The following is a 57,671-nucleotide window of genomic DNA, read 5'->3' on the forward strand; positions in this document are numbered from 1 at the left end:
ATGCGAATCCCCGACGGCTTTCCAAATGTCGTTTGCAATCTCCTGTCGGTAAACCGCCACTCCTAGCCACATATCGTATTCTTCCGCAAACAGCTCCGGCAGCCGCGATTCCCAGAACCCGTGAATGCCATCCTGGCCGGTAAGCTGCCCATTGTAATTGCGGGTGGTGTGCAGCGGCACGTGTGCGTCGGCAATGTAATGCCCGAGGTCGGCGGAAATGCGCAGGATACGGGTGGCACTCTTTTCTTTAAATGCAGCTGTCAGCTGCGATGTAGCTACCTGAATGTGCCAAGGCACGATACCGTGTTTGCGCAGGCTATCCTCTCCTATTTTCTTCACAGCAGCCTGCCAATGTTTCGGGAGTATCGCCAGCGCACTATCGCCATACACATCGAGATCGATAAAATGCCGCTCCGCTTCGCCGATGACAGCATACCGCCGCTTGTCGGGATTGACGGCATTTTCAGTCAGGTAATCAATGTACTTTTTATAGAAAACCTGCATTTCAACCGGCAGCCTGAAAACCGCCAAACGGTTGATCCGCTTGTGCGCCCAGAAGCCCCAAACGGCTTTGGAGCCGCTTTGGAGCATCAAAAACGCCATAACAAGGCTGTAATACAGCACTTTTTTGAAAAAAAATCGATTTTTTTCAGACTTTTTTCGTCGGAAATGAGGTAACGACGCCATACAATATTCGGAAGGTGTTTGTAGCGGTTTTACACCTTTTAAGACGTCATTTACAAAAAAAGGTAACAGAATGGCCGCTTTTTGAAACTTGTTTTTCGCCAACGGCCAGTTTTTGAATGTGAAGGGTGCCCACAGCTAGCTAACAGGCTGTACTATTAAAAATTTTCCAAAAAAATATTCTCAGAATAATATTTTGGAAAGTAGATTTTCGGGGGTTGTTTCTTTTCTTCAATATTAAATTTTCAAAATTATTTATATTTAATATCCAAATAATACAATAATAGATTTAAGTTTTACCTTTGTAGCAGAAGAAATAGATAATTGCATTTATTGAATTTGCTATAATGGAAAGGAAAAATAAAACATTAGGATATTTAGTGCCGGTTTTCGCGCTTTGCGTGTTTATGCTGGTCATTTACGGAGCTTACGTTCCGCATAAGCCTGCCGAAATCCAGCGCGTGGTTTGTATCAAGTTTAAACCTGGTACTACTACACAGGAAGTTGAAAAACACCTGCGCGATTTTGCAACTATGAAGAAATCCGTGAAAGATGTCGTAGCCTACTCGGCCGGACATGTGCAAAAGGCGGACAACAGTAGTGAGGAATTTGACGTGATCCACTACCTGACGTTCCGCACCAAAGAAGCTGCCCGGGAATACACATTGAATGCAGACAGAAATGCATTCGTGAAGGCCAACGAAGGTCAATGGGACAATGTGTTGGAGATGAATTCCAACATCGAGAAGTAATTAATAATAGTAATAGGAGTGAAAATCTTAAAGAGAGCCGGGCATCCCGGCTCTCTTTTTATTTACACCACTACCAGTTGATCGGGTCGAGGCCCTTGCTTTCCAGGTATTCGTTGGCCTTGCTGAAATGTTTTGTGCCAAACCAGCCGCCGCCATTGGCCGACATCGGTGAAGGGTGCTTGGCTTTCAGCACATAGTGCTTCGACTCGTCGATAACCGCACCCTTTTCCTGGGCATACCGGCCCCAGAGCATGAAAACGACATTGCTTTTCTCATCCGAAACACATTTGATCACGGCATCCGTAAACCGCTCCCAGCCTTTGCCCTGGTGCGAGCCCGCCGCAGCCGCCTGGACGGTCAACGTCGCATTCAAAAGCAGTACGCCCTGCTTCGCCCAGCGTTCGAGGTTGCCGGTTTGCGGGAACGGCTTGCCCAGGTCCTGCTGGATTTCTTTGAATATATTGAGCAACGAAGGAGGCATTCGCACACCGTCGTTGACCGAGAAGCAAAGGCCATTGGCCTGGCCCGCGCCGTGGTATGGGTCCTGGCCGAGAATCACCACTTTACAATCATCGAAACTGCAATAATTGAATGCATTGAAGATCTGATTCCCCGGCGGAAATATTTGTTTGGTTTTATATTCTTCCTTGACAAAAGCGGTGAGCGATGCGAAATAAGGCTTCTCAAACTCGGGTGCGAGCCGCTCTTTCCACGACTGCTCAATTTTTACATCCATGCTGTTAAATTCGTTTTGGAAATCCAAATTATGTGTTTTTTGATTTGGTTTTATCAGCAATTGATCACTATTTTCGTTCCTATTACTTTCCAACACCCTCGATCTATATGGTTTCCAAAGTTACAGATGGTGTCAAAGTCACCGTTTTGACGGAATATCAGCCCGATTACTCCAATCCGGGTCAGGATCATTTTGTGTTCACGTACAAGATCCTGATCGAGAACCACAGCGAGCATACCGTCAAGCTGTTGAGAAGGCATTGGCTGATCCACGACGCCAACGGAACGGTGCGTGAAGTAGAGGGAGCGGGCATTGTAGGGCTGCAACCCGTGCTGGAACCCGGCGATGTGCACGACTACGTTTCGGGCTGTAACCTGCGCACCGACATGGGCAAAATGGCCGGTACTTACCTGATGGAGCGCGTGCTCGACGGCCGGCAGTTCCGCGTCGTGATCCCCGCGTTTTCGCTCGTAGCACCCTACCGCCTCAACTGAATCACCGGCCGGGCAACGGCCTATTTTAAAATTCGACTGCATTGATTGCTGCTTATATCAAGTACCTTTTGCGCTCCGGAAACGAGCATTCCATTCATTCCCCTTTCCTGTTCGAGCTTTATAACAATGTGATCGCGGTCCGGAAGGACGATAATCCGGAGTACGAATCGATCCGCTCATTGCGTAAGGAACTGCTGCGTTCCGACGAACAAATCGAAATTCTCGACCTGGGCGCGGGCTCGCGTGTGAACAAGTCGAACCTGCGGAAGATCAAAACAATCGCGAAAAACGCAGAAAAACCAGCAAAATTCGGACGGCTTTTTTATCGGCTCATCCAGCGTTTTCAACCGGCAACAATCCTCGAACTGGGTACCTCGCTCGGGCTTACTACATTATATATGTCGAAAGCCAAGCCGGATGCCCGGCTGATTACGTTCGAAGGCTGTCCGCAAACGGCCGGCAAGGCGCAGCAGCATTTCGAACGCGAGCATGCCGGTAACATCGAGGTAGTGCTCGGCAATATCGACGAAACGCTTCCAAAGCGCCTGGACTCGCTCGACCGCCCGATCGACTTCGCCTATTTCGATGCCAATCACCGCTACGAACCTACCGTTCGCTATTTCGAACAATGCCTTCCGCACGCACAAAGCGGCTCGTTGTTCATTTTTGACGACATATACTGGTCGGAGGAAATGACGAAAGCCTGGGAATATATCAGAGCGCATCCGCAGGTAACGGTCACGGTAGACCTGTTCTGGATCGGGCTGGTATTCTTCCGGAACGAGCAGGTGAAGGAGGATTTCACGCTCCGGTTCTGATTATTGTACCGTTAAATATTCCACACGCCCTTTAAATAATTCCCGAAGAGAGGCGAAGCAGCGTTCCTGGTAAAGTTTGCTAACTTTACCCTCCCTCGTCTCAACTTCCATGACACCAAAATCCATCCTTAATGCCCTCACAAGCAAGGGTATTATTTCCGATCAGCAGGCCGAAAGCATTGCTTCTTTCGAAGCGGAAAAGGCCTTTTCCATTCACTGGGAATTACGCTCGATACTTTACCTGGGTATCCTCATTTTCAGTTCCGGCGCCGGCATCCTGATCTACGAAAACATCGATACCATCGGCCATCAGGTAATCATCGCTGTCATTGCGCTTATTACCGCGGGCTGTTTTTACTATACTTACAAAAACAGCCTGCCCTATTCCCACGAGCAGATTCATAATCCCAACAAGCTGGTTGACTACGTGCTGTTGCTGGGCTGCTCGACGTTCCTCGGGCTGGAAGGTTACCTGCAATTCCAATACAACATGTTCGGCTCGCGGTACGGGCTGGCGGTGATCATCCCTACCATCGTATTCTTCCTCTGCGCCTACCGTTTCGACCACCGCGGCGCATTGTCGATGGCCATTACCGGCCTTGCTTCGTGGCTGGGGCTCACTATCGCCCCGCTTTCGGTCATCTCCGGCAACGATTTCTCCGATGGCAAGCTCATCATGCCGGCCATCGCGCTTGGCTGCGTGCTCACGGCTGTGGGCTGGATTTCGGAAGAACAAAACATCAAAAAGCATTTCGCATTTACCTATATGCTCATGGGCGGGAACCTGGCTTGCATTGCCGCGCAAATCGGGCTGTTCAATGAGAGCGCACCAGTGCTCTATTTCCTGATCGGCATCGGGCTTTGCGCCTTTTTCGTCTACCGCGCACGTCATGCCCAGTCACTCCTGTTCCTGCTGATGGGTACGGTATATGGCTATTCCATTCTCACCTACGCTATTTTCACCAGCATCGGGGCCGAGGCGGCGTTGGGGCTTGGGATCTTCTATTTCCTTTTTTCAAGTGTCGGCGTGATTTACTTTCTGCTGAACTTCAAAAAATTTCTTGGCATTAAACCGGAGATCAAAAAATGAAAAAGGCATACAACGAAACCTGGGTCGAAAACCTGCATTTGCAGCGTCTGGCCGCCGAATGGACCTCGAAAAACCTCCTTACCGCCGACCAGGAAGCGCAGGTGAAGGAATTGTTTCCTGAAAAATTCTACCGACCGGGCTTATTTGTCAAAATCGGCCTGTTTTGCTTTGCCGTGGTGGCAACCTCATTCTTTGTCGGCTTCCTGTCGCTGTTTATTTACGACACCGGCTCCGACCTGGGCTTTTCCACATTGAGCCTGATCTGCTGCGGGTGCTTCTTTTTTGTATTGGAATATTTGATTAAAACCAAAAACCTCTTCCATTCCGGCGTCGACAATGCATTGCTCTATGCCGGCGTGACAGCGGCAATGGTGCCCGTTTTCCTACTTTTCGAGCACGCACCGCTTTGGGGATACTGCCTGATCGCGCTTGCCGTCATCATCCCGGTGACCCTGCGTTACGCCGATTTGCTCGGCCCGCTGGCGATTTTCGGATTAGTATTCACGATCGTCGCCGAGTTGATGATGAAATTTCCATTGGGCAAAGCACTTTTGCCTTTTGCCGTGATGATCTTGTCGGCGGTAATATATGCGTTGGCGAGAAAAAGCAAGACTATCTACTACCGCGAATGCCGCCAGATCTTCGAAGTGCTTTCTCTGGTGACGTTCTATCTCGGCGGCAACTATCTCGTAGTGCGAGAACTGAATGCAATTATCGCCGGCCTGAATGTGTCTGTCGCCCCGCAAATTGCGTTCGCCCCGATGTTCTACGCATTTACATTGATCATCCCGCTGTCTTATATTTTCTTCGGGTTAAAAAGAGCCGACCGCATCCTGCTGATCATCGGGCTGGTCGCTTTTGCATTCTCCGTTTACACATTCAGACACTACTTTGGGACATTAACACCTTCGCAGGAACTCGTACTCGCGGGTACGCTTATGATCGTCGCAGCGATAGCCGCAATCAAATATTTGCATACACCCAAACACGGCATATCCGATGAACAGGACCGCAAAAACAGTCTTGAAAACCTGCAAGCCGTCATTGCGGCGCACGAACTTGGTGTTACACCAGGCGACCATGGCCTGGAATTCGGTGGTGGTACATTCGGCGGAGGCGGTGCAGGCGAGGTTTATTAATTGAGCAAAAATTAGGAACTTGCAGCGGTTACATTGCCAATTACCGAAACCTACTTATGAAAAAACTGCTTGCTCTAACGTTTCTAAATCTTTTTTGCTTCCACGCATTTGCACAGTCGGCGAAGACCTCCGGCGGGGCTAAATCGGGCAACCCGGTATTTCCGGGCTGGTATGCCGATCCCGAAGGCATTATTTTCAACAAAACATATTGGATTTACCCCACGTTTTCGGCGCCTTATAACAAGCAGGTGCATATGGACGCATTTTCGTCCAAGGATCTCGTAACCTGGAACAAACACCCCAACATTATCGACACCTCCGCCGTAAAATGGGCCAAACGGGCGATGTGGGCACCGTCGATTATTGAAAAAGACAAAAAGTATTACTTGTTTTTCGGTGCTAACGATATTCAGAACGACAATGAAAAAGGCGGTATCGGTGTTGCCGTGGCCGACCGCCCCGAAGGTCCATTCAAAGACCTGTTGGGTAAGCCGCTCATCGACAAGTTCCATAATGGCGCTCAGCCGATCGACCAGTTTGTTTTCAAGGACAAAGACGGCCAGTATTATCTTTTTTATGGCGGCTGGAAGCATTGTAATGTAGCCAAGCTGAAAAGCGATTTTACAGGCTTCATCCCTTTCGAGGACGGCAAAACATTCCGCGAGATTACACCTGAAAACTATGTGGAAGGACCGTTCATGTTTATCCGCAATGGTAAATACTACTTCATGTGGTCGGAAGGCGGCTGGACAGGCCCGAACTATTCGGTAGCCTATGCCATTTCCGATTCCCCTTTCGGACCATTCCAGCGCGTGGGCAAAATCCTGCAACAAGACCCGCAGGTTGCAACCGGCGCAGGCCACCACTCGATCATCCAGGTGCCGGGCAAGGATGAATGGTATATCGTTTACCACCGCCGCCCATTGACCGAAACCGACGGAAACCACCGCGAAACCTGTATAGACGTAATGTCTTTCGACGATAAGGGGCTCATCAATCCCGTAAAAATCACGCGGGAAGGGGTCAAACCTGTCCGCATCAAATAAATAACTAAACCCTGTGCTGAAAACTCTCCTCCCGGGCGGGCTCCTGAAAAGGGCCGCCACACACTTTCTGTTATCATCCATTTTAACGCTGCTTGCAGTTACTTATGGCACCGGACAGCATTTCAATCCGGTATATTTCAGCAAGTTGCCGCAAGATTATCAACTCTACCCGCGCGATGCGGCCAGCCAGGCAAAAGTGCCCGTGGCGGGCGTTGTGGACGCGCCCGATTGGAAATATGTGTCCGTTCAGGTGTTGCGGAACGGCCAACCCTACCAGTACCGGAGAGCGGGCATTCAATATGGCGGAAACGGGAACGGCACATTCAGCGCAGAAGCGATAATCAAAGCCGAACGCGCCAATTACGATTTCAAAATTTCGCTTTGCAAACATTCTGACTCCACGCTGCTCGTCACCCGTACCCGGGTGGTGAGCGGCGATGTGTATATTTTGTCGGGGCAGTCCAATGCGACCGGATTCTTCGGCGAGGGCGATACGAGCATGTTTTGCCGGACATTCGGAAAGATCACCGGTAACCTCAACAACGACCACTACAAAGCCGCCGACACGCTATGGGCGCTTTCCAACATGCATCCCTACGATAATGGCGTGGGGACGATGGGTTTTGAAATCCAGAAGCAATTGATGGAAAAGTCGGGCGTTCCAAACTGCCTGATCAATGCAGGGTACCACTGGTCGTCGGCCTATTCGCATTCCATGCGTACCGAAAACAATCCCGCCGACTTCACGAACGGCTATGGCAGAATGCTCTACCGCGCACGAAAGGCCGGAGTTACGCACGCCGTGAAAGCCTACATTTTCAGGCAGGGCGAGAGTGAAGCTTATGGCGAGGGTGGAAATTGGGAAGGGTATTTCGATGTTTTGTATAAAAACCTCAAAACCGATTTCCCCGCCATCGAAAAACTTTACGTTTGTCAGATCGATATCATTTACCATGTCGCGCTGATAGGTACGCTCATACGCGACCATCAACGTCGTCTGCCGGACATTCACCCCGATATCACCAGCATTGCGACCGTCGGTACCACAGGTTTCGATGGCCTGCATTACAGCCGGGAAGGCAACAAACAAAGCGGCGCCGAGCTTTCGCGGCTGATGCTCCGCGACTTTTACGCATCCACCGATACCGACAATATCGACTCGCCCAACCTTCGAAAAGCATTCTACAATTCCGCTGAAAAGAATTCCCTGACGCTCGTTTTCGACGAAGGCCAGGCATTGAAATACCCCGAACCATACCGGCATCCGAGCGGGCCGTTGCTGGATTTGAAGGACTTCTTCTACCTCGACTATCAGGCCGGTCCGGTATCTTCCGGTAAAGCCGAAGGTAACCGCATCATTCTCGACCTTAAATCCCCGCAAAACGCAAAAACGATTAACTACCTGCCGCCATACCTCGAAAAAGAGAGTCACTACTATCCTTTCACCGGTCCTTACATTACCAATGCGAGGGGAATGCGTGCATTCACTTTCCATGAAGTACCCATCGCTACCGCATTGCCGGGCACCGTGCTCGCTGCCCAGAGCGGGGAAAACGGGAATGTGAGGCTTTCGTGGCAACCTGTTGATGGAGCGAAAGGGTATCTGCTCGAACGTAAGTTTGGCGAAGATGCGAATTTTACGCCCGTCGCGCGGGTGGGTGAAGGCATTATCGAATGGCAGGATGAGCCAGGCGAATCGGCCGTGCCGGTGATTTACAGGCTTGTGGCGTTGAACGAGGTTGCCGAATCGGCTAACCCGGCTTATGCAGAAGTGGCGCCGACGCTGATTTTAGGCACGGAAAAAGAACCGGACGCAGTTTTTGAGCTATTTCCCAATCCGGCCCAGCGTGGGGATGAGGTAACGGTTAAGTTTACCCGACCGCAAACCGGCAAAATCAGCCTCGTGGGTGTGAATGGCCAGTTTTTGATACACCGAAAGATTTCTATGAGCCCGCGTAGCTACTTTACAGTTCCGAGGCAGGCTTCGGGAATGCATTTGATCAGATTTGAGTCGGACGGCAGGGTTGTCACTAAAAAACTATGGATCAGATAGTTTCAACATATAATAGTAAGCGTTGCCGCCGAACGAAAAATTTTCTGACGGCTCTGCCAAACGGAATTCTTATGGCTGTTTTTCACTTTTTACGACATTGGAATGATTTTTGCTGACCAATAGCAACCACCGTTTCTCTATCCTGTCCGACATTAGCCCTGGAACGATATGCACATCAACAGTTATGAAGAGCAGATAAAACCTGAATTGACCAAATGGCAGCTTAAAATGCAGAAGCGGCCCAATTTCATCGACAGGACCTCCAAGAAATTTCAGGACAAGATCAACGATATCATTCCCGACAAAATACACGAGGTGATCACCGGTACCATCAAACAAATGGTGCGCGGCGTGCTCACCGGGGCCGAATACACTACCACGCAGTCGATTCCCGGCGCCTCGCTGGAAGAAATGGAAACGGCTGTCCGCAAAAAGATCGATTTTTACAAGAAGGCCGGCGCTGCCGAAGGAGGCATTACCGGCGCGGGCGGTTTCTGGCTTGCTTTAGCAGAGTTTCCCATCCTGATCGGCATTAAAATCAAACTTCTCTTCGAAATAGCTGCTCTTTACGGAAGGCCCGTGAACGACTATCGGGAACGGCTTTTTATACTCCACATTTTCCAGCTCACGTTTTCGAGCCAGAAAGGGCGCCAGGAGGTGTTTTCTAAAATGATCCACTGGGATATGCATAGTAAGGACCTCCCGACAGACATTCACGAATTTAACTGGAAAACATTCCAGCAAGAATACCGCGACTACATCGACCTCGCGAAAATGGCACAGCTTATCCCGGGCATCGGCGCGGCCGTCGGCGTGATCGTCAACTACCGGCTGCTCGATCAACTGGGAAAAAATGCGATGAATGCCTACCGGATGCGATGGTTTGAGGAGCGCATGCTCGGCGGAGAAAAGGCGATGCTGACCACCACCGTCTGATTTATTTAAGTTTAATACAATTGTACCGATTGAATGAGCGCTAACAAAAAGCAATTTGTATACGGCAAAAGTCTCGATAATGCCTTTCTGGCGGTTTATGATGCGTATGTTTTCTTTATCCGCTTCTTCCGCGAGATTTTCAGGGGCAGAATGGAATTCCAGGAGATTGTCCGCCAGTGTTATGCAATCGGTAACCGGTCGCTGCTGCTGATCAGCCTCACCGGCTTCATTACCGGGATGGTATTTACGAAACAATCGCGTCCGTCGCTGTCTGAATTCGGTGCTACTTCCTGGCTTCCCTCGCTGGTTGCAATTGCGATCGTGCGTGCCCTCGCGCCACTGGTAACAGCGCTCATCAGCGCGGGCAAGATCGGGTCCAGCATTGGCGCCGAGTTGGGTTCGATGCGCGTTACGGAACAGATTGACGCGATGGAGGTTTCGGCCGTTAACCCATTCAAATTCCTGGTGGTAACCCGTGTGGTGGCCTGTACCATAGCCATTCCGGTGCTGATGTTCTACTGCTCGCTGGTCAGTTTGCTGGGCGCATTCCTGAATGTGACCCTCAACGAAGGCACGAGTTTCATAGCATTTTTCGAGAATGCATTCGAACAGATCACTTTCCTGGACATCTGGACGTCCGTAGCGAAGGCGATCGCCTACGGGTTCACGATCGGGATCGTGGGCAGCTACCAGGGCTATAATGCCAGCAAAGGCACCGAGGGCGTCGGTAAGGCGGCCAACTCCGCTGTCGTGACCTCCATGTTCCTCATTTTTATCGAGGAGGTGATCATCGTACAGGTATCCAATTATTTCAGAATTTAAGATGGAAGAAGAATTTAAACCCGGCGAGCCGGTAATCGAGGTACGCGACCTGTACAAGTCATTCGGCGATCTGCATGTATTGCAGGGCGTGGACCTTACTGTGACCAAAGGTGAAAATATGGTGGTACTCGGGCGGTCCGGAACGGGAAAGTCGGTATTGATCAAGATTATGGTAGGCCTGCTCAAACAGGACCGCGGGGATTGCATTGTCCTGGGAAAAGAAGTCTCCAAACAGGAAGGCAACGATCTGCGCGACCTCCGTCTTAAAATCGGGTTTTCATTCCAAAACAGTGCATTGTACGACAGTATGACCGTGCGCGAAAACCTCGAATTCCCGCTCGTACGCAACATTCCGAACCTGACCCGCGCAGAAATCAACGAACAAGTGGAATACGTGCTCGACGCCGTGGGCCTGCTCCAAACGATCAACCAGGTGCCGGCGGAGCTCTCGGGTGGCCAGCGGAAGCGGATAGGTATTGCCCGGACGCTCATCCTGAAACCGGAGATCATGCTTTATGACGAGCCGACAGCCGGCCTCGACCCGATTACCTGCCTGGAAATCAACGAACTGATTAACGAAGTGAAGGAGAAGTACCAGACTACCTCTATCATTATCACGCACGACCTCACATGCGCACGGGAGACGGGCGACCGCATTGCAATGCTACTCGACGGCAAGTTTCTCAAAACAGGCACTTTTGAAGAAGTATTTGATACCGACGAAGAGCGGATCAAGAGTTTTTACGACTATAATTTTATTCAGTAATAATGGCAACATCAACCAAACGATCCGTTAACGTAGGCCTTTTCGTCGTCATCGGCATTCTCATATTTGTAGTGGGAATCCTTACGATCGGCAGTATGAAAAAGGTTTTTTCTTCCACGATCACCGTCAAAAGCATTTTTGACGACGTGAACGGGCTTAAAATCGGCAACAATATCTGGTACTCGGGGGTGAAGATCGGGACGGTGAAAAGCATCCGCTTCCTGGCCAATTCCAAGGTGGAGGTAATGCTGAATATCGAGGAAAAATCGCAGGAATTCGTTCGCAAGAATGCCAAAGCCAAGGTGAGTACCGACGGCTTGATCGGTAACAAGATCATCGTCATTTACGGCGGCACGCAAAAAGTACCTTCGATCGAAGACGGCGACGAGATTGCCGTCGAGAAAATCGAGAGTACGGAAGAAATGCTGGCGGTGCTTTCGGAAAACAACAAGAACCTGCTCGGCATTACCAGCGCATTCAAGACGATCAGCAAAAACATCCTGGCTGGAAAAGGTACCGTCGGGATGCTGCTGAACGACGAGCGCCTGTACAACGACCTCGATCAGACATTGGGCGCCATGAAGAAAGCGTCCGTAAATGCTCAGACACTAACCGCTTCATTGGCCAGTTACAGTGCCAAACTCACTGAAAAGGGAGGCCTGGCCAACGACTTCGCTACCGACACGGTGATCATGAAAGACCTCCGCGGGACCATCGCCCGGCTTAACGAGACCGTTTCATCCGCGAATGTGATGGTGAATAACCTTAAAACCGCCAGCGCAGACCTTAACTCCAACAAAACCAGCCCATTGGGCGTGTTACTGCACGATGAGGCCACCGCTTCAAACCTGAAAGAAACGCTGAAAAACCTCGAAAGTACGACCGAGAAACTGGACGAGAACATGACGGCGCTGCGGTCAAATTTCCTTTTCCGCAGGTATTTCCGTAAAAAAGAGAAAGAACAAGCCAAAGAGCCGGCCAAAGAAGAAGTAAAAGCGGAGGAGAACCAACAATAATGTGATAGTTTTGCAGAAACCGGTTATATTGTCGAAGTATTTCTTCGAATAATACCTTACCAATCCCACTAACTGAGCTTCTGAAAAACTTTTAACACAACACGATGGCCTTACAACTCAACCCCGCCCTGGACCTTGCGTACATCGACCAGGCCTACGGAGAAGATCCTGTAATCCTGTACATGATTTTTGATGCATTTCTCAGCGATTCCGTTCCGCGCTGGCGATCTTTACAAGGTGCATTGGAATCGAGCGATCTCAAAGAATCGGCGAGTATTGTACACGGATTGAAACCCTCGTTCACCATGACCGGCCTCACACACGTGCGCCCGAAGGTGGAAGTGCTCGAAAAAGCCATCAAAAACGATGATCCTGCCGAACAGCTGATCGAAATGTACCACGCTATTTCGGCGGAGATCGACGAGCTGATCCCTATTCTGGAATCGGAATCCGTGCGATTGAAACAGCTGTAAACGGCAATTCCGACAAGAACTTATGAGCGCATGACCGACGGTTATGCGCTTTTTCTTTTGGCCTTTTCCCAGGCCGCGCTTTGTGAGCCCTTGAAATACCGGCGAATGCCCGCGAGAACGGCGTAATTCATCATACAGAAATAATACGGCACAAAAAGCGCCTTCACCTTGATTTTACGCGTTTCGAGTATCCAGCCTGCCAATGCAAGGCCGTAAAAGCCAACCTGCCCGGCCAGCAGCAGCTGGTAAAGTACACCGCCGGATCGGAACACAATCAGAATGTTGAGTACCAATGCCAGAATCATTAAAAACGGCGTCACGGTCCAGCGCAGCACACGGTGGCTGATGTACTGGAAAGACAGTAACGGATCGTGAAACGGGTTCATCAATTGCTTCAACCGGAGAATCGATTGAATACCGCCCGCAGCAATGCGCACCTTTCTTTTCAATTCCTCTTTGATATTCTCGGAAGAAAGCTCGGACGCATACGCATCCGGCTCATACACAATGCGATAGCCCTGCTCGGCGATTTGCATGGAAATCATGAAATCGTCCAGGATCGTATCCGGCTGCACCGGGCGGTACAGCGACCGCCGCACACTGAACAACTCCCCGGCCGCTCCAACGACAGAATACAGCTCGGAATCCCACTTTTTGAGCGTAGATTCGTACTTCCAGTAAAAGCCTTCCCCGGCCGTCGCGTCCGATAATGCGTCCTGCATTACCCGCTTTTCACCGGAAACCGCACCCACTTTGGCATCGGCATAATGCCGCGCGATGAGCAGCAACGCATCTTTATTTAGAAATGTATTGGCATCTGTGAAAACAACCACTTCGGTATCCACTTCATGCATCGCGCGGTGCATCGCCAGGATCTTCCCGCTGCGTACGGGCGTATGCATGAGCTTAATTTGCGGGTAGTTGGCCACCAGGTCGGGCGTACGGTCGGACGAGCCGTCGGTGACGAATATGAGACTGAGCTTGCCTGCCGGGTACGACAGTTGCAGCGTATCCGCGATTTTCTCCTCGATAATACTCTCCTCATTATAAGCCGCGATGACGAGCGTAAGTGTCGGAAAATCCTGATCCAGCCCCGGCGCCAGCCTTTTTCCCTTGAATGCCCTGCGAATGCGGACCATCATGTACAGCACGATGCCGTAACCGAGGAATGTGTAGAAAACAATAAACAGACTGAGCCAGAAAAGTATCTCCATAAATCAGCGGGTCAATGGGAAGCCTAGATTTTCGCTATCGGGTTTGTTTTTGAAATGCCAGGTAATCGCACTCCAAAACACGGGTATGAAGTGGTATTCTTTATTTCTGATGTATTGAAGGATATTCCGCGGCACCACCGCCAGCGCGAAGTAGCAGCAGAAGACGAAGAAGGTGAACCCCGGCGCGTTCTTCCGGATGAACAGAATGCGGTTACGGTTCATAAAAAACTCCTTCAAAGCCGTTCGTTTGCCTACCGACACCGATTCTTTGTGGTAAATCAATGCATCGAGGTTCACATATACATCGTAGCCGGCGCGTTTAATGCGCTCGCACCAGTCGAGTTCCTCATAATAAAGGAAATAGTTCTCTGCCATCCCTCCCGCTTTCTCCCAGGCTTCGCGGCGGATCATCATCGCGGCCCCGTGCGCGTAGCCGGTCGGGCCGGTGAGGAAATCGTACTGGCCCCGGTCCTGCTCGAACTGCCCGATGCACGCATTGCGGCAGGTATAGTAGTTCATGGGCGTATAACCGGTGTATTGCAGCATTCCGGGCTGGTCGAAATAATGGATTTTCGGGGAGATCATCCCGATTTTCGGGTTGGTTTCCAGGGTATCTACCAGTTTGACGATCAGGTCGGTGGTTACTTCCGTGTCGTTATTGATCAGGAACAGGTAGTCGCCCGTAGCATACGCGAGGCCGATATTGTTCCCTCCTGCGAAGCCGGTATTCAGGTCGGAACGGACGAAAATGATGCCCGGATAGCGCTCCTTCCATTCCGGCACGGGGTTTGCCTTGCTGCCGTTGTCGACGACGATAATTTCCAGATCGGGATAGGTATTCACCTCCGCCAGTGATTTCAACAAGTCTTCGGTAACCTTCGGCTGATTGAAATTCACCGTTACGATCGAAACTTTTTTCATGCGCAAAATGCCCCGTAATGCCGCTGGAAATTGAAGGAATATTTTTATTGATTTGTAGAACTATTTCAAATTTAATAATAAAAACATAGCTTTAACCAAAATCCGGGAATGATCGCCGGTTTTTGTAAAAAACATCCTCAATGCGTCCTGAAAGCCTTTCTCAGGAATAAACCATCCCAGCGTGCAAGTCAACCGTAAGCTCAGCGACTCAGATTCCGGCCAAAACCCATCCGGTCCTCATGGACAGGAAATTGCGCGGCTGGACGGCAAGGTCGCGGAGCTGATCGAGGCGATCGAGCAGGCGGATATTGAAGCGCAGCTTTCAAAGCATTACCAGAAGCAGATCGCCGACGCATTCGAGCGCTCGGCCGCTACCCGCAAGAAACTCGCGCCGTTCAGGGAGCTCGATCAGGAAAACAACCTCTCGCGCGAGGAACTATTGGAAGGCCTGGAAAAGCTCCTGGCCGAAAACCAGTTCGACAGCCGAATCAATGCGCCCAAGCGCGGCGGATTTGTCCAGAAAGGCGTCATGTTCATCCTCGCTATCCTGCTTATCATCGTCGGTTTTGCGATGATCATCATGCCCGCACCACCCAGTTTCGAGCTTTTTACCGTGTATTATTTCAATATCAATGACGGCGTCACGATTATGGACCTTGTGTCGCTGCTGATTATTTTTGGCGGAGTGCTTTTATTCGTATTAAACTTCAACAAGAAATGATCAGCTTCCCCGAGACAACGACCGCCGTCAAAAAGATCCTGCTCGTGGAGGATAACCTGCTTTTCCGGAAGGTAATCGAGCATGCTCTTTTGAAAGCGGGATACAACTGCGTGCTCTGCGAATCGGCCACGGAAGCATTAGATATGCTGCTCGTGGAAACGCCAGACCTGATCCTCTCCGACTACGACATGCCCGAAATGAACGGTTTCGATTTCCGGCAGGCCGTATTGTTAAACCCGAATATCAGCGACATTCCTTTCGTTTTCCTCACTTCGTTTACCGACAACAAACTGGTACTCGAAGGCCTGAACATGTCGGCATTGGACTTCATCAACAAGGAAACGCCGATCCCGGTGATCATTACCAAGCTCAATAACATCATCAAAATTCTTGAAAATGAGCACGTAAGGTCGGTCAGGGAACTGAAAGTGGCTGCCGAAACGCTGAATGTAAAATCCATCCCCACGCATGCACCGGTGGTGAGCGGTTACCGTATTTCGTACTGGCACAAGGGCTACCGCGGCTATCCGGGCGGCGATTTTATCGATTTCGTGCAGGTCGACAGCCGTTATTGCTTCGCGTTTTTGGGTGATATTATGGGTAAAAAATGGAAAGCCTGGTTCTTCACATTCGGTTTTCTGAGCTATATCCGCGCTGCGATCCGCTTTTGCGTGCTGGATAAGGATTTCGAGCTGATGACCATCGCGCAGAAGATCAACAAGCTCATTTACCTCGACGAAAGTTTGCAGAATATCCTTTCCAGCCTCTCCCTGCTCCTGCTCGACACGCATACGGGCGAGGTGCATTACACAGGCGCGGGCGACCTGCCCCTGATCAGCTATTCGCCCGAAACCGGGAGCGCATCCACGGTGCAATCCACCGGTTTGCTGCTAGGCCTGCTGGAAGATGGCATGTACGATAAACAGGTAGTGGCCATGAAGCCCGGCGACCAGCTGGCGATATTCACCGACGGCATGATCGATATTCCGTCCAATGGCTCAAAAAAGAGTGATTATCCATTTTTTGTAGAAAAAATAACCCCTTACCTCGGCCAGCCCGACAGTTTCGAGCTGATCAGGAAGCATGTGTTGGACCTGATCGACGACAATAACCAGATGGACGACGCAAGCATCATTTTTATAGAAAAACAAAACCCTGTATGATACTGAAAGTTGAGGAAATAAATCGCGTGGTACAAGCCACGATTTTACCGGAAGAGGCCAGTCTTTCCAATGCGGATGCATTCAAAGAAGAGATGATTACGATTATCGGCAAGGGCGTCCGGCTGGTGATCGTCAGTTTTGAAAACGTGAATTACATCGACAGCTCTTTCCTGGGCAGCCTGGTGGTAGCATTGAAGTACGCCATGCCGCGCAATGTCGATATTTACCTGGTCTCACTGAAACCGGATGTTAAGAACCTGCTCACGCTCATCCGAATGGACAAGGTGTTCAGGATATTTAACAATTATGAAGAGGCGCAGGGAACATTGAACTAGTTTATGAGGGAGGATTCGGATCAGATCACGATAGTTTTCAATAGTAACCGGGAGGGCATTCCGGGCACGCTGAACCTGTGCCTGGATCATATCCGGCAAAAAGCGGGCACCTCACCGCTCGACGAAGACCTGCTGGCCAAAATCAAATGGGTGATCATGGAGCTGCTTACCAATGCGGTAAAGCATTCCGGCGAGCGGGAAACGGTGCTGAAAATCGGTTTGACGGTGGATGCGGTGATCCTCGAAAAGGAAGATTATGGTAAACCGCTCGTGCTCGTGGGGCAGGACAGAAAGAAGATCATGTGGCCGCTGGAAGAAATGGTACGTCCGCTCGATTTCCCCATTTATCACAACGGCATGGACTCGCTCTGCGTGCGGACCGACGAATCGGGCCGGGCGATATTCTTCATCGAGGAACTTGCCGAACTGGAAATGCCCGCATTGCTATCCGACACCAGCGAGCATTTCGGGTTGCTCATCATGACAAAAGCATCCGACGAGTTCGCTTACGAGCACGAACCCGAAAGTGGCCTGAACCGCTTCATCAGCACATTCTATTTTACCCAGCCAATCCCATGAAACACCGCTTCGAAGTTCTGGACATTTTTCGGGGCCTGTTCGCGTCGCTCGTATTCCTGTTCCACCTCGGCCCATTTGCCAATACGCCCATCCTGAACAACCTTTTCGTCGAAAACTCGGATATGTTCGTGGACTTCTTTTTCGTCCTCAGCGGATTTGTGATCGCGTACAGCTACCAGTCGCTGGCCGACTGGGCCCAGTTCAGGCTATTTCTCAAAAAACGCGTTTACCGCATTTACCCGTTGCATTTCGTGATGCTGCTCGCTTTTGTGGGAATGGAAGTAGCCAAAAACCTGCTCAATCCCTACATTAAGGTGAACAACCTGGTGAATCCGGCAAATAACGTTTACACATTTTTCACCTCGCTTTTCCTGGTCAACTCTACACCGGTACCGGGCGTGAAAGATGTAAGCTGGAACATCCCGAGCTGGTCGATCAGCGCGGAAATGATGGCTTACCTGGTGTTCGGCAGCCTGGTGGTTTACATTCACCGGTCCAATCAGTTCCGGAGCCGCAATGCCTGGTACGCATTGATGATCGTGATTTCGCTTACCGCATTATGGTCTGTTTCAAACAGTATTCAGATCAATTACAGCTTCGATTACGGCTTCCTAAGGGGCATTCTCGGTTTTTTTACGGGCGTTCTTTGCTTCAACCTTTTCAGCAACACACACGTGCGCGTACGCGAATGGTCGTCCGCATTATTTTCGATCGTGGAAGTCGTGTCACTCGCCCTGATCGTCCTCAGCATTTATAACGGTGAGGTGATGAAACCTTGGGGCGCTGTTTTTGAAATACTGTTCTTCATCTGCATTTACACCTTCGCATTTGAAAAAGGTATTATTTCAAATGCACTGAAAAGCGTGAAGCTGCTCCATAAGCTCGGGGCATACTCCTACTCGATCTACATGACGCACGCATTGCTGATCAGCCTCTTTAATGTATTGTTTATTAGAATATTGAAATTCCCACCCGAGGCATATTCTTACCTCTTCATCTTCAACTTTATCATTATCTACTTCGTGTCGGCATGGACGTACAAGCACATTGAAATGCGCTTTCAGTACAAATCGCCAAAAAAAGTGCCGGAAGGGGAAGTGGCGCGGAAGTAGGTAGCGGGGCTGACCGCCGACGGCCGACCGCTGACCGCCGATGGATTGTGCGGTACAATGCCGGGTGACTGACCATTGGAAGCTCTGCTTTAATGCAATCGGCGGTCGGTGGTCAGCGGTCGGCGGTCACTACGGATGAATCACCTCATCCAAATGATAATGAATAATCTCCGCGATGGCGTCCACGCGGTTTTCCCAGGTGTTTTCGGCGGCGATCGTCACGCGTGTTTTGCGCAGGTCCGCATTGTCGGTTTGCAGTGCCGTATTGATAGCCTGTGAAAAGCTTTCCGCATGCTCGCAGAACGTCACCGCACCTTTGGTAAACTCTTTTAGGTCAGGGTTAAAATCGATGGCAACTACCGGCTTTCCTGCGCCGAGGTATTCGAAAAGCTTTAATGGAAAAATGCTGCTGCTCACGTCGTCCTTTTTGAAGGGAATAAGCGCCACATCGAAGCCTTTGATCACCGCTGGCATATCCTCGTAGCCGATGGAGCCCGGGAAATGCACGTTTTCGGCGGTAAAGAACCAGTCGGGCACGAATTCCTTCGAAACCGGCCCCACGAATGCAAAGCTCTTGTCAGGATTGGCGAGGATTACCTTTTGAAGCAAATCATAATCCATCCGCCGCTCAATAGCGCCCAGGTAGCCGATTACCGGCTTTTTCAATGCGGCAATGGCCGGGTACACGGGCAAATCCGCGTTCAATGCCTTGCTGCTGTGGCCGAGATCCGCCGCATTCGCCACGAAGTAGCTGTACTGGTTCTGCTTTTTCTTCTCCTCATACAATTGCCTGCTGCTGCAAATCACGACATCGCTCTGTTTCACCAGGATATCCTCCGAAACAACGCCGTGGCGCCGGTTGAACGGCAGTACCATCGGGTCGAGGCAATGGTACACTTTCAGCTTCGGCGTGAGGCCATCGGTGAGCGTGGGGTAATGGAAGTTGAAGGAATTGATAAAAATATAATCCCGGATCTTGTAGGCTTTTAGAATGCTCTTTAATTTGGTACGGATCAGGAACTCATTGAATTTCAGCGCCGTGCGAAACAGTCCGTTCTCCGGCAGGAAGTTCACCGACAACAAAATCGGCGGGATGATCACTTTCAGGTTCGGAATGTCGGTCTGGATAAGCGTATGACCGGTAAGCGAGAAATGCTCTTTGCGCAACTGGTATTCAGGCGTTTTGCGCAGCCTGAAAAAGTCCCTCACCGTAAATGGGTTTTCGATGTAATACACCTCATTCTCCCGCGCGAGCAGCTTGGCGGTCGTGTAGTTGGTAGACTCGATGGGTGCGTCAAATCGGGGTAGGCCAAAAATGATGATCTGATGTCCTTTCAGTTTCATTAGCAAAGCGTATTCAATAGATTTTCATCAGATCGGTCCAGCGGCGCCCGTCACGGTTCGTACAACTATTATTAACCGGTAATTTAGAAATTTTTACAATACATCCCGCCATTCAAACCGGTCGGTCATGATGCCTTTGGGGTGTTCGCGGCCAATCCGGAAGCCAAACCAGTTCTTTGGTGCGATGACGTGATTTTTTTTCGGGCACATGTAAGCCGCCCACCAGGCGAAAGTACTGTTTGAAATGATCGCAATGTCGGCATGCATGATCAGCTGGAAGTCGATGATCTCGGAGTTCGAGACAAAGAAAAAGTTGTCGCGCGCGGGGAATGCTGTTTTGACAAAATCCATATCGTCACTCACGAAATAGACCTTGTAAGCATCCAGGTTTTCGATCGAATCGAGCTGTTTTTGAAAATATTCAATGGGTAACGAAATATCACGCTTGCCGTAGGAAAGGTAATCGGTGCGGCGGATGTGCACGACAATCGTTTTATTTTCCTTAAAAACTGCCCGGTACTGATCGGCAAACGCCTTTTCAAATTCCGGTTTCAGTTTCGGCAATGTGCCTTTCGGTAAATGCTTAATGTAAAAATCCGACTGGTAGTAGCCGTAATACATCTGCCCGTTTTTGGGGGAAAATTCTTTGGGACTGAAAAAGTTATGCACATAAACCGGCGTGAACCTGATCGCTTTTGGAATGATGCGCGTAAAACCCGAATACAGTTTCGAACCTAGTGTCGCATTATGGTAACCGCCCAAATCGAAATACCTGCTCAGGTAGGCATGGTGCGGGTTCGGGAAGAAATAGGTCAGGCGCGGGTTCCTGGTTTTCAGGTACAACAAAAAATAGTACTGAAACAACTGGTTGCCAAGCCGGCCCGAAAAGTAAACACCTACCATAACGTGCTGATTTTTAAGACTTCGCCTTCAACATCGGCCGCAAATACCGGTCGAGAAACTCCGGGTAGAATTTATACATGTACACGAATGTATTGAACACATTCACGCCGATCTCTCTTTTCAAAATGACCTGCGCCACCGCGAACCCCACGATATTGGAGCACAATGTAGCATATGCCGCCCCTACCACGCCCCATTGGCGGATAAAGAAATAGTTCAGACAAAGGTTCAGGCTTGCTGTACCTATTACGACAAAAAACGTCATGCGCGTTTTGCCGATTGAATCGAGTATCGTTCCGAATTGTCGCCCGAATGGAATCAAAAGGCAGTAAATCAATGTAATTTGCAGCAAGGGAATGGAATCCGCGTATTTTTCACCAGCAATGAGCGTGATTACAATGCCGGAGAAGAGGTACAGGAAAATTACCACCGGCACCACCAATGCCAGCGTGGTACCCACCGATTTTTCATACAAATACTTGATAGCCCCCTTCCCTTCCGACTCCATCCGCTTCGCACTTTGCGGGAAAACGATCGTCGCCACCGCATTGCCCGGAATGTCGATAAGGTTGGTAATGCGAACGGCGATATTGAATGCACCCGACGCTGCCGGGGAAAGCATGGCGCCCAGCATCATCTGATCGATGGTACCGGAGAGCAGCGAGCTGATTAGTGTACCAAATGCGTATTTGCCGTAGCCAAACAGCTTTCCCATCCACTCGCGGCTCACGTGCGCGGACAATGCGAGGTGCGTGCGTGCATGGCTGTATGCGATGAGCATGCCCGCGAGCGCACTCGCGATTTGCACCCACACGAGGAACACCAGCTCCACCGAAAACTTGAAAAGGTAGCATACCAGCACGAAAGTGAAGAACACGCCCTGCCGGATAATGGTGGTCACGAAAATGCCGTTGAACCGCAAATTAGCCTGCTCGACGCCGTTGAACTGCGCCTGCAGGCCCGAAAGCAGGTAAATGGCAATGTACCAGTACATCATTTCCACGAGCTGCGGCGCGTCCCAGAGCCTGCTCAGCCACGGCGAGAAAATGAGTATCGCGGCAATGCACACCACCTGCACAATGCCGTTAATCGCGAACGAAGCCGTGATAATGGCAGGATGTTCTTTGGAATCCGACGAAGAAATGTACTTGATCAATGCGTTCTGCAAGAGGCCGCTGCGGATCGCTTCCAGGATGGTGGTTGTGGAGATAAAGAGCGTCCACACCCCGAAATCGTGCTTGGTAAGGAGCCTGACGAGCAAGTAAAAGCCCGCAAAGCCAAAGAACACGCCCGAGAAATTCTGAACGATATTGATAAACCCCGATTTGAGCCAGTAATCCTTTTTTCCCTCCATAACCCGTCAGAAATGCGCTTCGACGTATTTTTTTACCTCGTCGTCGGTTTTTGCGTGCAATATTTTCGCCCCTGAAAACTGCGGGTACAGCTTCTCGAAGCATTTGAAATGATGCTCCGGCCCCTTTTTCGATAAAATCAGGTTGGTACCGCCGAAATAGCTCGCCAGAGTAGCCGTGCCGCCGTGAATCGAAATAAAACGGCTCGCATTGGCATACACCATCAATTGCAAATGGTTGAAATTGTTAGCATTAGCCCTATTTTCTTTGAAAAGGTCTTCCATTAAAATCACATCCGGGTGCTCCGCCGCGAGCCAGCTGAACTCGTCCATATCGTAAATGTCGGAGTTGTCCATGGTGATATGCTGCGGGCGTGGACGGTTGTAAATCACCGTGTATTTGCTTTTCAGCTTGTCGAGAATGAATGCGAGCATTTCGATGCTGTAAAAGCTCACCGGCGGGCCGTCCCATTCCATATTGTAGCGGTTGGCGATAATCAAAACCGGCTTTTCATAAACATACACATCGTTGCGGTACGTCTCTTTCAAAGGCACCGGGACCCATTTCGACATATCATAGTCCTGGCTGTACAGGATGCGCGGCATTTCGAAGTTGTAATTGCCCTCGTTGGAACGCGTATCGAACTGCTCTTTGTGATCGGGCGAGAAAAAGTAGAGCTCTTTCGTGTACTTCGAAGAAACGGTGCTTTCGAGCGTGCCGTTTTTGTAATGCCAGTAAGCGAACGGCAGCGCAAATTGCAGCTCCGGCGCAAACTCGCCGCTGAATGCGAGGCGCTTGTATTTCTTCCTGCTCACATAATCCTTCCAGATGTACTTCCATTGCTGCACCTTGCAGCGCAATGTATCCCGGTAAAAATAGCGGTGCTCCCACGGTAACTTTCCATACCGGAGCAACACCACCAGACTGAGTATTTTATTAAGCATAAGCCATTATTGTGACTTGTGAACCATCAGCTTGCCCCACCATAGCCGCACCAGACTCACCGCCTCGGCATAGCCCGTCGTGAATACGCTCAGGATACTGAAAGGCTGAAAACGGTTGAGCCCCCAATACCCGATGCCCACGCCGATGAGCGTCGGTACCACGCCGGCAATGGCGACGCCGTAAATACTGCCGGTGATGTAAATGGCCGTCACAGAAGCGATTACGCTCCCTGCGAGCATGATCAGGACTTTAACGAAATTGATTTTGGGCTGATGGATAACGTCGAGTGTCAATGCGAAAAAGCGGTCGAGCGGGTACAGCAGCGCGAAGGTCATATAGAGGCGCATGATGTTCGCGGCTTCGGAATTAATGTATTTTTCTCCTCCTATGATATGTATGGCTACATCGGCGAGGATCACCGCGCCAATGCAGGCCGGTAACAATGCCATGGTGATGAGGCCCGCGTAACGCTTCATGGTTTCGATCACTTTGGGGCGGTTGCCTTCATTGTAGGCGGCGGAAAGTTCGGGCATGCCGGTGGCGGCGAAGCTTCTGAGGGGTATTTCGATGATCTCCATCAGCCGCTGCCCGAGGTTGAACACGGCCAATGCCGCCGGGCCGAGCATGAAGTTGATGATCATCGTATTGGAAGTACCAAAAAGATTGGAACTCAATGTGGTACCTACTGAAAATTTACCAAAATGGAAGATTTCCTTAATGCTTTCACTAGTGCGATCCTTGAAGTTGCCGAGCCTTGACCAGCCCATGACAATCGTGAAAATGCTCGTCAATGCCGCGCCGCCGAGGTATGCGTAGATGATGTTCTGCAAATTGGCGGTTTTGGTGAAAGCCATGACCATTACAAAAAGAATGAAAAACCCCTGGCTGAGGAAGCGGATGCATAAGAGCTGGTCGAACCGCTGCTCGGCCTGCACCACGCACGAAGCGATGAAATACGGCAGCGAGGCAATGTAGATAATGCCGAACCATTCGACGAACAGCACCACGGAAGGGTTCTTGAACCAATCCGAAAACAGGAACGCCGGAATGTTGATCAGCGCGAGAATGCCCGTAATGGCCCCGCCGATAAACCAGGCCGATCCAACTACTTCGCGCTTCCGGGCGTCGCTCGCGCCTGCGTAAAATTTGATGAAGGCCGTCGTGAGGAAGCCCGAACGGAAGGTATCGACCAGCAACAATATCGACAGGAAGAATACCCACATCCCAATGCTGGCGACGGGCAATGCGCGGTACAGGATGATCATATTGAGCATCCCCAGCACCGACATAATGCCGTTTCCGGCCAGCGAAAGAAAGTGTTTGTTCCTAAGTTTCTGTAAGAGCTGCAAAGCCATCAGGTAGTGGGCAAGATTGGAACCAGACGCAATATGCGAAGTAATTTTACAATATTTTTGCGCAAAGCACGAATAATGTTTTAACTTTCCTCCCTACTGCCCCGCCGCACGGGCGTGCCTGGTTGTAAAGATGTACAAAACCTACTGATTGCCAGAATATGAGCTTATTGGGCTTACCTAAATGGATTTTACCGCACCTTTTTACAAACAAGCGCTTCGGGGATCTTACCGAAGCCGAAATTCAGGCTTTACGGGAAAGGATCAGTCGCTTTAAGGAAGAGACGCCCGAAGTTTCGGTCGTAATCCCCGCCTGGAACGAGGAAAACAACATTTACCGGACGTTGTCGTCGCTTTCGGCGAGCAGCACGAGGTATAAGGTCGAGATTGTGGTCGTGAACAACAATTCCACGGACGGCACGCAAAACGTGCTCGATACGCTGGGCGTCCGGAACTACCTGCAAACCGTTCAGGGAACGCCATTTGCGCGCCAAATGGGCCTCGACAATGCCCGTGGAAAGTTTCACCTCTGCGCCGATTCGGACACGTTTTACCCGCCCGACTGGATCGATCTCATGGTGGAGCCGATGGCGAAAAGCGCGGGCGTTACCGGCGTTTACGGCAATTATGCATTCATCCCGCCCGACGGGCAGGGACGGCTGGGCCTCTGGTTTTATGAAAAATTCGCAGGGCTGATGATCCAGATCCGGAAGAAAAACCGCGAATACCTGAATGTCTACGGGTTCAATATGGGCTTTGTAACCGAGGTAGGACGCAGAACGGGCGGTTTCAGAGTAAGCGGCCAACGCGTTTATGCCAATATTGTCGGCAGCGATTTCCAGAACGAAGCCGAAGACGGCCGCATGGCGCTCAACCTCAAAAAAGAAGGCGACCTGAAACAGGTTACCAGTTCCAAGGCGACGGTGTTCACCTCGCCGCGCCGCCTGCTCGACGACGGCAGCATTTCGAAAGCATTCTTCAATCGGGCCAAGCGACAGTTGCAAGGCATGCGCGACTATCTCTCGTAATATGATGCAGCACCATTTCCCCGATACCACTTTACTGATCACCCATTATAACCGCAGCGGCTCGCTCGAACGGCTGCTTGCGACGTTCGAATCGCTCGGCTGCCGGTTTGCGGATATCGTCGTTTCGGACGACGGCAGCAAACCCGAACACCTCGCAAACGTGCAGGCGCTTACCGATCGCTTCCATTTCCGGCTCGTTACCACGCCGAAAAACCGCGGGCTCGGCAACAATATTAATAAGGGCCAGGATGCGGTGCAGTCGGAATACACTTTATATGTGCAGGAGGATTTCCAGCCTTCCGACATTTTTCCGGAGCATTTCCAGGACGCGCTCACATTCATGCGCGAGGACTCGAAATGGGATATCGTGCGGTTTTACGCCTATTTCGCCTACCCTTCCTTGAAACCTTTCAAAAAGGGTTATTCCGAAATGTTGTACCGGTTCTGGGACATGAACCATTTGAAATTCTACTATTACAGCGATCACCCGCATTTGCGTCGGAGCACATTCCTGCAAAAGTTCGGCCGCTATCCCGAAGGCATCAAAGGTGACCTTACGGAATATAAAATGGCCGTCAGCTTTTTACAAAAAAAAGGCAAAGGGCTGTTTTACAATGATTTTACCCAATTATTTTACCAAAAAAACTCCTCCGACGAACCCAGTACCATGGAGCGCGCCAACTGGAAGCTCAGCGAAAACCCGCTGGTAAAGCTCGCGCGGCTGGGTTACCTGCGCTACCGCTGGTTGAAAAATACGCTGGACCTGGTTTTCATGAAATAGACTGCCCACATGAACAAGGAATATTTCTTCGGGGACGTGACGCTGCTCATCACCCATTACAACCGGAGCCAGTCGCTGGAACAATTGCTCCTTTCATTTGAGGCGCTCCATTGCCGGTTTGGCGATATTGTCGTGTCGGATGACGGCAGCAAGGCCGAACACATCGATTACCTTTTGCAATTGCAGAAAAAGCACGAATTCCGGCTCATTACCACGCCGCAAAACAGGGGTTTGGGCAACAATATCAATAAAGGGCAGGACGCCGTGCAGACGCCGCTGACCCTATACGTGCAGGAAGATTTTACGCCAACCGCCATTTTTCCGGAGCGCTTCACGGACGCGCTGACCATCATGCGCGAGCACCCGGAAAACGATATGGTGCGCTTTTACGCCTATTTTGAATATCCCTATCTGAAAAACCCGCGTGACGGCTTTTACGAAATGGATTTCAAGCTCCTGAAACCCGGTTACCGCAAGTTTTACGCGTACAGCGACCACCCGCACCTGCGCAGGACCAATTTTTTTGAGAAATTCGGAAGGTATATCGAAGGCCGGAAAGGCGACTTCACCGAGTACACGATGATGATGTCGTTCCTCAGAAAAGGCGGAAAGGCGTGGTTTTACAAGGATTTCAAGGGTTTGTTTGTACAAAAAAACTCGGAATCCGAGCCCAGTACCATGTCACGCGAGAACTGGCGGCAGACCGACCGGTTTCCCATGAAGCAGATCCGCGACCTGTACCGGCACGTGAAATTTAATTTTGATTACCTCACCTGAATATAGTCTTGGTTTATTCCGATCTTGGTGCCATTAACCCCATGTTCCCGCCCCTGAGATATGCCGACCCGTATAACAAATGACTCATTCAGATGGTATTACGCGAGCATTTACCTGGGCCTGGCGCTGATATTCGGTTCCCAATACTTTACCTATAAAAACGTCCGCGATCTGTCGCTCAACAACGAGCGGCTCAATGTAACGATCGGCGTACTGAACCAGACGGCCAATTTCGGGCTGGTAACGAAGGATTTCCAGTCGAACATGCGCGGGTACTTGATCACGCAGGATAACAACCTGCTGAGCGACAACTACAACAAGAAAATACAGCTCGTAGGCATTACCGACACGCTCTTCAACCTCGTGAAAACCGACGCGGCGCAAACGCAGCGCGTGAAGGATCTTTTGCAGATTTCCAGCCAGATCGTACTCTATTCCCAGCATGTAATTACCATTTACCGCACGCAAGGTACCCAGCAGGCTTTTTCTAAAATCCAGGAAGGGGAAGGCATTCGCCTTAACAACCTGCTGACGAGCAAGATCAACGAGATCGAAGATTACGAAAACCATAACATGGACCAGCGCCGGAAACTGGTTTCGGACACGCAGCAGAATTCGATCCTGTTCATTTTACTCACGGGCGCTGTCGGGGCTATTCTCACGATCCTTTCCATCATATTCCTGAACCTCGACAAACGTAAGCAGCGGCTGTTCCAGAAGGAAATCAAGGAAAGGGAACGGACGGTAAGCCAGTACCTGGAAGCGATTCCCGACGGGGTGATGGTGATTAACAATGAGCGGAGAATAGAGGTACTCAACGAGTCGGGAAGGGAAATCCTGGGCGTGGCGGGCGAGCGCCCCGAGACGCTTGAAGAGCAGGTCAAACGCATTAAACTGCTGGACCCTACCCGGTATCACGTCCGGTTTTCGGCCGATACATTGCCGGTTGCCCGCGCATTGCAGGGCGAGAAGCTGACGGGCAACAAGATCGACCTCGTTAAAAACGACAAGATTTACCACCTCGAAACCAATGTGCAGCCGGTGATCGGCCTCGACGGGCAGATCAAAAGCGCCATTACGGTGTTCAGGGACATTACCGAGCGGGCCAATTACGAAGCTACACTGGAAAAAGCGCGGATACTGGCCGAGAAATCGGTGCGGGTGAAGGATATATTTCTTTCCAATGTCAGCCACGAGATCCGGACGCCGCTGAATGCAATTATCGGGTTTACCAACCTGCTGCTGGGCGAAGTTACCGACCAGAAAAGCCTTGAATACGTCGGATACATTCAGTACGCGGGCAAAAACCTGCTGGAACTGATCAACGACATCCTCGATTTCTCGAAAATAGAAGCCGGGCAGGTACATCTGGAAAAAACACCGGTCTCGATCCGCGAACTGGCCGATTCCGTTTCGGCCATTATGCATCACCGGGCGGTAGAAAAAGGCATTGCCTACGACGCCCTGCTGGCCGACGGCCTGCCCGAATTCGTCGAAACCGATAAGCTGCGCCTTACGCAGATATTGCTTAATGTATGTGGTAACGCGGTAAAATTCACTGAAAAAGGCAGTGTAACACTTCATGTTGAACCGATCGGCGAGCCGCTCAACGAGGTACAGAATATCCGTTTCCGGGTAATTGATACGGGCGTCGGCATCCCGAATGACAAACTCAAAGAGGTTTTCAACCGGTTTGTGCAGGCTACCGAAAGCACGACCAGGGTATTCGGCGGCACGGGGCTTGGATTGAGCATTGTGAAATCGCTCGTGCACCTTTTCGAAGGCACGCTCAACCTCGAAAGCGAACTGGGCAAGGGGACGGTTTTTACCATGGATTTTCCTTTCCGGATCGTACAGGATGCCGATTTGCAGGAAGAAGTTGAGAAGGAAATCGATATTGCCGCATCCGTAACTTCATTACGCATTCTGGCGGCGGAAGATAATTCCCTTAACCAGAAACTGTTGAAAGCCATTTTTGAAAGGCTCAATATCCCGCTGACCGTCGTGAACAACGGCCAGGAAGCACTCGAAAGGCTGCGCGAGGAAACGTTTGATATGGTTTTAATGGATATTCAAATGCCGGTCATGGACGGTTACACGGCTATTAAAGAGATCCGACGGACCATTTCCACTACCATTCCGATCATCACCATGACGGCCCACGCGATGGTCGGCGAGAAAGAAGAATGCCTGAGTATCGGCGCCAACAGCTATATTTCGAAACCATTTAAAGAAAGTGAACTATTATATACCATTGCCCACCTTGGAAACAAAGAGCATTACGAACCACCTCAACCCACAAATTTTACTCAGCAACCTCCGCAATCAAAAATGACAGATACGATTTTAAACCTCGACTACCTCGCTGAAATCACCGGAGGCGACCAGGAACTACGCGACGAACTGATCGCGATGTTTGAAAAAGACAGCCAGGTACAGCTGCACAATATTGCGGAAGCATCCCTGGCGAACGACCAGGAAAAACTTCGTCAGGGAATACATAAATTCCGTTCTTCACTGTTTTCGGTGGGCTTGCTGAACACCGCCAACCAATATAAAGATCTTGAAGCGATCCTGAAACAGGGCAAATGGACCAGCGAACTGAACCAGAAGCTGATCGATTTGAAGTCAGAAGCCGAAACAGGTTTGGTGCAGCTTAAACAGCTTTGATAGCCTTGTAGATTTCCCCCACGCTGTTTTCCCACGTATGCGAGCTGGCGAATGAACGTCGGGCTTCGGTGCGCGCTTCCGAGTTTTCGGCCAGCGCGAGGTCGATCAGCCTGACGTAATCTTCTTTTCCCTTGCCCAGGTACACGTGCTCCGCGAAAACGCTCATGGCGTCGGTAGCGGTAGCGACAACGGGCTTGCCAACTGCGAGGTATTCGTCGATTTTACGGGGATAATTACCAATCGTGACCTCGTTGAGCAGCTGCGGGTTCACACACACGTCGAATGCGTTGATGTAGGCCGGCAGGTCGCTGATATTGCGGGAGCCGGTAAAAGTTACATTGGGCAGGTTGTGCAGGCTGCTTTGCGAAAACTCGTTGTCTTCGGGGCCTATCAGCACGATATTCCAGTCGGGACGCTGCTGCGCGATGTATTCGAGCAGCTCCATATCCAGCCTAATGCTTTGCAGCGCGCCCACGTACCCGATACGCGGGCGCGCGATGGCGCTGATGTCGGCAGGCTCGGGCGCCTGGTTACCAGCCATGAAAATATCGAGGTCGCAGCCTTGGCCTACGTAAAAGGAATGCGGGTTGAATTTGGCGCAATAATTGGCCAGGTAAGTCGAATTGGCTACGCAGAGGCTGCTTTTGGCAATGAGGGCCGGTTCTAGGCGTGCCCCGTGCTTCCGCCAGTAGTCCACAGCCAGCATGAAATCGCGGGAGTAGTAAATGGACAGGCGCGGTTTGAGCAGGTCTTTCAGGAAAAAACTCCGGAACATATCATTGTCATTGAAATGAATGTAATCCGAAAAGCCCAGCCGTTTTGCTGCACGGGCGATCGATCCCGCGAATAGCTGGTTATTCCTTTTATTCAAAATATCGAAAAGCATTTCCGGCAGCCAGTTGATCGACTCGATCATCTTGTCGGGGTACAACACCCACAGGTTTTTCTGTACCTCTTCCAGGCCGTCGGCTTTGCCGTAAACCACTTTCCGGCGTTTTGCAATTTTGGGATCATCGCCATTTTTGAGCAGGCTGATGCGGTCCAGCGGGGAATTGACGTACAGCACCCTGTGATTCTTGCTGAATTCCAGGGCAATGTTCTTGCAGTTACTCCCGATTTCTACATCCCAGGCCTGTTGTCCGGTAATGACAATATCCATAGTAAAGTGGCTAATGCGCGGGTAAATCCCGCGCCCTCGTTGAGATTCGGTTACTTATAGTGATGGTTCTGTATTTTCCTGTCGAGCTTCGCGATCACCGCCGGGAACCGCGCGAGATCGAACTTCCGGGCAAACAGTTTTCCCGACGCCAGCACCCGGTCCAAATCCTCTTCCGTGAGCACTTTTGGGCTCGCCTGGCCTTTCGACCAGTCAATATACCTCAAATTATCGTTCACGAGTGAAGAACGGAATGGCGAATTATACAAAATAGTTTGAAATATAATCTCATCCGGCGCCCACGTGAGTTTGAAAAACTTCGTAACCCCGGGATGGCCGTCCAGATAGTCAAGCATGTATCGTACCGCATCCAGCGTAAGGCTCATCCATTGCGACCGGCCAACCGGTTCCAATCCGGCCGGCATGGTGCGTGCGGGCAACAGCTTGTTCAGCCATTTTTGAACGAGGTATTTGCAGGGAAAATTGTAATTGGTAAGGTGGTATTCCGTCAGTCTCGGGATCGCTTCCGTCCATTCGTTATGTACGGAATAGTATTCCATGAAGTTCTTTCCCGCATTCCGGACAAAGTAATCGTGGATTTCCGGCGGCGATTGCAATGGATAATCAGCCCCGCTCAGCAGATTTACATAACCAAAATCAATACCCGAATCCACGACGGCCTTGAAACCCCGGAGCGTCGCCTCCACAATGCTGTATGCGCCCCAGCCTACATCCACGCGGTCGGGTACCAGGGTAATGCGCTCATGGTTTTGCAGGAAAGCGAATGCGTTCAGATCTGCTTTTTTGTCGAGGTGTACGAAAAACCACGCATGTTCATCTTCCAGCGCGCCTATGAGCTTCGACAGTTGGGCCGGGGCCGCGTAGGCGAGTATCAGATGGGCGATTTTCATAAGGAATGCTTCGCTTTCTGTTCCCGCTCGTCGAGAATGCGGGTAATGTTGATGATCGCAGCTGCCAGAAAGAAATAAATATTAGACGGAAACTGTACCAGCGCCTCCTGCGGATAGTTACCGACATTATAGGCGAACACCACCAGCAGCATCGCCAGGCAGTAGGTTTTCAGCTCCGGGTTTTTGATCAGGAAATAATTATTGATCCCCTCCCTCAATATAAAAAACATCAGCAAACAGAACAGGAACAGCCCCACCCACCCCAGCTCGACGGCAATGCGGACATACCCGCTATCCGGCGGAAAGTTGGCCAGGTACGACTGCGGCGCAAACCGCTGCCCCCACGCGCCCGTAGCGCCCAGCCCACCCCCGATCGGGTGCGTGAGAATGTAGGGCTGAATGCGTTTCTGGTTGTTTTTACGTGCCTGGAAAGAAATATCGTCGTTCGGCTTAAAGGCCGTCTGGAAGCGAACAATGTTGGAATTGGTGGTAGGGACAAAAATGAGGAACACAAAAAACAGCGCCGCAATGCCCGAGAAGATGAGTACCTGCCGGTTGATCCGCAATATCACAAAAAGTACCATCGCCGCGGGTATGAGCACGTACGCACCGCGCGTACCCGAGAAAAGCATCGACGAGAAAAACAACGCGAGCATAACCGCCAATACGACTTTCTGCCAGTTTTTTTTCACAAATGTGAGCAATGCAATGCAGATAATGCTGCTCACAACCATGTTGTAAGAGAATGCGACCGGGTCGGAGAAGATCGAGAATTTGCGCCAGTGACCTGCGATGAAGAGCAGGTCGGCCACGCCTTCCGAATCGAGCCAGGCCTGTTCGGCGCCGGAGAAGCCGATGTATTCCTGCTTGTAGGCGTACAATGCGGCGAAGAGCGCCAGCCCGAGCCAGAGTTTGAGCAGAAACCGCAGGTATTGAATGGTGCGGATCTGGTACATGAACACGAAGTAGGTAAGCATCACGATCGCCACCGCGCGGATCGTGTACACCCACGCGAGCCGGGATTCTGCGGATGGGTTAGCGACCTGAATGATGTTGTAAACGATCCATATGAGGATCATCACGCTGATCGGCCCCTTGAATACCTTCCAGTTGGGCCGCCGTTTCTGGTGGATGAAGAAACCGAGGATCAGCAGCCCCTGAATGCCGTCCATTACGGTCCCGAGCGGGAAATTGATACCCAGCCGACCGACGAAAAACAGCAGGTAAGCGAGCATCAGCAACACGGTAATGCCGAATTCGGGGAATGCGACGATGCAATACACCACCGGCGGGCCGAACATCAGCCCCAGAATGCCCGCTCCGGCCAAAATGCCCTGGTAGGCGATCAGCGCCCCGAGCGCGATCGAGATCAGCAGCAGGATAACCAGACCCGTGAGTTTGCGGTCGAAGAGCGTACGCAGTTTTTCAACGCGGCTCAGCCCCTCGCTGCTTTTTCCGGGAATATGGATCTGAATGTCTTCCACTAAAAGAAAAGGATTTTGAAGAACCAGATAAATACGCTCACCAACGCCAGCAGCAATGCCGCCTGACGTATCTTTTGCTGCATTGGCGTGAGCTCGCTGAGTCCCCGCTTTTGTGCACTGATCTTTTTATCCGGGTAAATTTTCATGGTAACCGGCGTTAATTCGGCGTTTTGTTTTCCTGGCGTGTCGCTACCGATATTTTATTCGCCCGCCGTGCATTCACGAGTGCTGTAAGCTGGTAAAACATGAACTTCGGGATGTTCACCAGCGATTGGTAAATCTTAGGATCGGTAGGCGAGCTTTTCAGCGAAATGTAAAACCCTAGCACAAACACGATGAGCCCGATCAGCCATACCAGCGACATTACCGGTGCGATCAGCAGGTTGATCAGCATAAAAAACACCGAAAGCAGCAGGAATATGAACAATGGCGGCCTGAGCAGCACCAGCCCGAACAGGATCTGGTTAAGGCTGAAACGCGTAATGCCTTTGAACAGGATTTTAAACCCATACCCAAAGTATTTGAACCAGGTATTGATCCACCGGGCGCGCTGCTTTACCAACTGGTCGGAGCCGGTCGTCTTTTCATCATAAACAACAGCCTTATCCGCAAATGCAATGCGGTAACCGCGGCTTACAATGCCTTCCTGCAATACTTTATCGAAACCTGCGCCGGTCACATCCAGGTGCCCGAGCGCTTTTTCATACAATGCAGTGGTGAATGCCATCCCCGAACCCGCCAGTGTGGCCGAAGAGCCCGCGCCGAAAAGTACTTTTCCGTCGTAGAAATGGTAGTAGATGTCGCGGGCCGCGTCGAGGCAGGCGTAGGTGGTATCCAGGTTTTTGGCCTCGCGCACGCCTTGCACAGCTTCGTAACCCTGGTTGAAATACACATTCAGCTCGTTCAGGTATTCCGGGTCGGTGAGGTTATCGCTGTCGATGATCGTCAGGTGCGTATGCGGGCGGATGAACCGGCGGATGGCGTAGAAATGCGAGCGGGTGTTACTGCCCAAAACCTGCTCCGGGCGCAGTAATGCAACCTTGTCGGCAGGGAAATGCAGGTTACTGATGTCGCATTTGTCGGCGACTACGTAAATGTGGTAGCGGTCGTAATTCAGTTGCAGCAGCGAACCCACGACAGCCGGAAGCTGGGCGGTATATTCATAGGCCGTCACGATAATGCCGTAATCTGGCAGCGTGCTGCCGGCAGGAGCCCGGCGCGAAGTTATAGCCTTTCTCAGGCCGTAAATCAGCAGCAGAAACACCGGAAATACGAGATTATACCCGATTGCCGCCTGAATCGCCAGTCCTACCCATTCCAGGATTTTCATGCTTCCACTGGTTTAGCCACTTTTCCGGCCTGCTCGGGAATGCTTTCGGTGTTGGTAAGCACCCAGCCGGCAAATTTCCCGTTCAGGCCATCGAGGTACTGAATTTTGGATTGATCTTCGGAACCGATGGAACGTCCCGCGGCGAATACCGCCACGACCAGGTCCGAGAAGCTCACCCATTCCTTGGCCCGGTTCATAGCCCGCAGCGAATCGGTTTCGATGAGGATAATGTCGAAGCGCGTTTTCAATGCCTGCAAACGGTCCCCGATCACCTTTTCTTCGGCCAGTTCGAGCACCGAAATATCACCCGTTTTGGCACCGAGAATGCTGATCTGCCCTGGCGTCGCTTCCGGCAGGTTATTCGATTTGACAAAACTTTCAAACGGCGTGCTGTCCGGGTTGAGTTTGGAAATATCCGGCTGCGCGAAGTTGCCGTCAATAATGAGTACGGTCTTGTTGATCTTGGAGAATGCCCAGGCCAATGCAATCACGAACGGCGTCTTGCCCACTCCAAAACCCAGACTGGTAACGGCTATGATCTTCGGATCGCTCATTTCATTGTCCAGCTCGTAGCGGATCGATCGCACGAGGTTTTTGTAAAGCCGGACGGCCTTGTCGTCCGAAGCGCTCATACCCGAAAGGCTCAGGTTCGAATCCTTGTCCAATGCATTTAAATACCCCAAAACCGGCTTGCCCGTTTCGTTGGCAAGTTGCAGCGGGTAGCGGATTGATTTGTCGAGGTAAAAAAGGATGAAGAACACAAACACGCAGAACGTAAAGCTGATCACCCCGGAAAGGATCACGAGCACCATTTTCTTCGACGCCTGCACCTCGCCCGGCATCGCGCGCTCGATCAGGCGCAGGTACACGGGGAAGCTGAATTCCAGGCTGGCTTCGTTGTAGCGCTGCAATGCTTCTATGTACTCCTTGCTGGCAATGTCGATCGACGTTTCGTACTCCTGGATCTTCGCCTCGTTCGGTACCAGCCCGTCGAACTTGCGGTTCAGGCGGTCGAGCTCGCCCTGGATGGACGCGACGCTGTTTTTCGCGAGTTCCAGCGAAATTTCCATGCTTAATTTCTGGGTTACCAGGTCCTGCTTCACCACCATCGGGTTGTAGGCATATTTATCGGTAGCCTCATTGATTTCCTCCGAAAGCCGGCTGCGCAGCGAGTCGAGGCTGAATTTCATGCGGTTATCGAAGTTGCTTAGAATGTATCGCTCGTTCAGGGCTTTGAGATTGCTCTTGGTAGCGATGATTTTCTGGTTAATGTCGGTCAGTGCACTCTCGAAATACTTACGCTCGGTGGGATTGAAGCGGCGGTCGATATTACCGATGGCCGCCGTGTAAGCGATAATGTCCTTCTGGGCGATCTGGCGGCGGGTCTCGAAATCGGCCATTTGCCCGTAAATGCTCTTCGCCTGCTCGTTCAGGTTGAGCACACGGTTCTGGATTTTGAAGTTTTTCAGCGTGTTCATCCGCTCGTTCAGCGCATTGAGCTTCTGCTGCATGAAACTTTGGAGGAAATCGATTGTCTTCTTGTTATTCCCCACCACCCGCGACGAATTGTCTGCAATGAACTCCTGTGCGAGCGTATTGATGACGTACGCCGCCAGATCCGGATGTTCCGCTTCGTAATCGATATCGATATAGTCGCCCACACCGGTGCGGTAAATGATCAGCTTGTCGCGCAGGGTATTTGCGCCATAGCCCATTTCCAGGATAATGTCGTTCAGTTTTTTCTCTTCCGGTTTCCACAAAAACAGCTCCTCGCGCTTCTGGTACTTCTGGGTAATGAGCGCAACGGCTTTCGCTTTGTCGGCTTTGCTCATTTCTTCCAGCGCACGCACCGGCTCGCGCCAGGTCGAGTCCTTCAAACCCTTTAAGTCATTCAAAATCAACCGGTAGGAAACCTGATCAAGCGTTCGTTTCAGGCGCATTACCTGGATGAGGCTTTCAAATTTGCGGGCGATCTGCTGGTCCTGCTCGTCTTTGGCGCGGGTTACCACCTGGTCGGTCTTATCGACGAGCCCCGTGGCAATGCGTGCGTGCGATTCGTAGGTATCCGGCAATCGTCTGACGAGGAAGTAGCAGACAATCACGGTGATCAGCGGAACCAGGATGAGGGCGATCTTATTCCTCTGCAGCAATTTCAGAAACTGTATAACTTCCGTCATTTGATATCTTCTAATTTTTGTCCAACCAATTCTTCCAGACTGCTTTTGGCAATCAAAACCTCGCTTTCGGTATTGAGCAGGTTCTGGGCGTGATCGGTTTGCATCACGAGCATCTGGTTATATTTTTCCAATGTCTCCTGCCCCATTTCAAAGCGCTTTTTAACGCTTTCCAGCATGCTTTCCACATCGAGCGAGGCATTCGAGCGTACGCGGTACACCGCCTTTTTCTGGATGTAGGTAAAATACCGCTTCTTCACCTCGGCTTCCATATTCAGGTCGAACGACTGCTTGTCGTATTCCGCCGACGAGAGTTCGCTCTTAGCCTGCTTTACCATCGCCGGTTTTTGCAGGATAGCACCGATGTTCACGAAAAAACCAAATTGATAAGTAAATGGGAATGAAGCCGATACAGGCGTAGCACGATCGTTTTTGGGGACGTACAGATACGAGAAGTTGAAAATATCGAAATACGAAAGCTTAGCCTTTTTGACGCCCGTTTCGGCGGCATCGATATGCGCCTGGTACATCTTGATTTTAGGGTAGTTGGCTTTGCAAACCGCAATCAGCTTGTCGAGGTACGCGTAGTCGACGTCTTTGCTCAGAGATTCCTGGGCACGGGCGCTTTGGATGGTGAAAAACAGCAGGAGCCCAAAAGCGTAATGTTTTATCGGCATGTCAGGTTAAAATATTTATTTAAAATCCGTTTCGCTTGATTTTGCGGCATTACGAAATACTTTTGGTAAAAATATTACTACATCTCACTAATCTAGGCAAAATGTCGTTATCCGACCAAATCCGGAACAGTCCGGGACTGAAAAAATTTGTCCACTGGATGCTGATACCTACCAATCAGGCCCGTCCAAGGCTCTGGGTCCGGGTGTTTTTGAACCGTTTCTTTCATCAGAGGGGCAAAAATGTCATCATCCGTCGGTGGGTAAGGATGGACGTGCTGCCTTTCAATCCGTTTTCGATCGGCGATAATTCGATGATCGAGGATTTCAGTACAATCAATAATGGTGTGGGGGCAGTGCGTATTGGCGCCAACTCGCTCGTCGGCCTGGGAAATGTCATTATTGGTCCGGTTACGATCGGCAACGATGTGATCCTGGCGCAGCACATTGTTGCCAGCGGCCTTAACCACAATTATCAGGATATTCAGCAACCGATTCATAAACAGGGCGTAAGCGTCGCTCCGATTGTCATTGAAGACGAATGCTGGATCGGCGCCAATGCCGTAGTTACTGCGGGAGTTACCATCGGCCGGCATTCTGTTATAGCTGCCGGGGCCGTTGTCACCAAGGACGTCCCGCCCTATTCGGTGGCGGTGGGAAACCCCGCGCGCATCATCAAAAAGTACGATCCCGAATACAAAGACTGGGTTAAAGCGTCCTGACATACGTTTTGGCCCCGTCACACATTCTCCGACTGCAACAGCGCCGGGAATGTTTTCAGGATGATCTCGAGATCCATTTTAAATGAAAATTCGCGGGCGTAGGTAATGTCGAGCTGCGTGCGCTCCTCTTCCGTCATATCCGACTTGCCCTTGCCGCGTTTGGTCACCTGCCACAAGCCTGTGAGGCCTGCCGGACCTGCAAAACGCAGAATTTTATCGTCGGTCGTCATTTTTTCGGCTTCGTATAAAGGCAGCGGGCGGTTACCTACCAGCGACATATCGCCTTTCAGAATGTTCAGCAATTGCGGCAATTCGTCGATACTCGAATTTCGCAGGAAACTTCCCAGGCGCGTGATGCGCGGGTCGTTCTGGAACTTCATGAATGCGGCTTTCTGCTCCTTTTGATAATGATACAGCTTTTCGCAAATCTCTTTCCCGTCATGGAAAAGGAGGCTTTTGCATTGGTTACCCGCCAGACAGTCCTCGCAGAGGCCCTGCGTTTCTATCTGGGAAACCGGCTCGGCTTTGGAATACATATTCAATGCGGCCATTTTACGGATCAGCTGATCGGCATCTGTCCGCATTGTCCTGAATTTATACAGGTCAAAAATCTTGTAGCCGCTCCCTACCCTTTTGGATTTGTAAAAAACAGGCCCTTTCGAGTCCAGCTTGATCAGGATAGCCACAATGATAAACACCGGCAGCAACAGGATCACCGCCGTACCAGTAGTTGCAACATCGATCGCCCGCTTCCATAAAGGCGTTTTATGGCCTTGCGAACCTATCTTCTGGGATGCTTTATTGGCGACATACCATTGCCGCTTTTTGAAATACTTAATGCGGGTAATGAGGTCGCCGTCGTCGAAATTCACCGAAAAAACATCGTCGGCATTCCTTTCGCGCGCCACATCGATGGCCTGGCGGGAGAGTCTGTCAACCAGCAAAACGAAAGGGATATTACCAAACCCGGCGCTGTTGCGGATCAGGTCGAGCAGCTCTACGCCGCCGCTTCCGTCGTGGGCAATGATCACATCGGCGGGATAGTTTTCCTTTAATGCTTCCAGCGCACCGGCAGGCGTATCGAAGTATTCGACTTGCAGGTATTCCGCGAAACGTTCGGTAAAGCGGAGGTATTCCTGAAAATTATGATGAACATAAATAACCCTGAACTGGGCAACGTAGGTTTTGCCCGCCGTTACCGTTTCTGTCGTTGTGCCGGCCAGTTCCATGATATCGTCGTCGTTTAAGAGAAACGTTTACTGCGCCGCAGCACGGCGTTGATTTTGGCGTGCACCTCCATCGGGTTGAACGGCTTGACCATAAAATCATCGGCGCCCAGGTTGAGGCATTGGATACGCTCGCTGCTCTCGTCCGAACCCGACAATATGATAATAGGTATTTCCGAATACAGGTTGCTCGCCTTCGCCACTTTCAGAAACTCCTTACCGCTCAGGTTGGGCATATGAAGGTCCGCAATGATGAGATCGGCCTGGTTACCGTCTTCGAGCCACAGCATTCCTTCGGAGCCGTCGCTTTTGATCACCACGTTGAAATCTTTTTTAAGAAAATGTTCCAGTATTTTGGTAATGCTGGGTTCGTCGTCTATAATCAACAGATTCTTTCTATTGTCCATAGGTTGAGTATAAGTGGGCAAATATTGGTATAGTACTGTGAAAAATGGCAGCTAATTATTTCGTAGAATTAGTCATAATACTTGCCATAACAAAATTTAAGCTGGAAAATTGCATAATTCACTTTATCCCGCCACACATGAAGCTTCTTAAAAGGTCATAGGACGGCATTCAGATAAAATTGTGCAATTCGGATTTGCTAAAAAATCAAGAGATGAGTAGTTAAGAGCGTGTAGTAAAATTACACGCTGCGGCGTAGATCGCAAAAAATTACCGTCCAATTTTGGAAAAAATTTAAAATTACTTCTACAAGTAACCGCTTAATCGTCTGATTTGAACGGGATTATTTATCCTGCCGAAATTGTAGCGTTATTTCGGCCATAGAAGCGACAGACAAGCCCTCTCTCCGGGCTGATACCCAGGCGGGGCCATTGCTGATGATGCGGATAGCCTCTTTTTGCAATTCCTCAGGCCCCGAGGCTACAAAACCCGATAAGGTACCCAGCGTACCGACGACAAATTTCACAATTACCTTTCCCTCTGCGGGCGCGGAGGCGGTGTTTTTATCCAAATAAGTCTGGTAGGATGCCCAACCTTCCGCTGGAACCGGAGCGGGAATGTCGGGTAAAATCGTATAGTGCTTGGTCGTTTTTTTATGCGCCGCTTCCGGCTTGGCCACCGCGATTTGCTCCCTGGCAACCTGCGTGCCGGCCCCTATCCTGTCTTCCGACACATTATATAAGGAAGAAGGCTCCATGCGTACCCTTCCCGCCATAGACTTGGCTACGGACTGCGCCGAGCCGGGCGAGGGCAACGCGTTGGCGGCCTCGGGAGGCACTTGGATCACCTCCGTTTCTCCTTTGAAGGAATCTGCCGATGCGATGTCGGCAACTTCCTCCTGTATTTCCGCATCTGCCAGTTGAGAAGGAACCAACGCTGTTCCGGGCTTTGGCAATGGCTTGGAAGTCTGCTCTAAGCGGTTTGCCAGGGCATGTGCGTCCGGTTTTGAAGCATCAGGTGCTGCTGGAACCGTCGCGGACGTTTCGGGCGCCTTGCCTTGAATGGTCGCGGGAGCTTGCTCCGCCGCGGGCAATGCGGCCTTGTCCCGCTTCACAGCAACCTCTGGCTTTTGCATATCTGCCTCTTGATCACGCAGAAACACAAACCAATAACTGAACACCGCGAGGAGCACCGAAGCCGCAGAAGCATAGGACCATAATGGTAATGCCCTCCTGCGTGTATGCGCCACACGTGTATGCAGGCGCTCCTGCAAGTCCGCGCGCACGGCTGCCGCGCCGGTATGCTGCGCGCGCCACGCGAGGAAACCTTCGTAGGCTTCGGCCACCAGCGGTTCGGCCAGCATCCTTCCTTCCAGCGAGCGCTGCTCGGCCGGTGGCATTTCGCCGCTGTAATAGCGCTCGAAATCGTCGAAATCCGGTATGTGGTCGCTAGTAGCTGCCATTGCTTTCTATGCAGATTTTCAGTTTCCGCTTTCCGTTCTGGATGTAACTTTTCACTTTACCTATGTCGAAACCGGTTTCCCCGGCAATGTCACGGTAGCATTTGTTTTGCAGGTAAAACAGCTCGATGCTCTTCCGTTGCTCGCTTGCCAGCTTTTGAAGGCATTCATCGAGTGCGTCCAACCGCCCTTCCAATTCGAATACATCGTCGTCGGTAGTTACCTCGATCGGTAATTCTTGTTCCCGATCGTCTGCCGGTTCGTGCCCTGCGGTAACCCGTGCTGTCCGGAGTTTCATCAGGCAATGGTTCCGTGCCACGCTATACAGCCAGCTTTTGAAGTTCGATACTTCGTGTTGTCTCAAATCGGTGACCAGTTTTTCGAAAACCTGCATAACGGCATCCTTGCTTTCATCCTCATCCCGCAGGTACTGGAAACACACACCGAAAACCACGTCCATATAAGGCTCGTACAATGCTCCCAGCACGGCCACGTCGCCATAGGCCCGGTAAGCCGCAAGCTGCTCTGCTTCCGGAACCGGTTCTTTGACTTTGCCCTGAAAGAATTTCAAAAACTTCACGTGTGTCCTGGGGAATGATTTCCAGCCTTTCGGTTACTGGATGCGGTTTAATCAAAATTCCATAAAAAAAATCTAAAAACTTTTATGGAATTACCCTCCGGCCCGCATCCAGCGAATAAATAACGAAAAAAAGAAAACCATGAAAACAAGAGTGATCATTCTGTTAGCCATGCTTTTGAGTGCCTTCGTGTTCCTGCCCGACCGTATTATCAACGGAACAGTTACCGATGGCGCGAACAACCCAATCGCCGATGTGAGTGTGTCCATCCAGGGCGGCGGCGCAGGCACGAAAACCGACCATGCGGGCCGCTTTTCGATTCGTGTACCCAATCTGGCCAGGGCGTTGGTATTTAAAAAGATCGGGTACAAGTCTCTTACAATGCCTGTGGCGTCAGATTCTGTTTTGAATGTGATTTTAACTCAAAACCCTTTGAAACCGGAGGTAATAGCAGATGAATACTTGCGAGACGCGGAACAGCCCGGAAACGTAAAAAAGTCGCTGGCATTCGAACGCGTTGCGACGGCCCCTGCTACATTTTCGGGAAACGTAATGCAAATGTCAGTCCCTTCCGAAAGCTACAAACCCATTAATGAAAACGGCTTCTTGTCTGTAGGCCAGCAACCTGTCACGACATTCTCCGTCGACGTCGACCGTGCGGCTTACAGCAATGTCCGCCGTTTTCTGAACAATGGCCAAATGCCGCCCGAAGATGCGGTCAGGATCGAGGAAATGATCAATTATTTTGATTACGACTATCCACAGCCAGCGGGAGAACATCCTGTGGCTATCACCGCCGAAACCACCGATTCTCCCTGGAACGCCGGTTTGAAACTGGTACACATTGGCTTACAAGCCAAAACCGTTTCCACCGAAAATCTGCCCGCTTCCAACCTCGTTTTCCTCATCGACGTATCCGGCTCGATGAACGATGCCAACAAGCTGCCGCTCCTCAAACAGGCATTCAAACTACTCGTCGACCAGCTTCGCGCCGAAGACAAAATCGCGCTCGTTGCCTACGCCGGTTCGGCAGGCGTGGTGTTGCCGCCGACGCCGGGAAATGAGAAAAAGACCATTAAGGATGCTCTGGATAAACTCGAAGCAGGCGGCTCGACGGCCGGCGGGGAAGGCATCGAACTGGCCTACGATATCGCCAAAAAGCATTTCCTGCCCAAAGGGAACAACCGCGTGATCCTCGCCACCGACGGCGATTTCAATGTGGGCATTTCCAATGAATCCGAATTGCAGAAGCTGATCGAGGAAAAGCGGAAAGCGGGCATTTTCCTCAGCGTCATGGGTTTTGGAATGGGTAACTACAAAGACAGCCAAGTAGAAACCCTGGCCGACAAAGGGAATGGCAATTACGCCTACATCGATAACATCCAGGAAGCGCGCAAAGAATTTGTGCAGGAATTCGGTGGCACCTTGTTCACGATCGCGAAAGATGTCAAAATCCAGATCGAGTTCAACCCCGTGCACGTGCAGGCCTACCGCCTCATCGGCTACGAAAACCGCGCATTGCGCACCGACGAATTCAGTGACGATAAAAAGGATGCCGGTGATATGGGCTCAGGACATACCGTGACGGCCATTTACGAAATCGTACCACGCGGCATTACCACCAGCTTCATCGGCAAGGCCGATCCATTGAAATACCAGACTAACAGCGAGCCAGCGGCCAATAGCTCCGACGAAATGATGACTGTGAAGGTGCGCTATAAAAAACCGGACAGTGAAAAGAGCGTGTTGTTCGATATGCCGGTGAAGGCCACGACGGTGCCATTCGAAAAATGTTCCGAAAACCTGCGCTTCGCAAGTTCTGTGGCGGAGTTCGGGCTGCTATTGCGCAACTCCGAATACAAAGGATCGGCCACTTACAATGACGTGATCATACGCGCCCGCGGTGCATTCGGAAAGGATGAAGAAGGTTACCGCTCGGAGTTTGTGCAACTGGTAAAAGTCGCGCTAAGCCTGGACGGCTCGCATGAGTTGTCTAAGAAGTGATGGTGAGGTAAAAAGCCGGTTGATTGTAGTCAGCCGGCTTTTACTATTTATCGGAATCCAGGGATTTAAGTAGCTCTTTTGCTGGAACACGCCGTGCCTGGCCGTTCTTCTCACCAATTACAACAGATTCATCCCGAAGCGCGCTCTCTTCGACCATCTTCTTAACTGCTTTATTCACCCCAGCCACTATCTTATCGAGTATTTGGCTGAAATTCTCTTTCTTAGGATTGCCCATAATTTTCTAATAGCAGTTGCCAGGTTTCACTATCATTCACATCGGGTTTAGAAGCAAAACTCACTTCCGCGATTACTTTCAGGGGATGCCCCATACTATTGACTAACGCCCATTCGTCACAAATCGGAATATAAATATCAAACAGATTTCTCAATCCACCATAATACCTCCTCTCGACAGTTTCATCCGGAATATGATGACCGCCTTTTGATACCCTAATTGCAACTCGTTCCCTAGCGACAGCCGGTGAACTTAGCCAAAAATAAAGCAGGGTAACCTTGTAACCCAAATTGTGTGCCCTATCAACCAGTAACTTGTAGCTTTTGGTTGACAACGTTGTTTCGATAGCAAAATTGGTTCTTTGATCAAGCAATTCGTCGATTCTCTTCAACATTATCCTCCCAGCCTCCATTGCGACTGCGGCAACATTAAATGGTGAAATACCAGCGGCGATGTTATCCGCATTCACAAACTCTCTGCAATCCAAAATCTCAGGTAAAATCGCGTAACTCGCAGTCGTCTTCCCTGCTCCATTACAGCCCGATATAATGTATAAATTAGGCATAGTGTGTAAATGTTAGCATTCATTCAATCCTCCTTCAAAGCCTTCAAGATCAAATCCCTCCCGACCTCGCTGTATTGCAAAGATAATGCGGCTTCGTGGCCCGGGATAGTCATTTTGCCCCAAGTTTTCCTGAGGATATCTATCATTTTTTCTTCGGTCATTTTGGCGATGAGATCGTCGTATTGGTATTGGAGGAAAACGAGGCAGAGGGCATTTTCCATAGTCTGGACGTCGGTGTCGCTTCTGAGGCGCTGTTTGAGGACAATCTGCTTCACACGGCTGATCGTTTCTTCATCGTAACCTACCCCGGACAGAATTTCAGCGGCAATGCCCGCATGGTACTTCGCGAGGTCGCTCCGCCATTTGAGATAACCCACACGGCCATCGGGATAGCTCTTGCGCGCGATTTCCCACCGGCCGATATGCTGGCAGCGCGAAGCCAGCAGCAGGCTCTCATCGGCTTCGGGGGTGAGTTTGGTCACCCATTCATGGAGTTTTATCGCGTAAAAATATTCGACCGGATACTCCACATTTTCCCACACAATGCGCTCAGGCGAGCGCTTGTTGTAGTCGTCAAAAAGTTCAAAAGCTTTGTCGAGCTTGCTCATGGTGATTTGGTAAAAGGTAATGCTATTTTGCCGCCTTGAATTTCAGGGCGATGGTGGTCATACGGGGATAGTCGTAAGCGGTACTTTGTGTTTTCATGACGAAAGAGTCCTTATGTACATCGTCGGGGCGCACTGTCCATTCGCCTTTGCCGCCGCCTTCCGGCGCGCCTATCGTGATATTCTGGTCATTAACCTGCCATTTCAGGACAAACGGCGTGGATTCTCCTTTGAAAATACCTGAAAATTCGCCACCCTTTTTCACCTGCACAGTTTCCATATACTTCTGAAAATCAATGCCGCCGAATTGCTGCGTCATTTTCCCGTCCTTGAAAGTGACCGCGTCATTCACCGCAATTTCCTCGATTTTCCATTGCGGTACAGCCGTAAGCAGTTCGGCCGCTTCCTGCGGCGTACCTGCGGGACGGTCACAGGAAATGGAGGTAATGCCCACCAGGGCTATAAACATTAAAGCAGCGATTTTCCGGAAAAGCATGGTGATTCCTGGTTGATGACTATGCGCAAATATAGCCACAACTGAACCGGACTTTCGACTTACATTCCAGGAATTTTAATGCTTACTCGCGGTTGTAGAGCAACGTAATGGACGTCAGGAATTCGGCGGCTTCGTCGGTGATCTGCCCCCGCAGCAATCGCCACGCCCAGTTGTTCTCATTCGAACCGGGCAGGTTCATTTTCGCCGTCTCATCCAGATTGAGAATGTCCTGAATCGGAAGGATGGCCGTTTTCGCTACCGAACCGAAGATGGCCCTGGCGAGTTCTGCGGCTACATTATCTTCCGAAATCGGTTTTCCCAGGTACATTTCAATGCGCTCTTGCAGCCCGGATGGCGCCTGTTCGCGGAACCAGCCTTTGGTCGTATTGTTGTCGTGCGTGCCCGTGTATGCGAGAAAATTGTGTTTGAAATGATGGGGAATATGGTCGGACTGCGGCATATTTCCGTCAAATGCGAATTGCAATACCTTCATTCCCGGAAGGTTGAATTTATCCCGGAGCAGGTAAACTTCCGGGCTGATTTCGCCCAGATCCTCCGCAATGAAAGGCAACTGGCCAAGCGCCGTTTCAACTTTTTTGAAAAAGTCTTCACCCGGACCGGTTTGCCACGTCCCGTTAACCGCCGTTTGCTCACCGCCCGGCACCTGCCAGTAATCGGCAAATGCACGGAAGTGATCTAGCCGGACGAGGTCGAATAGCTCGATATTCCGCGCCAACCGGTCGATCCACCATTGATAACCTTGTGATTTGAGCGCATTCCAATTGAAAACCGGCATTCCCCATAACTGGCCATCGTCCGAAAAAGCGTCGGGCGGCACGCCTGCGATACCGGTAATCCTGCCATCCTCGTCGACGCAAAATAACTCGCGGTGAGCCCAAACATCGGCCGAGTCGTAGCTCACATAGAATGGAATGTCGCCAAGGAGCCTGATATCGCGTTCGTTACAATACCGGCGTAGGTCTTTCCATTGCTTATCGAACACGAATTGCTGCCATTCGACCCATTGCATTTGTTCCCGCTCCTCCTCCCTGACCTTGTCGAGCGCCGCCTTTTCCCTATGCCGGAACTCCGCCGGCCACGTATACCAGGGCTGATCCTCAAAACGCTTTTTAAGAACCATATAAAGGGCAAAATCGTCGAGCCAACTGGCATTTCTTGCGGCGAAGTCCTCCAACTCGCCAGACGCTTCTCCCGGCTGCGATTGATATTTCTGGAATGCGCGTTCCAGTAACACTTTTTTCTTTGTGCCGACAGCCTCAAAGTCCACAGTCGTAGAATCGGGCAAATGGTTTTCTTCGAGATCCTCCTGCGACAAATAGCCTTCATTAGCCAACAATTCGGGACTGATCAGCAATGGATTCCCCGCACGGCTCGACAATGCGCTGTAAGGCGAGTTGCCCTGTGAAACCTCCGTAGGATTGAGCGGCAATATCTGCCAGATTTTTTGATTGGTTTTTTCCAAAAAGTCGGCGAACTGGTATGCTGCCGGGCCCACATCACCTATGCCAAATGAAGTAGCCAATGAACTGATATGCAATAAGATACCCGCATTACGCTCGTTATCAATGCGTTTCCCTTGGAGAATAGCAAATGGCATACTCTTGAAAACATCGGCGGGCAGGAGTTTGCTCTGCGACGCTTCCGTATTATCGGTGAGTAAGTTGGTCCATTCGGGTAGCACATTTTCGGGCAACACCACGTGTGTATCCTGCCAATCCAGGTCGAAGAAACCCTTCTGCTGCGCTCGGCTCATGACAGCGGTGTGTATTGGAATGATCGTTACAAAAACGTCGGGCTTATACCTGCGCATGAATGCGAGCAGGTGATCTTTGTAAGTACCCCTTACTTTCAGGGGAATGTACTCTCCCTGCGTGAACAGCAGCGGGTTTTGCCTGCGAAGCTGGAACAAACGCTGCGTCAGCCATAGCTTTACCTGCCCGTTCCGGCGGTTTTCCCAAAGCTTTTCGGTCAGACGTTCCGGCTCGTAGTCTTCCAGCTCGTCGAGCCATTGTTTTCTTTTTCCAAAATCGACTTTGCGACGGTTATCCGGGTCCACAAGGCTCAAATCCCACAATTCACAACCCTGGTAAACATCGGGGATGCCAGGGCAAGTGAATTTCAGCACGACTTGCGCGAGTGAATTGATAATGCCAAAATCCGTGATGGACTCCAAAAACGCCTGAAATGAGTGCGAGAATGCGGAGCCTTCGTTCAGCATTTCATTTGCAAAATCGTGGGCACCTTGTTCATATGCCTCATTGGGCGACGACCATGAAGAATTGGTCTTCGCCTCGCGCAAGGCTTTTTTTAGATACTCGCCCACACGTTTCGGGAAGTTATCCGAGTCTTCGCCCGGCATAGGATAAGCGCCAGCTACCGTCTGATAAATGAGGTATTCATCATTGGCGTCGGGCCCCTCTCCGGGTTTGCGGAATCCGTTGTTTGCCCCGCGCCATTCTTTTACTTTTTCGATCCATTCGTCGGCCAGGTCGGTGAGGACATTCAGCCTTGCCCGCACGTCCTCGCCACGCTTGGTATCGTGCGTGGACGTGGCATTCAGCGCCATGGGCCATTCCTTGCGGCGCTTTTTCATATACTTATGAAAGTCCGAAACGGATATCCCGAAGCGGTCCGGGAAATCGCCCACTTCGTTGTGGCCGATAAACCGGTTATAGGTGTACATGAGGGTGTCCTCCCCACCCTTGGCCATCAATGGCCCTGTGAATTGCATGCACCGCTGGTAGAACTCGGTGGCGCGACGGTTATAGTCCTCGTCGCCCAATGCCGGCTGATGAATGAAGCATTGTTCCAGCACTTCCACCGACGGAGACAAGTCGAGGTGATGTTTGTTAATATCAATAAATATATCCTTAATAGCCTGTGATTCAACTTCCGACAGTGGCATTGCATTGCCATAATAACGATACACCGGGCAATGGATCAGGAATTCCCCAATTACCTGCCGAATCATTTCCGCGCCGATGCGGTCGAGCGTTTCCGGGTCGGCCAATTGCAAGGACACAAACAACTGGTAAAGGTTTTCGAGCTCGCCGGCCATGTGTCCGTACAGAATTTCGCTCTTTTTGCTGAGCAATTGGGCTTTAACAGGCTTGTCGTTACCTGTTAATTCCGTAAAAAATGCAGAGAAAGCTTCCTCGGCAGATTTATTGGTAAAAAGATTATTGACGATCGCTAGAAACTCATAGCCTGTCGTCCCCTCTATCGGCCAAAGGGCCGGTAATTCTTCGTCCTCGCCCAGGATTTTTTCAACAATAATGTAGGTTTCATGTCCTGTTTCTTCCCTTAACTTATTCAAATACGCCGCGGGATCAAAAAGGCCGTCGATATGGTCAATGCGCAGGCCTTGAAAAAGTCCTTCGGCGGTTAGCTGGCTTATGAGTTCGTGGTATTTTTCGAAAACAGCATCGTCCTGGATATTCAGGCAGATGAGCCCATTTACGGTAAAGAACCGGCGGAAATTGATCTGCTCTTCCGTTTTTTGCCAGTGACACAAAAAGTAATTCTGGTGATCCGTTAGTTCTTTGAGCATTGCCGGATCCTCATTGATCTTCGCCAATGCCGCGTCGATTGCCGGTTTGGCCTGTTCGTTGCCATACAGTGCCCGTAGTTGCAAAATCCATTCATCCCATTGCTGCGAAAACACGGGGGCATCCTCAATGCGATCAATTTCTTCCAGTTGGTCAAGCATTTGCGAAAGCGCCTGCGATTTTCCCGCAACATTCTGAAACAACAGCTTATACGACCGGAGGTTTAACGGAAACACCTGCCCGCCGAAATCCAGCGCAAACCGTTTGCCGTCGTAAACTACCTTCACCTCGCCGGCATCGATCATTTCATCGACTTCCTTCGCCAGAAATGGCACCATGAGCTTGCCCTGGAAAAGCGCACTGTTCCAGGCAATATCGAAGTAAGAAGCATAAACCGATTGCTTGCCCTTTTCCAGCACGTCCATCAGCCAGGGGTTTTCGGGATGAAAAGCCATGTGATTCGGGACAATGTCCTGTAACCAGCCGATTTCAGATTCACGGAGGATTGCCGACATGTTACGCAGGTCTTCAAGCGTGCCTATTTCCGGATTTATTTTCAAAGGATCAATCCCGTCGTAGCCATGCGTGCTGCCAGCTGTGGAGGCCAAAATGGGCGATGCATATATCGTTCCTACACCCAGTTTGCGAAAATAGGGTATCAGATATTCGAAGTCCTGAAATGAAAATTCTTTGTGAAATTGGAGCCGGTAGGTAGAAACGGGGTTGTTCATGTAAGCTGATGATAAGTGTACCGTCAGCCCGTTAAATATTATGCCAGCAACCGGTCAAAGGGCGGGAAATTATGATTTGAGGAGCTCTCTCAGCAGGGGTATTTCAAGGGGTTTCGAGAGAAGTTGGATAATGTAGGGGTTTGCCTCTGCTTGCTCGATGTCGGAAAGGTCGACGGTAGACGAAATCATGAACAGCCGAATACGCTTTCGGAGCGCTATCGGCAGTAGTCCATACTGTTCGGTGAATTCGAAACCGTTGAGCCCAGGCATCTGGAGGTCGAGCAGGATCACCGTCTCAGGCATATTCACATCCTGTTCACGGAGGTGATCTATCGCCTGTTGCGCCGAACTGAACGTCCTTACCGTATCAGTCAAACCGCTTTTTAAGAGCAGTTTTTCCTGGGTAAACTGGTCGAACACACTGTCGTCTACGATAATAAATTCCATTTTAGTTAAGAGAACGGTACTGAATTTCACACTAACAACCCACGCTAATCAGATTCGTCCTGCCTCTACACATATTCCTTTTGTAGAAGTAGTTGTCGCAAATAAGCTACAAAGGTTTAAAATCTAACCGATTAGTCGGCAAATATGACACAATACTTTCGCCCGGTCGCGATTTTTAGTACAAATCTGGTCACAAATGCCGGGCAGTGCTATCGTTATTAGGCGAACGGTCACTGCCTGATTATCCGGCCCGTTGGACGGCCATCGTTGACTGGTGAAATCTGATGGAAGTGGGCTACTGAATGTAAAAGTTACTGAATAGTTTTTTTACTCCCAAGTTAAAATCCCGATTTCGCTGCGACGCCTTTTAACCTGGGCTTACCTCATTTTACCGCAATCCGGTTGGCACGATTTTGATTGTCTTTCGGGACATTCATCATACAACAACTAAAAACCGATTGACAATGAGCACGCTGGACGGCAGAAAGCGAGTGGTGATCAGCAACGTCAGGCCACAGGTAGAAGAAGGCAGGTTTCCCGCCAGACGGGCGATTGGGGAAAGCATCACATTCTCGGCGGACATCGTTGCCGACGGTCACGACGCCGTCGCGGCCAGTGTGATATACCGCCACGCGACGGATCAGCGCTGGTATGAAGTGACTATGTCGCACGCCGGCAACGACCATTGGCATGCCACCTGGACGCCCGAAAAAGAGGGTTTTTATGAATACCGCTTTACAGGCTGGGTTGATCATTTCACGACCTGGAAAAAGGGACTGGTCAAAAAATTCGATGCCAATCAGGATATAACGGTCGAGCTCCGGATCGGCGCCGATATTTTAAAAGAAGCTGCCGGACTTGCCGCAGCGGATTATAGGCCCGCATTTGAAACATGGACCGCCGCGCTGGCAAATGCTGCCAGTCCGCAGGAGGCTGTCGACCTCGCGCTCAGCGATGCGTTGGCCGAAGCCATGTCGAAGATCCGGTACACCGACCGTATCAGCGTTTTTGACCAGACATTCCGTTTGGAAATAGAGCGCAAAAAGGCGGGTTTCAGCTCCTGGTATGAATTGTTCCCACGTTCGGCGGCCGAGGTTCCGTGCCGGCACGGCACTTTCCGCGATGTAGCCGGATTGTTGCCGAAAGTTGCCAAAATGGGCTTTGATACCCTTTACTTCCCGCCCATTCACCCGATCGGTGAAATGAAGCGGAAGGGTAAAAACAATTCGCTTGTCCCCTCCTCCACCGACCCAGGATCTCCCTGGGCAATCGGTAACCGGCTAGGCGGCCACAAAGCCGTACATCCCGAACTGGGTACCATCGAGGATTTCACAGAACTCGTTGCGCAGGCGAAAGAGCTTGGGATTGAAATAGCCATGGACATCGCGTACCAATGCGCGCCCGACCACCCGTATGTAAAGGAACATCCGCAATGGTTCAAGTGGCGTCCCGACGGCACGGTGCAGTACGCCGAAAATCCGCCCAAAAAGTATGAAGATATTCTTCCATTCGATTTTGAAACACAAGACTGGCAGAATCTCTGGAACGAACTTAAAAGCGTCATCGATTTCTGGATCGGCCACGGCGTCAATGTGTTCCGGATCGACAACCCCCATACCAAGGCATTTCTGTTCTGGGAATGGATGATAGCCGAAGTACGAAAGGTGAACCCGCAGGTGATCTTCCTCGCAGAGGCATTCACCCGCCCGCGCGTTATGGAGCGACTCGCGAAAATCGGGTTCAACCAGTCATACACCTATTTTACCTGGCGTAACAGCAAGTGGGAACTGGAACAATACCTTTATGAACTCACCAAGACCGACCAGCAATACTATTTCCGCCCCAATTTCTGGCCGAATACGCCGGACATTCTGCCGCACCATCTCGTGGAAGGTGGCGAGAATATGCACATTATCCGGTTCATTCTTGCCGCGACACTTTCATCTAACTATGGATTGTATGGACCTGTGTATGAATACGGTATCAATACGCCGCATCCCGGAAAGGAAGAGTACACCGACAACGAGAAGTACGAAATCAAGCATTGGGACTGGGACCGTTACAGCCGCACGCGTGAGATCATTACCCGCGTGAACCGCATTCGAAAGGCCTACACCGCATTGCAATCGACCTGGAATATCGACTTCAATGAAACCAATAATGAACGGGTGATCAGCTACACCAAGTTAGCGCCGGACGGCGGCGAATCGTTGATCATAGCCGTCAACCTGGACCATTACCACACGCAGGGCGCACACATTAAGGTGCCGCTGCACCAGTTCGGTATCGGGCACGATCAGCCGTACCTCATCCGCGATATGCTGAGCGGGGAAAAGTACAAATGGAGGGGGGAATACAACTACATCCAGATAAATCCCTTCGAAATGCCGGCACACATTCTTAAAGTTGAACGATTGAATTGAGAGAGCATATGGAATACAGGAAAGGAATGCCCGAGAAAAATCTGCATTGGTATAAAGATGCAATCATTTATGAACTACACATCAAAGCCTTCAAGGACGGTAACTGCGACGGCATAGGCGATTTCAAAGGCTTGCTGGAACAGCTCGATTACCTGCAAGATCTGGGCGTTACGGCCATCTGGCTGCTTCCCTTCTACCCTTCGCCCCTCCGCGACGATGGTTATGACATTGCCGATTACTATACGATCAACCCGTCCTACGGGGATATTCACGAGTTCAAAACCTTCCTGCGCGAGGCGCACAAGCGGGGATTGAAGGTCATTACTGAGCTGGTGATCAACCATACTTCCGACCAGCACCCGTGGTTCCAAAGGGCGCGGCGCGCGCCGAAAGGCTCGGCTTACCGTAATTTTTACGTGTGGACAGACGATCCGAAGCAGTTCAAAGATGCCCGCATTATTTTTCAGGACTATGAAAAATCCAACTGGACCTGGGACAATGAGGCCGAGCAATACTATTGGCACCGCTTCTTCCATCACCAGCCTGATCTGAATTATGATAGCCTGGATGTGCAGGAGGAAATTTTCAAAATCATCAATTTCTGGTGTAAAATGGGCGTCGACGGCTTCCGGCTCGACGCTGTGCCTTATCTTTTTGAAAGGGATGGCACCAATTGCGAGAACCTTCCGGAGACACACGCCTATTTGAAAAAACTCCGGAAATACGTCGATGATCGCTATCCGGGCACATTGCTGCTTGCCGAAGCGAATATGTGGCCCGAGGATTCGGCCGCCTATTTCGGTGATGGTGATGAGTGCCAGATGAACTACCATTTCCCGATCATGCCTCGGATGTTTATGTCGCTGCAAATGGAAGACCGCTACCCGCTTACCGATATTTTCGACCAGACGCCGGCTATCCCGGACAATTGTCAATGGGGGATTTTCCTCCGCAACCACGATGAACTGACGCTCGAAATGGTGACCGACGAGGAGCGCGATTATATGTATAAGGTGTATGTCAAAGATCCGAAGGCACGCATTAACCTCGGTATCCGGCACCGGCTTGCGCCATTGATGGAAAACAACCGGAAGAAGATCGAGTTACTGAACAGCCTGCTGTTTACATTCCCCGGCACGCCCATTATTTATTATGGCGACGAAATCGGGATGGGGGATAATTTCTACCTCGGCGACCGCGATGGCGTGCGCACACCCATGCAATGGAGCCCCGACCGGAATGCCGGATTTTCGCAGGCCAATCCTCAGCGCCTGTACCTGCCGCTGATCCTCGATCCGCAATACCATTACGAGTCGGTGAATGTGGAGTTACAATCGCGAAACTCGTCGTCGCTGCTTTGGTGGATGCGGCGGGCTATCAGCACCCGCAAAAAGTATAAGGCATTCAGCCGCGGTGATATCAAATTTCTCAACCACGAGAATGCGAAAGTGCTTGCATTTACCCGCACTTACGAAAACGAAACGATGTTGGTAATCGCCAACCTTTCAAGATTCCCGCAACCTGTGGAGCTCGACCTGGATCAGTACAAGGGTTTTCAACCGGTAGAAATATATAGTAAAAACAAATTCCCCGGTGTAAAGGACAACACCCCCTATTTCTTCACATTGGAAGCGTATGGATGCCAATGCTTTTTAATGGAAAAAACGCATCCGGAAATCGATGAGAATGAAGAATTACCATTGGTTAAACTCGACAAATGGAAAGATTTGCTCGAACCGGCTGTCCTTGAAAGGCTTGAAAATCAGATTTTGCCTCCCTACCTCATGAAAATGAGATGGTTTGGCGGAAAAGGGAAGGGTTTGGACCGCGTACATATTGTGTCGCACGCCGCCATTCCGCTCGGCGACAACCCGCCGTGCTTTTTGCTTCTGCTGGAAACGTCCTACCGGAACGATCTGCCTGAGATGTACCAGCTTCCGGTAGCGTTCGGCAAGGAGCCTTTCGCATTTAATGTCCGGGAAAACTGTCCACAGGCCGTGCTGGCCCGTATTCAGATCAAAGGCGAGGAAGAAGGCGTGCTATTCGACGGCATTTACGGTCTGGAACTGCAACAGGCATTGATCCAGAACATGGCCGGCAATGAGCGTGTGCATGCGAAAGAAAGTCAGATCCATTTTTCAGGTCATCGGCATCTTGCCCAGCATGTGCGGGAAACCGACCGCATTAAGCCACGGGTGCTTTCGGGAGAGCAGAGCAACACGTCCATTACCTACGACGGCAAATATTTTTTCAAGCTCTACCGCAAGGTCGACCGGGCTATCAATCCCGATGTCGAAATTACGCAATACCTTACCAACAAGGCCAAGTTCAAGAACATCCCGGCCTTCATCGGGGCCATTGAATGGAAATATAAAAAGGATTCGATGGTGCTTGGAATGATGCAGGAAATGGTGAGCAATGCCACCGACGCCTGGGCCAATATGCTCGACAGGCTGGATAGTTTCAATGAAAAAGTGCTGTCTACAACCGGCATCGAGCTTCCAACCGAACTTCGCGGAACGCTTACTGAGCCCGTTGCCTATGAAGAAATTCCGGAGATGATGAAAGAATTGCTGGACGTGCATGTAGCCGAGCAAGCGAGGCTGCTGGGTGTGCGCACGGCCGAAATGCACCTTGCGCTGTCGGGCGAGCGGGATAATCCGGATTTCAAACCGGAAGAATTTTCGCTGCATTACCAACGCTCGGTGTACTCGTCGCTGCAATCGCTGGTGCGTGTGGCATTTCAAAGTTTGAACCGGAATATTAAGAAACTGGATCCGGATACCCGGCAGTCGGCCGAACAGGTAATGCAGTTGCGGGAAGAAATACTGGCCGAACTCAAAAAGGTGTACAGCCATAAAATCGACACCGCAAAAATCCGTATCCACGGCGATTACCATCTCGGGCAGGTACTTTTTACAGGCAAGGACTTTGTATTGCTCGATTTTGAAGGTGAACCCGCGCGGAGTTACAGCGAACGGCGATTAAAGCGGTCGGCATTGCGCGACGTCGCAGGGATGCTGCGCTCATTCCACTACGCCGCCCACGGAAGCCTATACCTCGACAACCAGATCAGGCCCGAGGATGTGAGCAAATTGCTCCCGTTTGTGGAACAATGGTACCACTACATGAGCGGCTTTTTCATGAAAGCATACCTGGAAACCGTCGGCGACAGCCCAATCATTCCGCATCAGAAAGGCGATCTGGAAATACTTTTAAGGACATTCCTGCTTCAAAAGGCCATTTACGAGCTCAACTATGAAGTCAACAACCGACCGTCGTGGGTAATGGTGCCGCTGCGGGGCATCCGGGCCATTCTGGACAAGACGGAGGCTGGTGTGACAGTTTAAAAATTGGATTATGACGCAACAACAGGAGAAGCAACCGTTGCTTACCGGCTACGATGTCGATCTATTCCGATCCGGTAAGCATTATCATATTTATAACAAACTCGGCGCGCATGTCCGCGAGGATGCGGGCATACCGGTAACGCATTTCGCGGTTTGGGCACCGAATGCGACGGCAGTTTCCGTGGTCGGCAACTTCAACGGCTGGGACCGCGACGCACACCCGTTCTCGCCGCGCGAGGACGGCTCGGGTATTTGGGAGGGAGCTATTCCAAATGTCGGCCGTGGGGAGCTTTACAAATATTTTATACGCTCCCAAAATGGTTATGAGGTTGAAAAAGGTGACCCTTATGCCGTTTACTGGGAAACGCCTCCACGTACTGCGTCGGTAGTTTGGGATCTCGAATTTGAATGGAACGACCAGTCATGGCTTGAAAAACGGAAGACGCCTGCATTGAACGGGCCTGTTTCGATTTACGAATTACATCTCGGCTCGTGGCGACGGATTCACGAAGAGGAAGGCCGATGGATGACCTATCGCGAGCTGGCGCAGGAACTTCCCGAATATTGCCTGTTTATGGGTTTCACGCATGTGGAATTCCTGCCCGTAATGGAGCATCCGTTTTATGGCTCGTGGGGTTACCAGGTTACCGGCTACTTCGCACCGACCAGTCGCTATGGAACGCCTCAGGATTTTATGTTCCTGATCAATGCGCTCCACGAAGCCGGTATCGGCGTGATCCTCGACTGGGTACCTTCCCATTTCCCAACCGACGAGCACGGGCTGGGCTATTTTGACGGTTCGCACCTTTACGAGCATTCCGATCCGCGCCAGGGCTTTCACCCCGACTGGAAAAGCGCTATTTTCAACTACGGACGTCACGAGGTTAAAAGCTTCCTCATTTCCAATGCGCTTTACTGGCTCGATAAATTCCATATCGACGGCCTGCGCGTCGACGCCGTTGCCTCGATGCTCTACCTCGACTATTCACGTAAGGAAGGCGAATGGATTCCAAACCGCTACGGCGGCCGCGAGAACCTGGAAGCCATCGATTTTCTGAGGGAATTTAATGCAGCCGTGCATCAATCCTTCCCGGATGTGCTCACC

The 57,671-nt window shown here is 50.8% G+C and carries 52 protein-coding genes (2 of these 52 only partly in view); 26 read left to right on the forward strand and 26 right to left on the reverse strand.

What is annotated here, in order from left to right:
• Nucleotides 1-603, reverse strand: partial view of a zinc dependent phospholipase C family protein gene (locus BLQ88_RS03235; RefSeq protein WP_229212557.1) — the 5' portion only. It extends 348 nt beyond the left edge of the window; only the first 603 of its 951 coding nucleotides appear in the window; it begins with the start codon at nt 601-603; its stop codon lies off the left edge, out of view.
• Between the two features lie 428 nt (nt 604-1,031).
• Between BLQ88_RS03235 and BLQ88_RS03240 the strand changes: the two genes are divergently transcribed.
• Complete coding sequence (locus BLQ88_RS03240) at nt 1,032-1,436, forward strand: Dabb family protein (protein WP_090146669.1); 405 nt, start codon at nt 1,032-1,034, stop codon at nt 1,434-1,436.
• Nucleotides 1,437-1,506: 70 nt separating this feature from the next.
• On the opposite strand, the gene ung is transcribed toward BLQ88_RS03240, so the two are convergent.
• Nucleotides 1,507-2,172 (reverse strand): uracil-DNA glycosylase, encoded by a 666-nt coding sequence (gene ung, locus BLQ88_RS03245; protein ID WP_090146671.1) that lies wholly within the window; start codon nt 2,170-2,172, stop codon nt 1,507-1,509.
• Nucleotides 2,173-2,279: 107 nt separating this feature from the next.
• Here ung and apaG point away from each other — a divergent pair, with 107 nt between their 5' ends.
• The 11 genes from apaG to BLQ88_RS03300 all read left to right on the forward strand — a co-directional run bounded on the left by apaG (nt 2,280) and on the right by BLQ88_RS03300 (nt 12,825).
• On the forward strand, nt 2,280-2,666 hold the full coding sequence (gene apaG, locus BLQ88_RS03250; RefSeq protein ID WP_012779816.1) for a Co2+/Mg2+ efflux facilitator ApaG/CorD: 387 nt from the start codon (nt 2,280-2,282) through the stop codon (nt 2,664-2,666).
• Between the two features lie 41 nt (nt 2,667-2,707).
• Nucleotides 2,708-3,484: an O-methyltransferase gene (locus BLQ88_RS03255; RefSeq protein WP_090146673.1), complete on the forward strand. Its 777-nt coding sequence runs from the start codon at nt 2,708-2,710 to the stop codon at nt 3,482-3,484.
• Between the two features lie 109 nt (nt 3,485-3,593).
• On the forward strand, nt 3,594-4,574 hold the full coding sequence (locus BLQ88_RS03260) for a DUF2157 domain-containing protein (protein WP_090146676.1): 981 nt from the start codon (nt 3,594-3,596) through the stop codon (nt 4,572-4,574).
• Nucleotides 4,571-5,713, forward strand: coding sequence for a hypothetical protein (locus BLQ88_RS03265; RefSeq protein ID WP_090146678.1), 1,143 nt, complete (start codon nt 4,571-4,573; stop codon nt 5,711-5,713). The genes BLQ88_RS03260 and BLQ88_RS03265 overlap by 4 nt, the downstream gene beginning before the upstream one ends.
• 56 nt (nt 5,714-5,769) lie before the next feature.
• Nucleotides 5,770-6,759 (forward strand): glycoside hydrolase family 43 protein, encoded by a 990-nt coding sequence (locus BLQ88_RS03270; RefSeq protein ID WP_090146680.1) that lies wholly within the window; start codon nt 5,770-5,772, stop codon nt 6,757-6,759.
• A 13-nt stretch (nt 6,760-6,772) separates the two neighbouring features.
• The gene (locus tag BLQ88_RS03275; RefSeq protein ID WP_090146682.1) at nt 6,773-8,812 is read left to right on the forward strand and encodes a sialate O-acetylesterase; all 2,040 of its coding nucleotides are present in this window, start codon (nt 6,773-6,775) and stop codon (nt 8,810-8,812) included.
• A gap of 168 nt (nt 8,813-8,980) precedes the next feature.
• Nucleotides 8,981-9,748: an EcsC family protein gene (locus BLQ88_RS03280; protein WP_374754749.1), complete on the forward strand. Its 768-nt coding sequence runs from the start codon at nt 8,981-8,983 to the stop codon at nt 9,746-9,748.
• 33 nt (nt 9,749-9,781) lie between these two features.
• Nucleotides 9,782-10,570, forward strand: a complete 789-nt coding sequence (locus tag BLQ88_RS03285) for an MlaE family ABC transporter permease (RefSeq protein ID WP_090146684.1) — start codon at nt 9,782-9,784, stop codon at nt 10,568-10,570.
• Between the two features lies 1 nt (nt 10,571).
• Complete coding sequence (locus BLQ88_RS03290) at nt 10,572-11,336, forward strand: ABC transporter ATP-binding protein (RefSeq protein WP_090146686.1); 765 nt, start codon at nt 10,572-10,574, stop codon at nt 11,334-11,336.
• Between the two features lie 2 nt (nt 11,337-11,338).
• Complete coding sequence (locus BLQ88_RS03295; protein WP_090146687.1) at nt 11,339-12,352, forward strand: MlaD family protein; 1,014 nt, start codon at nt 11,339-11,341, stop codon at nt 12,350-12,352.
• Nucleotides 12,353-12,456: 104 nt separating this feature from the next.
• Complete coding sequence (locus BLQ88_RS03300) at nt 12,457-12,825, forward strand: Hpt domain-containing protein (protein WP_090146690.1); 369 nt, start codon at nt 12,457-12,459, stop codon at nt 12,823-12,825.
• A gap of 41 nt (nt 12,826-12,866) precedes the next feature.
• On the opposite strand, the gene BLQ88_RS03305 is transcribed toward BLQ88_RS03300, so the two are convergent.
• Nucleotides 12,867-14,039, reverse strand: a complete 1,173-nt coding sequence (locus BLQ88_RS03305; RefSeq protein WP_090146692.1) for a glycosyltransferase family 2 protein — start codon at nt 14,037-14,039, stop codon at nt 12,867-12,869.
• A 3-nt stretch (nt 14,040-14,042) separates the two neighbouring features.
• A complete protein-coding gene (locus tag BLQ88_RS03310) occupies nt 14,043-14,960 on the reverse strand; it encodes a glycosyltransferase family 2 protein (RefSeq protein ID WP_090146694.1) in 918 nt (305 codons plus the stop codon).
• A gap of 181 nt (nt 14,961-15,141) precedes the next feature.
• On the opposite strand from BLQ88_RS03310, the gene BLQ88_RS03315 reads away from it, so the two are divergent.
• From BLQ88_RS03315 to BLQ88_RS03335, 5 genes are read left to right on the forward strand one after another with little or no spacing between them, the layout of a single operon-like run.
• Entirely contained in the window at nt 15,142-15,681 is a 540-nt protein-coding gene (locus BLQ88_RS03315) for a hypothetical protein (RefSeq protein WP_090146696.1), read from the forward strand.
• Nucleotides 15,678-16,844, forward strand: a complete 1,167-nt coding sequence (locus BLQ88_RS03320; protein ID WP_090146698.1) for a response regulator — start codon at nt 15,678-15,680, stop codon at nt 16,842-16,844. Before BLQ88_RS03315 ends, BLQ88_RS03320 begins: the two co-directional genes overlap by 4 nt.
• Nucleotides 16,841-17,179: an STAS domain-containing protein gene (locus BLQ88_RS03325; RefSeq protein ID WP_090146700.1), complete on the forward strand. Its 339-nt coding sequence runs from the start codon at nt 16,841-16,843 to the stop codon at nt 17,177-17,179. Before BLQ88_RS03320 ends, BLQ88_RS03325 begins: the two co-directional genes overlap by 4 nt.
• A 3-nt stretch (nt 17,180-17,182) precedes the next feature.
• A complete protein-coding gene (locus BLQ88_RS03330; RefSeq protein WP_090146702.1) occupies nt 17,183-17,758 on the forward strand; it encodes an ATP-binding protein in 576 nt (191 codons plus the stop codon).
• Nucleotides 17,755-18,870: an acyltransferase family protein gene (locus BLQ88_RS03335; RefSeq protein ID WP_090146704.1), complete on the forward strand. Its 1,116-nt coding sequence runs from the start codon at nt 17,755-17,757 to the stop codon at nt 18,868-18,870. Before BLQ88_RS03330 ends, BLQ88_RS03335 begins: the two co-directional genes overlap by 4 nt.
• Nucleotides 18,871-18,999: 129 nt before the next feature.
• Here BLQ88_RS03335 and BLQ88_RS03340 read toward each other — a convergent pair whose 3' ends face one another.
• The 5 genes from BLQ88_RS03340 to BLQ88_RS03360 all read right to left on the reverse strand — a co-directional run bounded on the left by BLQ88_RS03340 (nt 19,000) and on the right by BLQ88_RS03360 (nt 24,769).
• Nucleotides 19,000-20,214, reverse strand: coding sequence for a glycosyltransferase (locus BLQ88_RS03340; protein WP_090146706.1), 1,215 nt, complete (start codon nt 20,212-20,214; stop codon nt 19,000-19,002).
• Nucleotides 20,215-20,307: 93 nt separating this feature from the next.
• Nucleotides 20,308-21,117 (reverse strand): alpha-1,2-fucosyltransferase, encoded by an 810-nt coding sequence (locus BLQ88_RS03345; RefSeq protein WP_090146708.1) that lies wholly within the window; start codon nt 21,115-21,117, stop codon nt 20,308-20,310.
• 13 nt (nt 21,118-21,130) lie between these two features.
• Nucleotides 21,131-22,471: a flippase gene (locus tag BLQ88_RS03350; RefSeq protein WP_090146710.1), complete on the reverse strand. Its 1,341-nt coding sequence runs from the start codon at nt 22,469-22,471 to the stop codon at nt 21,131-21,133.
• Nucleotides 22,472-22,477: 6 nt separating this feature from the next.
• Nucleotides 22,478-23,413: a hypothetical protein gene (locus BLQ88_RS03355; RefSeq protein ID WP_090146712.1), complete on the reverse strand. Its 936-nt coding sequence runs from the start codon at nt 23,411-23,413 to the stop codon at nt 22,478-22,480.
• A 6-nt stretch (nt 23,414-23,419) separates the two neighbouring features.
• The gene (locus BLQ88_RS03360) at nt 23,420-24,769 is read right to left on the reverse strand and encodes a lipopolysaccharide biosynthesis protein (RefSeq protein ID WP_090146714.1); all 1,350 of its coding nucleotides are present in this window, start codon (nt 24,767-24,769) and stop codon (nt 23,420-23,422) included.
• Nucleotides 24,770-24,927: 158 nt separating this feature from the next.
• On the opposite strand from BLQ88_RS03360, the gene BLQ88_RS03365 reads away from it, so the two are divergent.
• From BLQ88_RS03365 to BLQ88_RS03380, 4 genes are read left to right on the forward strand one after another with little or no spacing between them, the layout of a single operon-like run.
• On the forward strand, nt 24,928-25,794 hold the full coding sequence (locus tag BLQ88_RS03365) for a glycosyltransferase family 2 protein (protein WP_090146715.1): 867 nt from the start codon (nt 24,928-24,930) through the stop codon (nt 25,792-25,794).
• Between the two features lie 4 nt (nt 25,795-25,798).
• Nucleotides 25,799-26,575, forward strand: coding sequence for a glycosyltransferase family 2 protein (locus tag BLQ88_RS03370; RefSeq protein ID WP_090147113.1), 777 nt, complete (start codon nt 25,799-25,801; stop codon nt 26,573-26,575).
• Between the two features lie 9 nt (nt 26,576-26,584).
• Nucleotides 26,585-27,352 carry a glycosyltransferase family 2 protein gene (locus BLQ88_RS03375; protein WP_090146717.1) on the forward strand — a complete coding sequence of 256 codons (768 nt, stop codon included), beginning with the start codon at nt 26,585-26,587 and terminating at the stop codon, nt 27,350-27,352.
• Nucleotides 27,353-27,412: 60 nt separating this feature from the next.
• Nucleotides 27,413-30,022 (forward strand): response regulator, encoded by a 2,610-nt coding sequence (locus tag BLQ88_RS03380; RefSeq protein WP_090146719.1) that lies wholly within the window; start codon nt 27,413-27,415, stop codon nt 30,020-30,022.
• On the opposite strand, the gene BLQ88_RS03385 is transcribed toward BLQ88_RS03380, so the two are convergent.
• From BLQ88_RS03385 to BLQ88_RS03410, 7 genes are read right to left on the reverse strand one after another with little or no spacing between them, the layout of a single operon-like run.
• Nucleotides 30,009-31,181, reverse strand: a complete 1,173-nt coding sequence (locus BLQ88_RS03385) for a glycosyltransferase (protein WP_090146721.1) — start codon at nt 31,179-31,181, stop codon at nt 30,009-30,011. The genes BLQ88_RS03380 and BLQ88_RS03385 overlap by 14 nt on opposite strands.
• Before the next feature lie 50 nt (nt 31,182-31,231).
• A complete protein-coding gene (locus BLQ88_RS03390) occupies nt 31,232-32,089 on the reverse strand; it encodes a beta-1,6-N-acetylglucosaminyltransferase (protein ID WP_090146724.1) in 858 nt (285 codons plus the stop codon).
• Nucleotides 32,086-33,573, reverse strand: a complete 1,488-nt coding sequence (locus tag BLQ88_RS03395; RefSeq protein WP_090146726.1) for an O-antigen ligase family protein — start codon at nt 33,571-33,573, stop codon at nt 32,086-32,088. The genes BLQ88_RS03390 and BLQ88_RS03395 overlap by 4 nt, the downstream gene beginning before the upstream one ends.
• Nucleotides 33,573-33,719 carry a hypothetical protein gene (locus BLQ88_RS36640; RefSeq protein WP_176884878.1) on the reverse strand — a complete coding sequence of 49 codons (147 nt, stop codon included), beginning with the start codon at nt 33,717-33,719 and terminating at the stop codon, nt 33,573-33,575. Before BLQ88_RS36640 ends, BLQ88_RS03395 begins: the two co-directional genes overlap by 1 nt.
• 11 nt (nt 33,720-33,730) lie before the next feature.
• Entirely contained in the window at nt 33,731-34,903 is a 1,173-nt protein-coding gene (locus tag BLQ88_RS03400; RefSeq protein WP_090146728.1) for a glycosyltransferase, read from the reverse strand.
• On the reverse strand, nt 34,900-37,080 hold the full coding sequence (locus BLQ88_RS03405; protein WP_090146730.1) for an exopolysaccharide transport family protein: 2,181 nt from the start codon (nt 37,078-37,080) through the stop codon (nt 34,900-34,902). The genes BLQ88_RS03400 and BLQ88_RS03405 overlap by 4 nt, the downstream gene beginning before the upstream one ends.
• Complete coding sequence (locus tag BLQ88_RS03410; protein WP_090146732.1) at nt 37,077-37,754, reverse strand: TolC family protein; 678 nt, start codon at nt 37,752-37,754, stop codon at nt 37,077-37,079. Before BLQ88_RS03410 ends, BLQ88_RS03405 begins: the two co-directional genes overlap by 4 nt.
• A gap of 101 nt (nt 37,755-37,855) precedes the next feature.
• Between BLQ88_RS03410 and BLQ88_RS03415 the strand changes: the two genes are divergently transcribed.
• Nucleotides 37,856-38,473 carry an acyltransferase gene (locus BLQ88_RS03415; RefSeq protein ID WP_090146734.1) on the forward strand — a complete coding sequence of 206 codons (618 nt, stop codon included), beginning with the start codon at nt 37,856-37,858 and terminating at the stop codon, nt 38,471-38,473.
• A 17-nt stretch (nt 38,474-38,490) separates the two neighbouring features.
• Here BLQ88_RS03415 and BLQ88_RS03420 read toward each other — a convergent pair whose 3' ends face one another.
• The 4 genes from BLQ88_RS03420 to BLQ88_RS03435 form a co-directional block, all read right to left on the reverse strand.
• On the reverse strand, nt 38,491-39,702 hold the full coding sequence (locus BLQ88_RS03420) for a sugar transferase (RefSeq protein ID WP_090146736.1): 1,212 nt from the start codon (nt 39,700-39,702) through the stop codon (nt 38,491-38,493).
• Between the two features lie 14 nt (nt 39,703-39,716).
• Complete coding sequence (locus tag BLQ88_RS03425) at nt 39,717-40,106, reverse strand: response regulator transcription factor (RefSeq protein WP_090146739.1); 390 nt, start codon at nt 40,104-40,106, stop codon at nt 39,717-39,719.
• 341 nt (nt 40,107-40,447) lie between these two features.
• On the reverse strand, nt 40,448-41,566 hold the full coding sequence (locus BLQ88_RS03430) for a hypothetical protein (protein WP_090146741.1): 1,119 nt from the start codon (nt 41,564-41,566) through the stop codon (nt 40,448-40,450).
• Nucleotides 41,553-42,143 (reverse strand): RNA polymerase sigma factor, encoded by a 591-nt coding sequence (locus BLQ88_RS03435; protein ID WP_090146743.1) that lies wholly within the window; start codon nt 42,141-42,143, stop codon nt 41,553-41,555. The genes BLQ88_RS03430 and BLQ88_RS03435 overlap by 14 nt, the downstream gene beginning before the upstream one ends.
• A 139-nt stretch (nt 42,144-42,282) precedes the next feature.
• Between BLQ88_RS03435 and BLQ88_RS03440 the strand changes: the two genes are divergently transcribed.
• Nucleotides 42,283-44,145: a vWA domain-containing protein gene (locus BLQ88_RS03440; RefSeq protein WP_090146744.1), complete on the forward strand. Its 1,863-nt coding sequence runs from the start codon at nt 42,283-42,285 to the stop codon at nt 44,143-44,145.
• A gap of 43 nt (nt 44,146-44,188) precedes the next feature.
• On the opposite strand, the gene BLQ88_RS03445 is transcribed toward BLQ88_RS03440, so the two are convergent.
• The 6 genes from BLQ88_RS03445 to BLQ88_RS03470 form a co-directional block, all read right to left on the reverse strand.
• On the reverse strand, nt 44,189-44,380 hold the full coding sequence (locus BLQ88_RS03445) for a DUF8506 family protein (protein ID WP_090146746.1): 192 nt from the start codon (nt 44,378-44,380) through the stop codon (nt 44,189-44,191).
• Entirely contained in the window at nt 44,367-44,945 is a 579-nt protein-coding gene (locus tag BLQ88_RS03450) for an ATPase (RefSeq protein WP_090146747.1), read from the reverse strand. The genes BLQ88_RS03445 and BLQ88_RS03450 overlap by 14 nt, the downstream gene beginning before the upstream one ends.
• A gap of 23 nt (nt 44,946-44,968) precedes the next feature.
• On the reverse strand, nt 44,969-45,553 hold the full coding sequence (locus BLQ88_RS03455) for a DUF4202 domain-containing protein (RefSeq protein ID WP_090146749.1): 585 nt from the start codon (nt 45,551-45,553) through the stop codon (nt 44,969-44,971).
• Nucleotides 45,554-45,575: 22 nt separating this feature from the next.
• Nucleotides 45,576-46,046: a hypothetical protein gene (locus tag BLQ88_RS03460; RefSeq protein WP_090146752.1), complete on the reverse strand. Its 471-nt coding sequence runs from the start codon at nt 46,044-46,046 to the stop codon at nt 45,576-45,578.
• Between the two features lie 82 nt (nt 46,047-46,128).
• Nucleotides 46,129-50,346, reverse strand: coding sequence for a malto-oligosyltrehalose synthase (treY, locus tag BLQ88_RS03465; RefSeq protein ID WP_090146754.1), 4,218 nt, complete (start codon nt 50,344-50,346; stop codon nt 46,129-46,131).
• Nucleotides 50,347-50,415: 69 nt separating this feature from the next.
• Complete coding sequence (locus tag BLQ88_RS03470) at nt 50,416-50,793, reverse strand: response regulator (protein ID WP_090146756.1); 378 nt, start codon at nt 50,791-50,793, stop codon at nt 50,416-50,418.
• 464 nt (nt 50,794-51,257) lie between these two features.
• On the opposite strand from BLQ88_RS03470, the gene BLQ88_RS03475 reads away from it, so the two are divergent.
• The 3 genes in view from BLQ88_RS03475 to glgB are tightly spaced (at most 10 nt apart) and all read left to right on the forward strand, a layout consistent with a single transcriptional unit that may run on beyond the window.
• A complete protein-coding gene (locus BLQ88_RS03475) occupies nt 51,258-53,216 on the forward strand; it encodes an alpha-1,4-glucan--maltose-1-phosphate maltosyltransferase (protein ID WP_090146758.1) in 1,959 nt (652 codons plus the stop codon).
• A gap of 8 nt (nt 53,217-53,224) precedes the next feature.
• Nucleotides 53,225-56,566, forward strand: a complete 3,342-nt coding sequence (gene treS / locus BLQ88_RS03480) for a maltose alpha-D-glucosyltransferase (RefSeq protein WP_090146760.1) — start codon at nt 53,225-53,227, stop codon at nt 56,564-56,566.
• A 10-nt stretch (nt 56,567-56,576) separates the two neighbouring features.
• Nucleotides 56,577-57,671, forward strand: the 5' portion of a protein-coding gene (glgB, locus tag BLQ88_RS03485; RefSeq protein WP_090146762.1) for a 1,4-alpha-glucan branching protein GlgB. The gene runs 831 nt beyond the window's last position; 1,095 of the gene's 1,926 nt are visible here — the first part of the coding sequence; it begins with the start codon at nt 56,577-56,579; its stop codon lies off the right edge, out of view.

The sequence above is a fragment of the Dyadobacter soli genome (assembly GCF_900101885.1).
GTDB classification, from domain to species: Bacteria; Bacteroidota; Bacteroidia; order Cytophagales; family Spirosomataceae; genus Dyadobacter; species Dyadobacter soli.

Coding starts and splice junctions, on each gene's coding strand:
- BLQ88_RS03410 (WP_090146732.1), bottom strand. CDS start 37,754: ATGCCGATAAAACATTACGCTTTTGGGCTCCTGCTGTTTTTCACCATC.
- BLQ88_RS03305 (WP_090146692.1), bottom strand. CDS start 14,039: ATGGAGATACTTTTCTGGCTCAGTCTGTTTATTGTTTTCTACACATTC.
- BLQ88_RS03260 (WP_090146676.1), top strand. CDS start 3,594: ATGACACCAAAATCCATCCTTAATGCCCTCACAAGCAAGGGTATTATT.
- BLQ88_RS03240 (WP_090146669.1), top strand. CDS start 1,032: ATGGAAAGGAAAAATAAAACATTAGGATATTTAGTGCCGGTTTTCGCG.
- BLQ88_RS03265 (WP_090146678.1), top strand. CDS start 4,571: ATGAAAAAGGCATACAACGAAACCTGGGTCGAAAACCTGCATTTGCAG.
- BLQ88_RS03450 (WP_090146747.1), bottom strand. CDS start 44,945: ATGCCTAATTTATACATTATATCGGGCTGTAATGGAGCAGGGAAGACG.
- BLQ88_RS03425 (WP_090146739.1), bottom strand. CDS start 40,106: ATGGACAATAGAAAGAATCTGTTGATTATAGACGACGAACCCAGCATT.
- BLQ88_RS03405 (WP_090146730.1), bottom strand. CDS start 37,080: ATGACGGAAGTTATACAGTTTCTGAAATTGCTGCAGAGGAATAAGATC.
- BLQ88_RS03285 (WP_090146684.1), top strand. CDS start 9,782: ATGAGCGCTAACAAAAAGCAATTTGTATACGGCAAAAGTCTCGATAAT.
- BLQ88_RS03365 (WP_090146715.1), top strand. CDS start 24,928: ATGAGCTTATTGGGCTTACCTAAATGGATTTTACCGCACCTTTTTACA.
- BLQ88_RS03370 (WP_090147113.1), top strand. CDS start 25,799: ATGCAGCACCATTTCCCCGATACCACTTTACTGATCACCCATTATAAC.
- BLQ88_RS03400 (WP_090146728.1), bottom strand. CDS start 34,903: ATGAAAATCCTGGAATGGGTAGGACTGGCGATTCAGGCGGCAATCGGG.
- BLQ88_RS03470 (WP_090146756.1), bottom strand. CDS start 50,793: ATGGAATTTATTATCGTAGACGACAGTGTGTTCGACCAGTTTACCCAG.
- BLQ88_RS03300 (WP_090146690.1), top strand. CDS start 12,457: ATGGCCTTACAACTCAACCCCGCCCTGGACCTTGCGTACATCGACCAG.
- ung (WP_090146671.1), bottom strand. CDS start 2,172: ATGGATGTAAAAATTGAGCAGTCGTGGAAAGAGCGGCTCGCACCCGAG.
- BLQ88_RS03375 (WP_090146717.1), top strand. CDS start 26,585: ATGAACAAGGAATATTTCTTCGGGGACGTGACGCTGCTCATCACCCAT.
- BLQ88_RS03475 (WP_090146758.1), top strand. CDS start 51,258: ATGAGCACGCTGGACGGCAGAAAGCGAGTGGTGATCAGCAACGTCAGG.
- BLQ88_RS03330 (WP_090146702.1), top strand. CDS start 17,183: ATGAGGGAGGATTCGGATCAGATCACGATAGTTTTCAATAGTAACCGG.
- BLQ88_RS03350 (WP_090146710.1), bottom strand. CDS start 22,471: ATGGAGGGAAAAAAGGATTACTGGCTCAAATCGGGGTTTATCAATATC.
- BLQ88_RS03445 (WP_090146746.1), bottom strand. CDS start 44,380: ATGGGCAATCCTAAGAAAGAGAATTTCAGCCAAATACTCGATAAGATA.
- BLQ88_RS03440 (WP_090146744.1), top strand. CDS start 42,283: ATGAAAACAAGAGTGATCATTCTGTTAGCCATGCTTTTGAGTGCCTTC.
- BLQ88_RS03430 (WP_090146741.1), bottom strand. CDS start 41,566: ATGGCAGCTACTAGCGACCACATACCGGATTTCGACGATTTCGAGCGC.
- BLQ88_RS03380 (WP_090146719.1), top strand. CDS start 27,413: ATGCCGACCCGTATAACAAATGACTCATTCAGATGGTATTACGCGAGC.
- apaG (WP_012779816.1), top strand. CDS start 2,280: ATGGTTTCCAAAGTTACAGATGGTGTCAAAGTCACCGTTTTGACGGAA.
- BLQ88_RS03325 (WP_090146700.1), top strand. CDS start 16,841: ATGATACTGAAAGTTGAGGAAATAAATCGCGTGGTACAAGCCACGATT.
- BLQ88_RS03355 (WP_090146712.1), bottom strand. CDS start 23,413: ATGCTTAATAAAATACTCAGTCTGGTGGTGTTGCTCCGGTATGGAAAG.
- BLQ88_RS03320 (WP_090146698.1), top strand. CDS start 15,678: ATGATCAGCTTCCCCGAGACAACGACCGCCGTCAAAAAGATCCTGCTC.
- BLQ88_RS03415 (WP_090146734.1), top strand. CDS start 37,856: ATGTCGTTATCCGACCAAATCCGGAACAGTCCGGGACTGAAAAAATTT.
- BLQ88_RS03460 (WP_090146752.1), bottom strand. CDS start 46,046: ATGCTTTTCCGGAAAATCGCTGCTTTAATGTTTATAGCCCTGGTGGGC.
- BLQ88_RS03290 (WP_090146686.1), top strand. CDS start 10,572: ATGGAAGAAGAATTTAAACCCGGCGAGCCGGTAATCGAGGTACGCGAC.
- BLQ88_RS03340 (WP_090146706.1), bottom strand. CDS start 20,214: ATGAAACTGAAAGGACATCAGATCATCATTTTTGGCCTACCCCGATTT.
- BLQ88_RS03420 (WP_090146736.1), bottom strand. CDS start 39,702: ATGGAACTGGCCGGCACAACGACAGAAACGGTAACGGCGGGCAAAACC.
- BLQ88_RS03360 (WP_090146714.1), bottom strand. CDS start 24,769: ATGGCTTTGCAGCTCTTACAGAAACTTAGGAACAAACACTTTCTTTCG.
- BLQ88_RS03270 (WP_090146680.1), top strand. CDS start 5,770: ATGAAAAAACTGCTTGCTCTAACGTTTCTAAATCTTTTTTGCTTCCAC.
- BLQ88_RS03455 (WP_090146749.1), bottom strand. CDS start 45,553: ATGAGCAAGCTCGACAAAGCTTTTGAACTTTTTGACGACTACAACAAG.
- BLQ88_RS36640 (WP_176884878.1), bottom strand. CDS start 33,719: ATGAAAATTTACCCGGATAAAAAGATCAGTGCACAAAAGCGGGGACTC.
- BLQ88_RS03390 (WP_090146724.1), bottom strand. CDS start 32,089: ATGAAAATCGCCCATCTGATACTCGCCTACGCGGCCCCGGCCCAACTG.
- BLQ88_RS03335 (WP_090146704.1), top strand. CDS start 17,755: ATGAAACACCGCTTCGAAGTTCTGGACATTTTTCGGGGCCTGTTCGCG.
- BLQ88_RS03345 (WP_090146708.1), bottom strand. CDS start 21,117: ATGGTAGGTGTTTACTTTTCGGGCCGGCTTGGCAACCAGTTGTTTCAG.
- BLQ88_RS03280 (WP_374754749.1), top strand. CDS start 8,981: ATGCACATCAACAGTTATGAAGAGCAGATAAAACCTGAATTGACCAAA.
- treS (WP_090146760.1), top strand. CDS start 53,225: ATGGAATACAGGAAAGGAATGCCCGAGAAAAATCTGCATTGGTATAAA.
- BLQ88_RS03385 (WP_090146721.1), bottom strand. CDS start 31,181: ATGGATATTGTCATTACCGGACAACAGGCCTGGGATGTAGAAATCGGG.
- BLQ88_RS03295 (WP_090146687.1), top strand. CDS start 11,339: ATGGCAACATCAACCAAACGATCCGTTAACGTAGGCCTTTTCGTCGTC.
- treY (WP_090146754.1), bottom strand. CDS start 50,346: ATGAACAACCCCGTTTCTACCTACCGGCTCCAATTTCACAAAGAATTT.
- BLQ88_RS03310 (WP_090146694.1), bottom strand. CDS start 14,960: ATGAAAAAAGTTTCGATCGTAACGGTGAATTTCAATCAGCCGAAGGTT.